Origin of the sequence: Steroidobacter sp., from assembly GCF_036406195.1 — a bacterium.
Taxonomy (GTDB): Bacteria; Pseudomonadota; Gammaproteobacteria; order Steroidobacterales; family Steroidobacteraceae; genus Steroidobacter.
This window is the reverse complement of the sequence record NZ_DASWVW010000007.1, coordinates 1-57,671: the sequence shown is the minus strand read 5'-3', so window position 1 is coordinate 57,671 and position 57,671 is coordinate 1. Positions and strand designations below refer to the sequence as shown.

43 protein-coding genes (1 of these 43 running past the window's edge) are annotated in these 57,671 nt (G+C 62.5%); 32 read left to right on the top strand and 11 right to left on the bottom strand.

The annotated features are described in order from the left end of the window. A protein-coding gene (locus VGE08_RS02365; RefSeq protein WP_331066245.1) for a TonB-dependent receptor crosses the window boundary here: on the bottom strand, window positions 1-35 show its 5' end (the start). It extends 2,362 nt beyond the left edge of the window; the window shows 35 of its 2,397 coding nt (coding positions 1-35); its start codon is at window positions 33-35; its stop codon lies beyond the left edge, outside the window. Window positions 36-179: 144 nt separating this feature from the next. Further along, entirely contained in the window at window positions 180-644 is a 465-nt protein-coding gene (locus VGE08_RS02360) for a MarR family winged helix-turn-helix transcriptional regulator (protein WP_331066244.1), read from the bottom strand. A 95-nt stretch (window positions 645-739) separates the two neighbouring features. On the opposite strand from VGE08_RS02360, the gene VGE08_RS02355 reads away from it, so the two are divergent. The 6 genes from VGE08_RS02355 (at window position 740) to VGE08_RS02330 (ending at window position 11,683) form a co-directional block, all read left to right on the top strand. Then, window positions 740-1,525 (top strand): cyclase family protein, encoded by a 786-nt coding sequence (locus VGE08_RS02355; RefSeq protein ID WP_331066243.1) that lies wholly within the window; start codon window positions 740-742, stop codon window positions 1,523-1,525. Between the two features lie 2 nt (window positions 1,526-1,527). Beyond that, complete coding sequence (locus tag VGE08_RS02350; RefSeq protein ID WP_331066242.1) at window positions 1,528-3,654, top strand: indolepyruvate ferredoxin oxidoreductase subunit alpha; 2,127 nt, start codon at window positions 1,528-1,530, stop codon at window positions 3,652-3,654. Then, entirely contained in the window at window positions 3,654-5,156 is a 1,503-nt protein-coding gene (locus VGE08_RS02345; protein ID WP_331066241.1) for an indolepyruvate oxidoreductase subunit beta family protein, read from the top strand. The genes VGE08_RS02350 and VGE08_RS02345 overlap by 1 nt, the downstream gene beginning before the upstream one ends. A 170-nt stretch (window positions 5,157-5,326) precedes the next feature. After that, window positions 5,327-7,696: an arylsulfatase gene (locus tag VGE08_RS02340; RefSeq protein ID WP_331066240.1), complete on the top strand. Its 2,370-nt coding sequence runs from the start codon at window positions 5,327-5,329 to the stop codon at window positions 7,694-7,696. Between the two features lie 2 nt (window positions 7,697-7,698). Beyond that, window positions 7,699-8,937 (top strand): anaerobic sulfatase maturase, encoded by a 1,239-nt coding sequence (locus VGE08_RS02335; protein WP_331066239.1) that lies wholly within the window; start codon window positions 7,699-7,701, stop codon window positions 8,935-8,937. A gap of 454 nt (window positions 8,938-9,391) precedes the next feature. Then, the gene (locus VGE08_RS02330) at window positions 9,392-11,683 is read left to right on the top strand and encodes a TonB-dependent receptor (protein ID WP_331066238.1); all 2,292 of its coding nucleotides are present in this window, start codon (window positions 9,392-9,394) and stop codon (window positions 11,681-11,683) included. A 104-nt stretch (window positions 11,684-11,787) separates the two neighbouring features. Here VGE08_RS02330 and VGE08_RS02325 read toward each other — a convergent pair whose 3' ends face one another. Beyond that, window positions 11,788-12,222, bottom strand: coding sequence for a hotdog fold thioesterase (locus VGE08_RS02325; RefSeq protein WP_331066237.1), 435 nt, complete (start codon window positions 12,220-12,222; stop codon window positions 11,788-11,790). A 186-nt stretch (window positions 12,223-12,408) separates the two neighbouring features. Between VGE08_RS02325 and VGE08_RS02320 the strand changes: the two genes are divergently transcribed. The 11 genes from VGE08_RS02320 to VGE08_RS02270 all read left to right on the top strand — a co-directional run bounded on the left by VGE08_RS02320 (window position 12,409) and on the right by VGE08_RS02270 (window position 26,973). Beyond that, a complete protein-coding gene (locus tag VGE08_RS02320; protein ID WP_331066236.1) occupies window positions 12,409-13,077 on the top strand; it encodes a TetR/AcrR family transcriptional regulator in 669 nt (222 codons plus the stop codon). Between the two features lie 28 nt (window positions 13,078-13,105). Next, a complete protein-coding gene (locus tag VGE08_RS02315; protein ID WP_331066235.1) occupies window positions 13,106-15,133 on the top strand; it encodes a hydantoinase/oxoprolinase family protein in 2,028 nt (675 codons plus the stop codon). Then, a complete protein-coding gene (locus tag VGE08_RS02310) occupies window positions 15,130-15,465 on the top strand; it encodes an acetone carboxylase subunit gamma (RefSeq protein WP_331066234.1) in 336 nt (111 codons plus the stop codon). The genes VGE08_RS02315 and VGE08_RS02310 overlap by 4 nt, the downstream gene beginning before the upstream one ends. 5 nt (window positions 15,466-15,470) lie before the next feature. Further along, window positions 15,471-16,370 (top strand): hypothetical protein, encoded by a 900-nt coding sequence (locus tag VGE08_RS02305; protein ID WP_331066233.1) that lies wholly within the window; start codon window positions 15,471-15,473, stop codon window positions 16,368-16,370. A 13-nt stretch (window positions 16,371-16,383) separates the two neighbouring features. Then, entirely contained in the window at window positions 16,384-18,534 is a 2,151-nt protein-coding gene (locus VGE08_RS02300) for a hydantoinase/oxoprolinase family protein (protein WP_331066232.1), read from the top strand. A 15-nt stretch (window positions 18,535-18,549) separates the two neighbouring features. After that, on the top strand, window positions 18,550-20,631 hold the full coding sequence (locus VGE08_RS02295) for a hydantoinase B/oxoprolinase family protein (protein ID WP_331066231.1): 2,082 nt from the start codon (window positions 18,550-18,552) through the stop codon (window positions 20,629-20,631). Window positions 20,632-20,642: 11 nt separating this feature from the next. Next, window positions 20,643-22,226, top strand: a complete 1,584-nt coding sequence (locus tag VGE08_RS02290; RefSeq protein ID WP_331066230.1) for an ATP-dependent acyl-CoA ligase — start codon at window positions 20,643-20,645, stop codon at window positions 22,224-22,226. Further along, a complete protein-coding gene (locus tag VGE08_RS02285; RefSeq protein WP_331066229.1) occupies window positions 22,223-22,663 on the top strand; it encodes a Zn-ribbon domain-containing OB-fold protein in 441 nt (146 codons plus the stop codon). Before VGE08_RS02290 ends, VGE08_RS02285 begins: the two co-directional genes overlap by 4 nt. Further along, the gene (locus VGE08_RS02280) at window positions 22,660-23,799 is read left to right on the top strand and encodes a thiolase family protein (protein WP_331066228.1); all 1,140 of its coding nucleotides are present in this window, start codon (window positions 22,660-22,662) and stop codon (window positions 23,797-23,799) included. The genes VGE08_RS02285 and VGE08_RS02280 overlap by 4 nt, the downstream gene beginning before the upstream one ends. Window positions 23,800-23,851: 52 nt before the next feature. Continuing rightward, window positions 23,852-26,140, top strand: coding sequence for a TonB-dependent receptor (locus VGE08_RS02275; protein ID WP_331066227.1), 2,289 nt, complete (start codon window positions 23,852-23,854; stop codon window positions 26,138-26,140). Between the two features lie 65 nt (window positions 26,141-26,205). Beyond that, window positions 26,206-26,973: a glucose 1-dehydrogenase gene (locus VGE08_RS02270; RefSeq protein WP_331066226.1), complete on the top strand. Its 768-nt coding sequence runs from the start codon at window positions 26,206-26,208 to the stop codon at window positions 26,971-26,973. A 147-nt stretch (window positions 26,974-27,120) separates the two neighbouring features. Here the strand turns inward: VGE08_RS02270 and VGE08_RS02265 are convergent, their stop codons facing one another. Both VGE08_RS02265 and VGE08_RS02260 read right to left on the bottom strand, forming a co-directional pair. Then, a complete protein-coding gene (locus VGE08_RS02265; RefSeq protein WP_331066225.1) occupies window positions 27,121-27,996 on the bottom strand; it encodes an SDR family oxidoreductase in 876 nt (291 codons plus the stop codon). Window positions 27,997-28,046: 50 nt separating this feature from the next. Continuing rightward, window positions 28,047-28,550, bottom strand: a complete 504-nt coding sequence (locus tag VGE08_RS02260) for a c-type cytochrome (RefSeq protein ID WP_331066224.1) — start codon at window positions 28,548-28,550, stop codon at window positions 28,047-28,049. 342 nt (window positions 28,551-28,892) lie between these two features. Here VGE08_RS02260 and VGE08_RS02255 point away from each other — a divergent pair, with 342 nt between their 5' ends. Both VGE08_RS02255 and VGE08_RS02250 read left to right on the top strand, forming a co-directional pair. Then, window positions 28,893-30,272: a nicotinate phosphoribosyltransferase gene (locus VGE08_RS02255; RefSeq protein ID WP_331066223.1), complete on the top strand. Its 1,380-nt coding sequence runs from the start codon at window positions 28,893-28,895 to the stop codon at window positions 30,270-30,272. 25 nt (window positions 30,273-30,297) lie between these two features. Then, on the top strand, window positions 30,298-31,332 hold the full coding sequence (locus VGE08_RS02250) for a hypothetical protein (protein WP_331066222.1): 1,035 nt from the start codon (window positions 30,298-30,300) through the stop codon (window positions 31,330-31,332). 49 nt (window positions 31,333-31,381) lie between these two features. On the opposite strand, the gene VGE08_RS02245 is transcribed toward VGE08_RS02250, so the two are convergent. Then, entirely contained in the window at window positions 31,382-32,332 is a 951-nt protein-coding gene (locus tag VGE08_RS02245) for a ribose-phosphate diphosphokinase (protein WP_331066221.1), read from the bottom strand. Between the two features lie 170 nt (window positions 32,333-32,502). After that, on the bottom strand, window positions 32,503-33,102 hold the full coding sequence (locus VGE08_RS02240) for a TetR/AcrR family transcriptional regulator (protein WP_331066220.1): 600 nt from the start codon (window positions 33,100-33,102) through the stop codon (window positions 32,503-32,505). Between the two features lie 56 nt (window positions 33,103-33,158). Between VGE08_RS02240 and VGE08_RS02235 the strand changes: the two genes are divergently transcribed. Genes VGE08_RS02235 through VGE08_RS02220 form a run of 4 tightly spaced genes read left to right on the top strand, consistent with a single transcriptional unit; the run spans window position 33,159 to window position 38,092 of the window. After that, window positions 33,159-34,403, top strand: a complete 1,245-nt coding sequence (locus tag VGE08_RS02235) for a sarcosine oxidase subunit beta family protein (RefSeq protein WP_331066219.1) — start codon at window positions 33,159-33,161, stop codon at window positions 34,401-34,403. Window positions 34,404-34,418: 15 nt separating this feature from the next. Then, on the top strand, window positions 34,419-34,727 hold the full coding sequence (locus VGE08_RS02230) for a sarcosine oxidase subunit delta (protein ID WP_331066218.1): 309 nt from the start codon (window positions 34,419-34,421) through the stop codon (window positions 34,725-34,727). A gap of 7 nt (window positions 34,728-34,734) precedes the next feature. Further along, window positions 34,735-37,584, top strand: coding sequence for an FAD-dependent oxidoreductase (locus VGE08_RS02225; RefSeq protein WP_331066217.1), 2,850 nt, complete (start codon window positions 34,735-34,737; stop codon window positions 37,582-37,584). Further along, window positions 37,577-38,092 (top strand): sarcosine oxidase subunit gamma, encoded by a 516-nt coding sequence (locus tag VGE08_RS02220; RefSeq protein ID WP_331066216.1) that lies wholly within the window; start codon window positions 37,577-37,579, stop codon window positions 38,090-38,092. Before VGE08_RS02225 ends, VGE08_RS02220 begins: the two co-directional genes overlap by 8 nt. A gap of 467 nt (window positions 38,093-38,559) precedes the next feature. Here the strand turns inward: VGE08_RS02220 and VGE08_RS02215 are convergent, their stop codons facing one another. Both VGE08_RS02215 and VGE08_RS02210 read right to left on the bottom strand, forming a co-directional pair. Further along, window positions 38,560-40,677, bottom strand: coding sequence for a TonB-dependent receptor (locus VGE08_RS02215; protein WP_331066215.1), 2,118 nt, complete (start codon window positions 40,675-40,677; stop codon window positions 38,560-38,562). 231 nt (window positions 40,678-40,908) lie between these two features. Continuing rightward, complete coding sequence (locus VGE08_RS02210; protein WP_331066214.1) at window positions 40,909-42,036, bottom strand: PepSY-associated TM helix domain-containing protein; 1,128 nt, start codon at window positions 42,034-42,036, stop codon at window positions 40,909-40,911. 139 nt (window positions 42,037-42,175) lie between these two features. Between VGE08_RS02210 and VGE08_RS02205 the strand changes: the two genes are divergently transcribed. From VGE08_RS02205 to VGE08_RS02195, 3 genes are read left to right on the top strand one after another with little or no spacing between them, the layout of a single operon-like run. Then, a complete protein-coding gene (locus tag VGE08_RS02205) occupies window positions 42,176-43,504 on the top strand; it encodes an aspartate aminotransferase family protein (RefSeq protein ID WP_331066213.1) in 1,329 nt (442 codons plus the stop codon). Beyond that, window positions 43,501-44,979 (top strand): NAD-dependent succinate-semialdehyde dehydrogenase, encoded by a 1,479-nt coding sequence (locus VGE08_RS02200; RefSeq protein WP_331066212.1) that lies wholly within the window; start codon window positions 43,501-43,503, stop codon window positions 44,977-44,979. Before VGE08_RS02205 ends, VGE08_RS02200 begins: the two co-directional genes overlap by 4 nt. A 9-nt stretch (window positions 44,980-44,988) precedes the next feature. Further along, window positions 44,989-45,816, top strand: coding sequence for a PHB depolymerase family esterase (locus tag VGE08_RS02195; protein ID WP_331066211.1), 828 nt, complete (start codon window positions 44,989-44,991; stop codon window positions 45,814-45,816). A gap of 7 nt (window positions 45,817-45,823) precedes the next feature. Here the strand turns inward: VGE08_RS02195 and VGE08_RS02190 are convergent, their stop codons facing one another. Beyond that, a complete protein-coding gene (locus VGE08_RS02190; protein ID WP_331066210.1) occupies window positions 45,824-46,741 on the bottom strand; it encodes a GntR family transcriptional regulator in 918 nt (305 codons plus the stop codon). A 154-nt stretch (window positions 46,742-46,895) separates the two neighbouring features. On the opposite strand from VGE08_RS02190, the gene VGE08_RS02185 reads away from it, so the two are divergent. From VGE08_RS02185 to VGE08_RS02170, 4 genes are all read left to right on the top strand, one after another. Continuing rightward, entirely contained in the window at window positions 46,896-47,996 is a 1,101-nt protein-coding gene (locus VGE08_RS02185; protein WP_331066209.1) for an ABC transporter substrate-binding protein, read from the top strand. A gap of 8 nt (window positions 47,997-48,004) precedes the next feature. Then, complete coding sequence (locus tag VGE08_RS02180) at window positions 48,005-49,693, top strand: iron ABC transporter permease (RefSeq protein WP_331066208.1); 1,689 nt, start codon at window positions 48,005-48,007, stop codon at window positions 49,691-49,693. Then, window positions 49,686-50,792 carry an ABC transporter ATP-binding protein gene (locus VGE08_RS02175; protein WP_331066207.1) on the top strand — a complete coding sequence of 369 codons (1,107 nt, stop codon included), beginning with the start codon at window positions 49,686-49,688 and terminating at the stop codon, window positions 50,790-50,792. The genes VGE08_RS02180 and VGE08_RS02175 overlap by 8 nt, the downstream gene beginning before the upstream one ends. A 451-nt stretch (window positions 50,793-51,243) precedes the next feature. Further along, window positions 51,244-52,275: an MBL fold metallo-hydrolase gene (locus VGE08_RS02170; protein WP_331066206.1), complete on the top strand. Its 1,032-nt coding sequence runs from the start codon at window positions 51,244-51,246 to the stop codon at window positions 52,273-52,275. A 978-nt stretch (window positions 52,276-53,253) separates the two neighbouring features. Here the strand turns inward: VGE08_RS02170 and VGE08_RS02165 are convergent. Continuing rightward, entirely contained in the window at window positions 53,254-53,454 is a 201-nt protein-coding gene (locus tag VGE08_RS02165; RefSeq protein ID WP_331066317.1) for a hypothetical protein, read from the bottom strand. On the opposite strand from VGE08_RS02165, the gene VGE08_RS02160 reads away from it, so the two are divergent. Continuing rightward, window positions 53,357-55,699: a TonB-dependent receptor gene (locus VGE08_RS02160; protein WP_331066315.1), complete on the top strand. Its 2,343-nt coding sequence runs from the start codon at window positions 53,357-53,359 to the stop codon at window positions 55,697-55,699. The genes VGE08_RS02165 and VGE08_RS02160 overlap by 98 nt on opposite strands. A gap of 162 nt (window positions 55,700-55,861) precedes the next feature. After that, window positions 55,862-56,863, top strand: a complete 1,002-nt coding sequence (locus VGE08_RS02155; RefSeq protein ID WP_331066205.1) for a DUF1838 family protein — start codon at window positions 55,862-55,864, stop codon at window positions 56,861-56,863. Window positions 56,864-57,671 lie beyond the last annotated feature (808 nt).

Here is a 57,671-nt window from a genome sequence, read left to right as displayed (position 1 = left end):
AGCATGGCTCCGCTCAAGCACAAGGTTCTGTTCATTGCTGCCCCACTGTTGGACCGGTCTACCGGACTCGAATTGAGGGCATTGTGGTGAGCGGGCGCCGTGCAAGATTGGAGTTCAGTGAATCGTGTATGTACAAGAGCGAACCCGCGTCCGTTGCGTCCGCGCCGCGGGTGTCACCGTCATTCCAGGTTGCCGTACAGCCGATTCAACAAATCCAGCAGGTGTGAAAAATCAGTGGCCGAAAAGCCGCGGATGAGGCGTTGATAAATGGGTGCGGTGACCTTGCGGGCGGTGGCCAGCGCGGTCCGGCCTTTGGCGGTGAGCGACAGTTCAGTGATGCGGCCGTCAGTCGCGCTCGCCGCGGACTTGATCAAGTCCGCCTTGTGCATTCGCTCCACGATACGCATCAGCGTCGAAATATTGATGACCGCGAGCTTGGCGATCTGCCCGATGGGGCGAGGTTCCTGCTCGCCGAGGATCATCAGTACCCGCCAGGTGGGAATGTCGAGCCGGATGCGCCGCAGCTCCGCTTCGATTACCGAGTTGTAGCGGCTGACCAGGCGGTTCAGCTGGTAGAACGGGTAGCGGTCGACTTGAAACGACCTCGAGCCGGGATCGCCGAGGGGACGTAGATCTTTTGCCATTTGCTGATTCCGCCTTCCTGTTCTTTCGAGACTTACTTGCATTTGCAAGTTTCGCGGCGCATATTCACCAGCGCGGATCATAAGCGGAGGTGGGCATGTCGGGCACGTGGCAGCTGATGAATTTCGCGGCTGACCTCGATAGTGGCGCGATCAGGGTCGTCGACCTGACGCAAACACTCTCCGAAGACACGCCCGTGCTGGTGCTGCCGCCCCAGTTCGGACAGTGCGCCCCGTTTTCGCGCGAGCTGATCTCCCGTTATGACGAAAAGGGCGTCGCCTGGTACTGGAGCAACTTCACCGTCAGCGAGCACACGGGCACGCACTTCGATGCTCCCGTGCATTGGGTGAGCGGCGCTCAGTTGCCGAACAACTCGGTGGACAAGGTTCCAGTGCGTGATTTCATCGCGCCCGCGGTAGTGCTGGATTTTTCCAGGGAGGCCGCGGCCAATCCCGACTTCCTGCTTCAGCCCGAGCATATCCAGGCGTGGGAAGCCGCACACGGCAAGATTCCGCCACGCCATTGGGTGCTGTTCCGAACCGACTGGTCCAAACGCAGTGGCGACGAGTACACCAACCGTCGCGAAGACGGTGCGCATACGCCCGGGCCTTCGGGCGAGGCAGTTCGTTTTCTGATCGAGCAGCGCGATGCGCTGGGCTTCGGCGTCGAGACCATTGGCACCGATGCTGGACAGGCGCATCTGCTGGATCCTCCGTATCCGGCGCACACGTTGTTTCATGGCGCCGGCCGCTACGGCTTGCAGTGCCTGGACAATCTCGATCAGCTGCCGGCGGTCGGCGCAATCATCGTGGCCGCTCCTTTGAAGATCCGCGACGGCTCGGGGAGCCCATTGCGCGTGCTGGCACTTGTGCCAGGAAACTGACCATGGCCGAGCGTTCCTTCAAGGCGGAGGTCAAGAAGCTCGAAGCGGGCGCGGGCGAAGTATTTACCGGCGAAGGCATTCTTGCGGTCACCAAGGCGCTGCTGCAATCCGGTGTGGCTTATGTCGGCGGCTATCAAGGCTCGCCGATCAGCCACCTGATGGATGTGTTCGCGGATGCCAACGATCTGCTGACCAGTCTCGGCGTGCATTTCGAAGCGAGCGCGAACGAGGCGACGGCCGCGGCCATGTTGGCTGCGTCGGTGAACTATCCGCTGCGTGGCGCGGTGGCTTGGAAATCAGTCGTCGGCACGAACGTCGCTTCCGACGCGCTGGCGAATCTTGCCTCCGGCGGTGTAACCGGCGGCGCGTTGATCGTCGTCGGTGAGGATTATGGCGAGGGCTCCTCGATCATGCAGGAGCGCACGCATGCGTTCGCCATGAAGTCGCAGATCTGGCTGCTCGATCCGCGGCCCAATCTGCCGAGCATCGTCGATGCCGTCGAGAAGGGCTTTCAGCTGTCGGAAGCATCGAATACGCCGGTGATGCTGGAGCTGCGCGTGCGCTCCTGCCACATGACGGGCAGTTTCATTGCGAAGGACAACGTGCGTCCGCCTATGCAGGTGGGCGACGCCGCCGCCGCGGCAGTGCGCGATACCAATCGCATCGTGTTGCCACCGGCGAACTTTCTTCACGAAGTGGAGAAGGTCGAGAAGCGTTGGCCCGCGGGCATCGCGTTCGTTCGTGACAACAAGCTCAACGAATGGTTTGGCGCCGACAGCGAAGACATCGGCATCATCGTGCAGGGCGGCTTGTACAACAACCTCAATCGCGCCATGGAACTGCTCGGGTTGTCGGACGCGTATGGCGACGCGCAGTTGCCCATCTATTGTCTGAATGTCACTTATCCGTTGGTACCGCAAGAGGTCAGCGACTTCTGCCGGGGCAAGCGCGCGGTGCTGATCGTCGAGGAAGGCCAACCGGAATTCATCGAGCACGAGCTCAATACACTGATCCGGCGAGCCGATCTGCAAACACGCATCGTGGGTAAGGATATGCTGCCGCGAAGCGGCGAGTACACCGCGCAGGTGATCATCGACGGACTGAGAAAGTTCCTCGGTCAGTGGGCCCCGCATATCGAGCTGCCGCCGCCGCGGACTTCGCAACTGCCAGCGTCCGTAGCAAGCCAGATTCCCGGTCGTCCAGCGGGCTTCTGCACGGGTTGTCCTGAGCGCCCGATTTTCACTTCGATGAAATTGCTGGAGCGGGAGATTGGTCCGACGCACGTGTCCGCGGACATCGGCTGTCATCTCTTTTCCATCCTGCCGCCCTTCAATATCGGCAACACCACCATGGGCTATGGCCTGGGCACGGCAGGTGCCTCGGCGTTCAAGCCCAAGAGCAAGCGGGCGATCGCCGTGATGGGTGATGGCGGCTTCTGGCATAACGGTTTGACCTCGGGCATCGGCAACGCCGTGTTCAACAAGGACGACAGCGTCACGTTGATCGTCGACAACGGCTACTCCGCCGCGACTGGCGGACAAGACATCCTTTCCTCTCGCGCCGAGAACAAAGTGCGCACGACACGTCACCCCATCGAGACCGCGGTGCGCGGGATCGGGGCAAAGTGGGTGAAGACCATCCATCGCACCTACGACTTGAAGCAGATGATGGCCGCGTTGCGCGAGGCGATGACCTCGCCCGAGAAGGGCCCGAAGATCATCGTTGCTCAATCGGAATGCATGCTGAATCGACAGCGGCGCGAGAAGCCGCTGTTCAAGAAGGCAATGAAGGAAGGCAAGCGCGTGGTGCGCGAGCGCTTCGGCGTCGATAGCGACACTTGCACGGGCGATCACAGTTGCATTCGCTTGTCGGGGTGCCCGTCGTTGTCCATCAAGCCCAATCCGGATCCGCTGCGGCAAGATCCGGTGGCTCATGTCGAGAACAGTTGCGTCGGCTGCGGACTCTGTGGCGAGGTTTCGCATGCTGCCGTGCTGTGTCCGAGTTTCTATCGGGCCCGCATTGTTTCCAACCCGACAGCCTGGGAGCGCCTGCGCAAGCGCATGGCGAATGCAGTGATCGGCTTCCTGCAGGGCCGCGACGAGCGCGCACGAGCTGCGAAGGCGTTCTGATGAGCAAGCCGCCGCGCAATCGCATCTGTATCGCCATCCTGGCCATGGGCGGGCAGGGCGGCGGTGTGCTGGCCGACTGGATTCAGCAAGTGGCGTTGAGCAATGGCTGGCTGGCGCAGGGGACTTCCGTTCCCGGCGTCGCTCAGCGCACCGGCTCCACCGTTTATTACATCGAGTTGGCGCGCGCCAGTGGCGGTCGCCAGCCGGTCATGGCGCAAATGCCGGTTCCAGGCGATGTCGACGTGGTGATTGCATCGGAGCTCATGGAAGCGGGCCGGGCCATGCTCCGCAATTTCGTCGATGCGGATCGCACGACGTTGATCAGCTCCACGCACCGCGTCTACGCGATTTCCGAGAAGGCGGCGATGGGCGATGGTCGCGGCGCCAGTGAGCGAATAGTCGAGGCGGCGGGCGAGCGCTCCAAACGTTTCATTGGCTTCGACATGGAAGCGGCGACCGAGCGCTCCGGCAGCGTCATCAGCGCCGTCATGTTCGGCGCGCTCGCTGGCAGCGAAGTGCTGCCTTTCACACGGCAGGCGTTCGAGCAGGCCATCAAGGACAGCGGCATCGCCGTGCCAAGCAATCTCGCCGGATTCGACGAGGGTTTTCGAGCGGCCAGCGGGGCCATCGCGCTGCCGTTGCAGCCAAGCCATGCTTTGCCGCAACCAACGACGCCCGCGGGGCGACGCTTGCATGAGCGGTTGACCCGTGGGTTGCCGGCGGCGGCGCACGCCAATGCTCTACATGGCGTGCAGCGCTTGATGGACTATCAGGACGAGGCTTACGCGGAGCTGTATCTCGATCGTTTGGAGAGGATGGCAAGCATCGATACGGCGCCGTTCGAGCTTTCCGCCGAAGTCGCGCGTCATCTGGCCCTTTGGATGAGTTACGAAGACACGATTCGCGTGGCGGATCTCAAGACGCGCGCGACGCGTATTGCGCGTGTTCGATCCGAAGTTCGCGCAGGGAATGATCAGCTCTTGAGCGTAACGGAGTTCATGCACCCGCGCCTGCAGGAAATCTGTGAGACGCTGCCAGCTTCGTTGGGACGTGCCATTCTGCGCTCGAAAGGACTGTCGTCCCTGCTTGGCCGAATGTTTCAGAACGGGCGTCACGTTGAGACCACGCGCTTGCGGTGGTTCCTGATCCTGCGAACACTCGCAAAGTTTCGTCGCTTCCGCCGCGCCTCGCTGCGCTATCACGAAGAACAGGAGCGCATCGAGCGGTGGCTCGCGGTCGTGCAAGCGGCCGCCAGGCAGGACCTGCGGCTGGCATTGGAATGGGTGCGTTGCCAGCGTCTCATCAAGGGGTACGGCGATACATTCGAGCGCGGCCTGCGCAACTTCAACTCCATTCTGGCCACGTACGAGGCGTTGCCCTCGAGCCAGCGCACCGCGCAGTGGGTAGCGGAGGCGCGCTCCAAAGCTCTCGCGGAGGAGAGTGGCACATCCCTTCAGTCGCACCTGTCGCTCGCGACTTCATCACCGTCTCTATCCTCATAGCCGGCCGTCATCACTCTTAGACAAGAGTCATTGGCGCCTTGCCGCTGCGGCATGGACGAGCGCCTCGCCAATGCAGGCCGACTCGCGGCGGTCCGGCAGCCTGCTCCCATCAGCATGTCATCTCCGTGACTGCTTTGTGACCCTCGCGGTACCGACGCGCTAACCGCGACATGCCTATTGTCGTGGACTCGTCATACGCACAACAACACGGTCCTGCGGTCTCAATGAAACGATCGAATCGAGTCTTTAACTACTTCGTCCGAAGCCTCACGGGCGCGGGCCTGGCAGCTACAGCACTAAGCGCTCCACAGGGACAGGCGGCCGAATCGCCGGCGAGCGATCCAGGGGAAAGTCAGAAGCCGAGCTGGCCGACGTTCCCTTCGGCCCCGGCCGGCGCACCCAACGTGATTGTGATCATGCTGGATGATGTGGGCTTCGGCGCGGCGAGTGCGTTTGGCGGACCTGCGCAAACGCCTGCCTTGGAGCGGCTGGCCGCGGCAGGGTTGCGCTACAACCAGTTCCACACGACCGCACTGAGCTCGCCGACACGTGCAGCGTTGCTCAGTGGTCGCAATCATCATCAGGTCGGTTTCGGCACCGTCGCGGATACGGCGACCGCCCATCCCGGCTACAACTCGATCTGGCCGAAGAGCGCAGCTTCGATCATGGAAGTGCTGCGCCGGAACGGCTATCGCACGGCCGGCTTTGGCAAGTGGCACAACACTCCGGTGTGGGAGAACGGCCCGGGCGGTCCGTTCGATCGCTGGCCGAACGGACTCGGCTTCGAATATTTCTACGGGTTCCAGGGCGGGGCGGCCACACAGTGGGTGCCTCTGGTGTTTCGTAACAATGCCTTTGTCGAGACGCCGAAGACTCCTGCTGAGGGCTATCACTTTACGACCGATATCGCCGATGACGCGATTGGCTGGATTCAGACGCATCAGGCGACCGGCGCGGACAAACCCTATTTCCTGTACTTCGCGCCGGGTGCCACGCACGAGCCCCTGCATGTGCCGCGTAAGTGGATCGACAAGTATCGGGGCAAGTTCGATCAAGGCTGGGACAAGCTGCGCGAGGAGATCTTCGCTCGTCAGAAAGCTGCCGGGATCATTCCCAAGAATGCCGTGCTCACGCCAAGACCCAAACAGCTGCCCGCCTGGAACAGCTTGAGCGCCGATGAGAAACGGCTGCTTGCGCGTCAGGCCGAAGTGTTCGCCGGCTTTCTCGAGCACACCGACCATGAAATCGGCCGGCTGCTCGATGCAGCACGCGCCGGTCCGCGGGGTGACAACACCCTCGTGTTCTACCTGGTTGGCGACAACGGCGCGAGCGCTGAGGGCGGCTTGCTCGGCAGCGATATCAATATCGCGAATGCATTCCAAGGGGTGCCGAATCCGCTCGAGGAACAGTTGGCGCATATCGACGAGATCGGCAACGAAAATTGGGACAACCACTATTCCGTCGCCTGGGGCTGGGCCACCAATTCGCCATTTCAGTGGACCAAGGGCGTCGCTTCGCATTTCGGCGGAACGCGCAACGGGCTGGTCGTTTCGTGGCCGAATCACACGGCGGACAACGGTGCGGTTCGCACGCAGTTCACGCACGTGACGGATATCGTACCGACGATTCTCGAAGTCTCCGGCATTGAATTGCCGCAGACGGTCGACGGCGTCGAGCAACTGCCCCTGGCGGGCAACAGCTTTGCCGCCACGTTCAAGGATTCGCGCGTGCCGTCAGCTCACCGCAGTCAGTACTTCGAAATCCTGGGCAATCGCGCCATGTACCAGGACGGCTGGATCGCAAGCGCACGCCACGGCATCTTGTGGGAGTTCGGCAAGTGGAGCGCAGATTTCGACTCGGATACGTGGGAGCTTTATCACGTCGCTGAGGACTTCAGTCAGGCGAAGAACCTGGCCAAGAAGTATCCCGAGAAGCTGGCGGAATTGCAGCGCGCCTTCGACGAAGAGGCGCGCCGGAACAATGTGCTGCCTCTGCAAATCCCCACGGCGTTCCAGCCGGGCGTGCGGCCGAACGTCATTGCCAACCTGAAGCAGTTCACCTACCACGCCGATCAAGCGCCGATCTCGGTGCGTAATGGCGTGCCGCCGCTGACGCGGGCGCATCGCTTCGAGGCCGATTTGACGGTTCCTGCCAGCGGGGCCGATGGCGTGATCGTCTCGGCCGGCGGTCGACTCGGGGGTTTCTCGCTGTTCGTCAAAGAGGGGCGGCTGACCTATGCAAGCAACTTCTATGCGAAGTCGATTGAAGAAGTGGTCGCGACCGAGCCGCTGCCCGCCGGTGACGTGACGATTGCCGTCACGTTTACGCCTCGAAGCAAAGAGCGCTGGTCGGGAGGCGACGTGAAACTCGAGATCAACGGCAAAGTCGTCACGGAAGGCGCGTTCACGCGCACCGGTGGTTGGCAAACGACCGAAACATTCGATATCGGGCGCGATCGAGGCACGGCCGTGAGCGCGCAGTACGCATCGCCGTTCATCTACTCCGGCGTGTTGAAGCAAGTGCGCTTGAGCTTGCTGTAGCAGTGCCAGAGGCGATCGTTCCATTCCTGCCGGCCGGTGCCCGGCGGTTTCATGTGCTCTCGAAGCCGGTCGGGGCGCTGTGCAATCTGGATTGCACGTACTGCTATTACCTGAGCAAGGAGCAACTGCTGCACCAACCGGTGCGGCCGGCGATGAGCGATGAAATGCTGGAGCGTTTCATCGCTCAGTACATTGCTGGCAATGCCGGACCCGAGGTGGTGTTCACGTGGCAGGGAGGCGAACCCACGCTGCTCGGCATCGAATACTTCGAGAAGATCGTTACGCTGCAAGCGAAGCATGCGCTGCCGGGGCGGAAGGTCGTCAACGATCTGCAAACCAATGGCACGCGACTCGACAATGACTGGTGTGCGTTCCTCAAGCGCAACGACTTCCTCGTCGGCCTGTCGATCGATGGGCCGCAGGAACTGCATGATCGCTTTCGCACTACCAAAGGCGGACGACCGACGCACGCTCAGGTCATGGCTGCAGCGCGCTTGCTGCAGCGTCATGACGTTCCCTTTGCGACATTGACCTGCGTCAACCGCATCAATGCGGCGTACCCCCGCGATGTCTATCAATTCCTGACGCGGGAGGTCGGCTCGACTCGCGTGCAGTTCCTGCCGGTGGTCGAGCCACGCGACTTCAAGACACGTTCACCCGGACTGCAAGTGCAGCGCAAGTTTCCGCGCATCGGCAGCGATGCCGCGCGACCGGGCACGCCGGACTCGGTAGTTCACGATTGGTCGGTCGACGCCGATGAGTGGGGCGAGTTCCTGGTGCAAGTGTTCGATCAATGGTGTGCGCACGATGTCGGTCGAGTGCTCGTCAATTGGTTCGAGAGCATGGTATCGGTTCGCCTGGGACTGGGAGCGCAGATGTGCGTCACCAACGATTTCTGCGGCAAGAATCTCGCGATCGAGCACGATGGCAGCGTCTTCGCCTGCGATCACTATGTGTATCCGCAGTACCGGCTCGGCAGCATTCGTGAGCACTCGCTCGACTCGCTCGCGTTCAGTCGCGCACAGATTCAGTTCGGTATCAGCAAGCGGGAGTCATTGACCGACTTCTGCAAGGCGTGTCCGCATCTCAGAGACTGCTGGGGTGAATGCCCGAAGAACCGACTCTTGAGCACGCCCGACGGCCAGCCGGGCCTCAACTATCTGTGCAGTGGCTATCGGCGCTTCTACGCGCATGCTGGCCCGATCATCGATCGCATCGTGAGCTCGCTGCCGACCGAGTAGACATGTCCACGCTTGCCCGGCTGGCACGTCCATAGGGCTGTTGGTTCCGATGGTGCTTAATTAACCGTCTTTGTCGCAGCGGTTCGCGGATAGCGGATAGCGGTTAGCCAGAAATGTGGCCTCCGTTCTGCCCTAACCGCTAACCGCCAACCGCTAACCGCTAACCGCCAACCACCAACCACCAACCACCAACCACTAGAGGGCGCTAACTAAGTGCCATTGATGTTAGTCCAATTGTTCATGTGGTCATGCTCTTGTGACCGCGGGCACCCCGGGGAAACGCTCGCTGATTCAAGGAAATTGCAGCATTTCGATTGTTGGCCACAGCGCGCGCCGGGTCACGAAATCGCGCGCGTGTTGACCGCCGTGTGACCGGCCAGCGAGCGATTTGTTACGGGCGTGGTTATATCTTCGTCAGCCTCTTGAGAACAATCGGAAATATCGGGAGGACGCAATGAAGGTACTTCGATCGGCGATAAAGGTCGGGCTGGGCCTGGCGAGCATTGGTTTGATTGCCACCGCACCGGATCTCGCATATGCGCAGGCGGCGGGGGTTGCCGCCGATTTGGCTGGCGGCATCGAGTCGGTGACCGTGACTGCACGACGGCGTGAGGAAAGCGCGCAGGACGTGCCGATTCCGATCGCGACCTTGTCGGGTGCTGCGCTCGAGAGCAACGGTGACTTCCGCCTCGAAGACTTGAATCGCAATCTGCCGAGCACGCATGTGTTCTTCGGCAACCCGCGCCAGACCAGCATCGCCGTCCGTGGTCTCGGCAACAATCCAGCCAACGATGCGCTCGAAGCGAGCGTCGGCGTGTATCTCGACAACGTGTATCTGGGCCGACCGGGTATGGCCAATCTCGACTTGATCGATGTCGAGCAGATCGACTTGCTACGCGGACCGCAGGGCACGCTGTTCGGCAAGAACACCACGGCCGGCGTGCTCAACGTGTCGACGCGGAAGCCTACGTTCGAGCCGGAGGCGCAGCTGGAATCCTCGGTCGGCAATCGCGATTTCTATCAGGTGCGCGGTGCGGTTTCGGGCGGTCTCACCGAGACACTCGCGGGCCGCTTCTCGTTCGCGCACTCTTCCAAAGATGGCTTTGTTCGCAACCTCACGACGGGCAAGAACTTGAATGGCTTCGAGCGCACCGGCTTTCGCGGTCAGCTCCTGTACCGCCCGAGCGACGAGCTGTCGGTGCGTGTGATTGGCGACTACAACGAAGAGCATTCCGATGCGAGCGTGAACACGCTGTACAGCCTCGGCCCGAACGATGGTGCACTGGTCAAAACGCGCTTTGCGCAGCTGGGTGTGCCGCTCTACTTGGATCCCGACCATCGCACGACCTTCAACAATCACCCGGCGAAGATGGATGTGCGGCAGGGCGGGGGCTCGGTCGAAGCGAACTATCAGTTCGGCGGCGGCCACACGCTCACCTCGATCACGGCCTATCGCAGCTGGTGGTTCCAGCCGACCAACGATGGTGATTTCACGCCGCTGAGCGCCTTGAGCGGCGGGATATATGTCGACGACGAACAGTGGAGCCAGGAGATCCGTCTGGCTTCGCCGACCGGCGGGCCGATCGATTACGTCGCCGGTCTCTACTACTTCAATCAGCGTCAAGACAATGCGCAAAGGACCGAGTACGGACCGGATGCCGGCCTGTTCCTGGGGCGACCGATACTGGCGAACGCGGTGAGTCAGATCGATCAGAAGCTCACCACGGACAGCTATGCCGTGTTCGGTCAAGCAACGTGGCATGCCTCCGAGCGCCTGGATTTTACCTTTGGTGCGCGCCAGACCCGGGAAGACAAGTCGACCTGGGTGCGTCGTAATCTGCCTGTCGGCGGGGCCCCTGGCATCGAAGCTGCGCTTGGCTACTATGAAAGCGGCACATTGAAGCGCAGCGATGACACGACGTCGCTGCTGCTGAGCGGCTCGCTCAAGGTCACTGCTGACTTGCTGCTGTATTCGTCCGTGTCGCAGGGCGCGAAGTCCGGCGGCATCAATCCCGATCTGCCGAAGCCGGGGTTGACGGTGAGATCGCTGTACATCGAGCCTGAAGAGGCCACCGACTTCGAGCTCGGCTTCAAGTCCACGCTGTTCGATCGCCTGCAGTTGAACGCGAACTTGTTCTGGACGAATGTCACCGACTATCAGGCGACGACGCTCGAATTGTCGCCCGTGACGAATACGCAGCAACAAGTGCTCTCGAACGTCGGCAAGGTCCGCTCGCGCGGTGTGGAGACCGAGATCTCTACGGCACCGCTGGCGGGCGTCACTCTCGCCTTGAACGCGTCGTACAACGATGTGGAATATCGTGACTATCGCAACGCTCCTTGCGCCGCGGAGCGCAGCGTTCAGGGCGCAACGGTGTGCGACCTCACCGGCCAGCAAGTTGTTGGCGCACCCAAGTGGGTCATCAATCCGAGCGCTGGCTACGAGCATCGCATCGGCCGTTTCGACCTGCTCGCCAACCTGAACTACGCCTGGCGCTCATCCGTGTTTGCCACTGCGGACAATTCGCAATTCTCGCGCGTTGATGGTTACGGCGTGCTGAATGCGCGAGTCGGCGTGGCCAGCGGATTGTCGAGCGGACAGTGGCAACTGTCGCTGTGGGGTCGCAATCTGCTCGATAAGAGCTACGTCGTCGGCGGCCTGTCGGGTGCGAGCCAGTTCCTCACGTACTCGCTGTATCCGGGAGAGCCGCGCTCGTACGGTGCCTCGTTGCGCATCGACTTCTAACGAGCTGTCTCGCTGCAACTCGACGCATCGCCCGATGGCGAGCGATGCGTCGAGGGCCTTGCCCGACGCGCGCAACGGCCGTTTTAATCACGCGAAGAGCAATCTCAGCTCTCCAGCTCGATCACCGGTTCATCGAAACGTAGATTGGCCGCTGTCACCAACGCAACGAGCTGATTCAGCTGGTTCGTCACACGCACGCTGCAAGCGGATGCGCGGCGGCCGTCCTGCTCGACGACCGCGGTGGCGGTGAGTACGTCACCGAGTTTGGCGGGGCGTATGAAGTTGATGCTGGCGGCTTGCGTCACACCGCTACGGTTCGTCGAGCAGCTGGCATAAGCGAGGGCGGTGTCGGCGAGGGCAAAGATCACGCCTCCGTGACAGAAGTTGTGGCTGTTGACCAGTTCGAGGCGGACCGTCAGCTGGCATGACGCCCGGCCTGGCTCGATCGATGCCAGGGTCAGGCCCAGCAGAGCGTTGATGCGCGCGTCCGCCGCCATCAGCCGCTCGATCACCTTCTCTGCAAGTTGTTGCTGCGACATCGATTTGTGCCTCCCGGGGGTAATTGGCCGCCGGGCTACTATAGAACGGTCGTTCTAACCAGGCCAGAGCGGCGCAGCATTCTGGAACCCGGAATATGCGGAAAAAAGAGGGAAATTTCCCTCTCGTTCGGCACAGTCAGACATTCCTCTTGACGACTAGAACGATCGTTCTATATGGTATCCGCCATGCGAAGCCGCTCTACCAACACCAGTACGCGACGCAGCGCGACTGCCAGTACGGACGTCAGCATCACCCAGCGCGGCGAGCAGCAGCGCGACGAGTTGATAGAGGCAGCGATCGAGCTGTTCGCGGCCAACGGTTATGCGGGCACATCCATTCGAGACATCGCGAAACTGACCGGACGCAGTGTCTCCAACGTCTATCACTACTTTGCGGACAAGGAAGCGCTGTGGCTCGCCATTCTCGAGTACTCGGTGCAAGGCATGCCGGCGCGCCTGCGTTCGGCGCTCGAAGGTGAGGGCGATGGCCTGGCGCGCTTCCGGCGGTTGGTGCGCGTCCACCTGGAAGAGTCGGTACGGCACCGGCGCGAGGCGAAGATCTTCTTCATCGACGAGGAGCGCCTGTCGCCGGCGGGAAAGCGGATCAACAGACAGATACAGAAAGAGATTCTCGATATCTATCTCACCCAGCTGGCGCAGTTGAAGAGCGCCGGTCTGATTGCGACGCGCAACCTGCGCGTGCTCGCGTTCAACGTTCTCGGCGTCATCAACTGGCACCTGCGCTGGCAGGACCGAATTGCCGGTGTGTCGATCGAGGAGACGCACGAGGAGATCGTCGAGTTCATATTGCACGGCATGCGCGGACCGCATGCGGCCGAGGCCGACGGCGCATAACAGCGATCGGGCCGTGTTTGGGGGTGGCATGGGTTTTACGATTGATATCGACACCGGCGGAACGTTCACCGACGGCATCGTCGTACGAGGTCAGGATGTGCGCACGGTGAAAGTGCCCACCACTCCGCATGACCTGACGGTTTGTTTCAGCGAGTGCATCAGCGCCTGCGCCGAAGCGTTCGACATCTCCGTGGAGGCGATGCTGGGCGACACGGAGATCGTGCGCTTCTGTAACACGATTGGTACGAACACCATCATCCAACGCGACGGCTCCAAGCTGGGCCTGATTGTCACTGCCGGCGCAGAGTCGCTGGCGCCGACGCAGCGGGGTGACGCTCCCGCACCGCTGGTCGCAGCCGATCTGGTGTGCGGGCTCGATGAGAAGATGAGCGCCACGGGAGTTCCAGAGCGCTCCCCGACAGCGGTGGCGGTGCTCACGGCGGCGCAATCTCTGATCGATCGTGGAGCGCGCGCGCTGGTCGTCGCACTCGCAAACTCGGAGCGCAACCCGGTGCACGAGCGCCAGGTTCGTGAAATCATCAAGAGCGAGTATCCACGCGACTATCTCGGCAGCGTGCCGGTGTTTCTTGCCTCCGATGTTTCGACTCGCAGCGGCTACGCGGAACGAGTGAACACGGCGGTCATCAACGCGTATATCCATGGGAAGCTGGCACGTCTCCTGTACAAGGCAGGAGAGGATCTGCGGCAGCGAGAGTACCGTGGCGTTCTGTTCATCGGTCACAACAACGGTGCCGCCGCTCGCGTCGCCAAGACGCGTGCAATCAACACTTATAACTCCGGCCCGACCGCAGGTTTGCTCGGCGCTCGCGCGGTGGGGCGGTTGTATGGATTTCCGAACGTCATCTCGACGGACATGGGCGGCACGTCGTTCGATATCGGCGTGGTGCGCGATGGGCGGGCCGATCTGGCACTCGAAGCGGACGTCGAGGGGTTTCCCTGCAATCTGCCGATGATGTCGATTCGAGCGCTGGGGGCGGGAGGCGGATCGATCGCCTCTGTCGTCAACGGGGCGCTCAAAGTCGGCCCGAACTCTGCTGGCGCAATGCCGGGACCGGCGTGTTTCGACCGTGGCGGCACGTTGCCAACGGTCACGGATGCGAATGTGGTGCTCGGCCTGCTGGATCCGGAATACTTTCTCGGCGGACATCAGCACCTCGACGTGTCACGCGCCCGGGCTGCAATCGAGCAGCACATCGCGAGGCCGCTGGGCATGGAGATCGAGCAGGCGGCGTTGGCGATCAAAGCTGAAGTCGACCGCATGATGGGCGAAGGAGTCGCAGAAGCAGCGGCGGATCTCGACAAGCGGCAGCTGGCTATCGTTGCGTACGGCGGCGCGGGCCCGCTGCACGCTTGCTCGATTGCGCGCATTGCAGGCATCCAGCGCACGGTGCTCACGCCGTTCTCCGCCGTGTTCAGTGCATTCTCATCGTCGCTGATGGACGTAGGCCATCTTTACTATCGGCGCCTCGATGTGCCGCTGGATGGCAGTTTCGATCCGGCCCCGCTGGCGGCCGCGGAGCAAGCCATGCGTCGCGAAGCTGAGCGCGACATGCGAGGCGAGGGGCTGGCTGCGAAGTCGCTCGCTTATGAGTTGCATTTGCTTATCGGCGGCAGCGGCGACCGCGAGGGTCGCGAGGTGCTGTTGCATGCACAGCCCGGCGCCTATGCGGATCGCCAAGCATGGGCATCGCTCATTGATCAGTCACGAGCGGAGCTCGCGCGCATGGGCGTGCGAGGTGAGCCCACGCTGAACTCGATCGGGTTGTTCGTCAGCGCACCGACTCCACACATCGATTTGAGCGCGCGACGAGCATCGGCCGGTGAAGGTGCCAGGCCGAGCGGCACGCGCCGTGTGTTCAGCGCAGATGGTTGGCATGACGTTCCGGTGTTCCCTCGCGCATCGCTGTCTGCGGGAACTGTGATTGCCGGGCCGGCGCTCATCGACTCGGTGCAAACGACGATCTGGCTCGAGGCAGGCTGGCGCATCGAGGTGGATCAATACGACAACGCGACTATCGCGAAGGCGGCGTCATGACTCGGGTGCGCATCACCGAATATCTGGTCGTGGACCTCGAGGGCGAGCGCTGGCGTTGCGAGCGCTGCAATCACGATCTCGGCGCGGCACGTGAAGACTACAAGCGCGGTTGTCTGGTTGCAGAACGGCCGCTGGAGGAGGTGCATGCGCCCATCACCGGTGGCGCTGCGTACAGCTTTACTCCGAGCGCAGAGTATTGCCGGCTGATCGAGTTCTACTGCCCCGGTTGCGGCGTCATGGTCGAGAACGAATATTTGCCGCCGGGCCATCCACTCACGCGCGACATCGAGCTGGACATCGATGCTCTGAGAGCGAAGCACGCAGAGCGGTAGTTCCCATGCCACTCGAAAGACTGCTTGCTGGCCTGCCGCCGTTGCTTGCGTTCGCCGAACCTTTGGCGGCGCGCCTTGCCGGTATATCCGTGCCGGCTTTGTATGCAGATGCAGGGCAGTGGTCTACGCAGGTCCGCGCCGCAAGTCGCTTGCTCGGCCTGAAGACAGCGGCTTTCGGTGGCTCGCCTTGCATCGCGCTCGAAGCCGCAGGCGGGGCAGTCGATTGGGCGACACTCGATACGCAGCCAGCGAACCTGGCTGATACCAAGCCGAGCTTGCGTTCCACCGCACGCTGGGCGGCCTTCATCGAGACGCTCGAACGTTCGCAGGCGGACCGCTCGGGTGGCGCCATCGTCGCGTGCATTCCTGGACCGGCACGACTGTGTTCGCTGTTGTCGGGTTCGCTAGAAGATGCAGTGCTCGCACGGCTGAAGGAAGTGCTCGTGCAGATGGCGGAGGCGGTGTGCCACAAGCGACCCGACCTGTTGCTGCTCGATGAAGGCGACGTGCTGTGCTCTGCACCGCCCCCAGCGGCGTACCGCCGCTCCATCGGCACGCTCCGCAACGTTACTCGCTATTTCGATGTGCCACTCGGGCTTGCCGTGTCCGGCGACGCTGCGTCGATCGATGCCGCTGTTCTCGTGCAACCGCAGGCGCTGATCGTCAAGGCAAAGGCGGACGGCTCACTACCGCTGCCGAACGTGATTGCGTCCGCGGCGGCGGCGGTCGATCTGATCGGCGTGCCAGTAAATTTGCAGGATGGCGCTGATACGCGCGCGCGTCTGGCATCTGCACGCAACGATTTGCCCCGCGCCAATTGGTTACTGATGAACGTCGGCGAGCTGCCGGCGCAGACGAATATCGAATCGCTGCACCGGCTCGTAGCCGACCTTGGTGCCGCATGACGGTGGGGGTCCGATGACTTCGATGAGTTCCTGGATGGTGGGCGTCGACGTGGGAGGTACCTTCATGGACTTCTACGGTTCGGACGCGAGCGGCCGTGCGCTGCTGACCAAGACTCCGACCACTCATTACGATCTGTCCATCGGCTTCATGCGCGGCATGCGTCAGCTGTCGCGGGACGCCGGACTGGATCTGCGTGACTTTCTGGGTCAGGTTGGCTCGCTACGTTACTCGACGACGGTGGGTACGAACGCGCTGATCGAGCGCACCGGTCCGAAGCTCGGGCTGATCACCACGGCAGGATTCGAAGACACTATATATATAGGCCGCGCCCGCAGCTGGGCGGATGGCCTGGGCTGGACCCAAGGGCGGGACCTGGCGCGCATCACCAAGCCCGAGCCGCTGATTCCCCGGGACATGGTGGTCGGCATAGACGAACGCGTCGACTGGTCCGGCCGCGTGGTCGCGCCGCTCGATCCGGAGGAGGTCAGAGAAAAGCTGCAGGTGCTCGTCGATCGCGGCGCGCAGGGTTTCGTAGTAGCGCTGCTGTGGTCGTTCGCGAACCCGGCGCACGAGCGCGCGATCCGTGACATCATCAATACCGAATACCCGGAAGACTATCTGGGCTCGATGCCGGTGATTCTGTCCTCCGACGTGTCGCCGAAATCGGGCGAGTACACGCGCACGATGACGGCGACCGTGAATGCCTACATTCACGGCTTGATGGCCGATGAAATCGCCAGGCTCGGCACCGAGCTGAAAGACAAGGGCTACCAACGGCCGTTGACCTTGGTGCACAACACCGGCGGCACGAAGAAATCCTCGCGCACGCGTGCAATCCTGACTCACAACGCCGGCCCGGTCGCCGGGTTGCATGGCGCGGCTGCGCTCGGCCGCATGACGGGCGACCGCGACATTGTTTTCACGGACATGGGCGGCACCTCGTTCGATATCGGTTTGATCGAGGACGGCGCGATCCGCGCGCACGACTTCATTCCCGTCATTGACCGTTGGCGTACCAACATTCCGGCGATCGAGGTGAAATCGATCGGCGCCGGCGGCGGCTCGATCGCGTGGATCAATCGTTTGTTGGGCAACGCGCTCGAGGTCGGGCCGCAGTCGGCAGGCTCCATGCCGGGGCCCGCATGCTATGACCAAGGCGGCAAGCAACCAACCGTGACCGACGCCGACGTGCTGCTCGGCATCTACAACTTGGACAACTATCTCGGCGGCGAGATGTTGATCGATGTCGAGCTTGCCCGCGCTGCCATCGAGGAGCACGTCGCTCATCCGCTCGGGCTCGATCCAATGCAGGCCGCGTGGCGCATACGGCGTCTGGTCGACGCCAAGATGGGCCACGAGGTGTTCAATGAAGTCGCGTTGAAGGGCCATGATCCGCGGCGCTTCGCCGTGCTTGCCTGTGGTGGCGCCGGCGGTGCGCATGCATGTGGCTACGCGATGCATGCGGGCGCCACGCGCATCTTGATGCCGCCGCAGTCCCCTGTATTCGGCGCGTTTGGTGCGGCGGCGATGCCGATTCGAGAGGTGTGGGAGCGTTCGCGCACTCTGCAACTTTTCAACTGGAGACAGCGCCGCTATCTGGAAGACCTGGAACGATTCAACTCGATCGTGAGCGAGCTGCAGACGCTGGCGCTCGCCGATCTCAAGCTCGAGGGCTACGAGCCCGACAATATCGCGATCGGGCTAGAGCTGGAGATGCGGTACGGCAGTCAGTACAAGCTGACTCGCGTCGAGTGGCCGGCGCTGAAGCTGCGTTCATCCGCCGACGTTGAAGCGCTATGCGCCGCGTTCGAGCATCGATATAGCCAGATCTATTCGCCAGAGGCGACGTTTGCCAGTGGCGGCGTCAACGTCGAAACGTTTTATCTCACCGCGACCGTGCGGCGTGCGCCGATACAGATCGACGCGGCACCACTGGAAGGCGCAACGCCTCCCGCGGCAGCCCGCACTGGCGAGCGGCCTGTCTACTGGGACCCGAAGACCGGCTTTGTCGATACGCCTGTGTGGGACTGGGCCAAGCTGCGGCCCGGCAACGTGCTCGACGGTCCGGCCATCGTCGAGTCGCGCCACACCACCTATGTCATCGAGCCGGGCTGGCGCTATGCGCTGGATGCCCATCGCGTCGGCGTTCTGACCAAGATCTGATACGGGAGCTGCAAGATGAGCCAGACAGCTTATGGTCGCGATCACGAAGTCGTGCAACGGCTGCGCCCGGAACCGATCACAGCCGAAGAGCAGGCCGGCATGGGTCTGCTGGATGAAGTCGAGTTCGAGATCTTCCGTCACAAGATCCACATGATCGCGCTGGAGGGCAAGGAGACGACGATGAAGCTCGGCGCGTCGACCGCGATGCGCTTCGGCGATGTGGCGTTCGGTATCTTCACGTGCCAGGGCGACCTCGCCGTATGCGCGACCGGCATCTACCACCATGCGGTGCTCGGACAGATCCCGCTCAAGTATGTGGTGAAGCACTGGGTCGATGAGCCCTCGGTGGGAGTGCGCGAGGGCGACAGCTTCTTCTACAACGATCCGTTCTATGCCGGTGTGCACAACGCCGACATGGGCCTGGCCGTGCCCGTGTTCCATGAGGGCCGGTTGATTTGTTTCATCGGCGCCGCGGTCCACACGGGCGAGGCGGGCGGCAACGAGCCCGGCGGCACGTCGCCTTCGGCGCGCAGCAAGTATGACGAGGGCCTGCTGGTTCCACCGATCAAGATCGGCGAGAACTATCAGCTCAAGGAAGACCTTCTCAATATGCTGGCCGCGATGACGCGTGACCCGCGCACGATGATCCTCGACATCAAGGCACGGCTGGCGGCGGTCCGCATCGCGCAGCGACGTATCGTCGAGGTCGTCGAGGAGCGTGGTGCCGATGCCGTCATCGGCGGCTTGCGCCGCATTCTCAAGATGACTGGCGAGGCGGCGCGTCGCAAGGTCGCGGCGTTGAACGACGGTGTGTTTCGTCAACCGCGCTTCCTGGATTCAGTCGGTACAGATCCGGGACTGACACGCATCAATCTCACCGTGATCAAGCGCGGCGAGACCATCACCATGGATTTCGAGGGCACCTCGCCGGCGGCGCTGGATCGGCCCATCAACAGCTTTTTCCAGGGCATCATCGGCCTGTCATGCGTCTATTTCTGCGGCTGGCTGTTTCACGATCTGCCCGCGAATAACGGGCTGCTCGAAGCCATCGATTGGAAGTTCCCGGAAGACTCGATGGTCAACGCGCAAGGCGACACGTCGACGTCACTCGCGCCGCTGGTGCAGGTGTGCTTTACACAAGGTGTATTCCTCTGCGGCGCTCGGATGACTTACAGCTATGACGCGGCTCGCGCGGTAGCTGCTTGGTACAGCGGCTTTGCAATTCCTGTGTTTGGCGGCGTGAATCAAAAGGGCGAACCAATTGCGGATATCACGCCGGAAATCAACGCAACGGGTGGCGGCGCGCGATGCGATCTCGACGGCGTGGATGCCGCCGGCGCGTTTTTCGCAACCATGAGCGATTGCGGCGACGTGGAGACGACCGAGGAGGACCGGCCGTTTCTATATCTGTTCCGGAACTTCTTCAACACGTCATATGGGCACGGCCGTTTTCGGGGCGGCGCTGGTGTCGGCGTTGGACTGAAGGTTCACGGATCTTCAGTGCTGGCGCTCGGTGCGATGGGCGCCGGCGCTCGTTTTCCGACCACGCTCGGATTGTTCGGCGGCTATGCCGTTCCACCCACGTTCGTGCAGTACGTGCACGGCAGCAACATGGGAGAGCTACTGGCGTCGGGCGATCATGCGCGGCCGACGACGCTGGAAGAAGTCTACAGCCCGGACAATCGTGAATCCGGCGATCGCCACTTCCACGACGTCAACATGACGGTGCGCCCCTTCAGTGACGGTGACACTTATTACATCGCAGTGGGCGGCGGCGGTGGGTACGGCGATCCGTTGGAACGCGAACCGCAGGCAGTGGCTCGCGATCTTCGTTCGGGGCTCGTGACACAGTGGGCGGCCGAGCGCGTATACGGCGTGATCGTCGAAGCGCAAACGCAACGGCTCGATGAGGCGGCCACAAAGGAGCGTCGAGATGAGATGCGCAAGGCCCGCCTGAAGCGCGGTCGGCCGTATGCAGAGTTCGTACGCGACTGGTCCAAGCAGCGACCGCCGGCCGAGATACTGCGTTACTACGGCACTTATCCAGATCCGGCTGAGGGAATGCGTTCGGCGTTGCCAAAGGCGGTGAATCTGTGAGCGAGCCGATCATGCCGCGCCCGATCCTCACCAGCGAGGTGACGGTTCATGACCTGCTGCTTGCGCGAGCGGCGGAGCATCCGAACCGCGAGTTCCTGGTGTTCGAGGAACAGCGATTCACCTATGCGCAGGTCGTGGAGCAGTCGCGCGCTATGGCTGGACGTCTTCACGCCATCGGCGTGCGCAACGGCGATCGTGTCGCCCTCATGATGGCGAATCGTCCGGAATATTTGTTTGCCTGGTTTGGCTGCTCGATGCTCGGGGCCGTGGAAGTGCCGGTCAACACCGCGCACAAGGGCGACTTTTTGGCGTATGTGCTGGATCAGGCGAAGTGCCGCGCGATTGTGGCGCAGGCTGCGTTCTGGCCGCAGTTGTCACCGTTGATCGAGCAGCTGACCAATCTGGAACAGGCGATCATATTGGACGGCGCGCCGCTGCATTCGGGGCGCGTGAAGGTGCATGCGTTGGAGGATGTGTCTCAAGACGCACTGCCGGGCGTCACCGTCTCTGCCGATTCTCCTCACGCCATCCTGTTCACTTCGGGCACCACGGGACCGTCGAAAGGAGCAGTGCTGCCTCAGCAGTATCCACTCATTATCGGCGAGATCATCGCGCGCACGGTCGGCTACACGAGCGAGGACGTGCTCTACAACGCGCTGCCACTCTTTCATGGCAACGCACAGTTTTTGTCCACCGTGCCAGCGCTGCTCGCCGGGGCACGGGTGGTGCTGGCACGGCGTTTTTCGGCGAGCCAGTTCTGGGACGACATACGACGGCACCGTTGCACCGAGTTCAACTACATCGGCGGCATCGTATCGATACTCATGAAAGCCGAGCCGAGTCCGGCGGACCGCGATCATCCACTGCGCGTGATGATGGGCGCCGGTGCACCGAAGGGACTGTTTCGCGAATTCGAACAGCGCTTTGGCGTGCGCCTGTTCGAAGGCTACGGCATGAGCGAGATCGGCATCCCGCTGATCACCGATGGAACCACGACGCCTCCCGGCAGCTGCGGACGGCCTCATCCCTGGTATGAAGTGCGGCTGGTCGATGACGAAGGCCGCCCGGTCGAGGATGACACGCCGGGCGAAGCGCTGGTACGCCCGCTGCTGCCGAACGCAATGCTGCGGGAGTATTTCGAAATGCCGGATCGCACCGTCGAGGCGTGGCGCGATCTGTGGTTCCACACGGGCGACTACTTGAAGCGCGACTCGGCCGGTTACTACTGGTTCGTCGACCGCAAGAAGGACGCGCTGCGCCGGCGCGGCGAGAACATTTCCTCTTGGGAGGTCGAGCGCGTCGTGAGCTCGCATCCTGATGTTCTCGAGTCGGCCGCGGTGGCAGCGCCGGCAGAAATCGGCGAGGACGAAGTGCTGGTTTGCGTAACGCTCCGCGAGGGTAGACGGTTGGCGCCTGCCGAGTTGATTGCGTGGTGTGAAGATCGCATGCCGGCGTTCATGGTTCCGCGCTATGTGCGCATTCTGGCGTCATTGCCCAAGACCCCGACTGAACGCGTGCAGAAGTTCGAGCTGCGTCGTGCCGGCGTCACGGCGGACACTTGGGACCGGTTGGCACAGACCGGGAATGCATCATGAGCACGCAGGTGGCGCTGCCGATCAAGTTGTTCGCCGATGACATCGTCGGCTTCAGTGCCTCGCCGGCATCTACGCCGTATCTCATCGGCGGCCGCTGCGACCGATGTGACAAGCTGTGTTTTCCCTGGACGCAACGCTGTCGCCATTGCCAGGCGCCGCTGACACGGGTGAATCTCGGATCGCGAGGTCGGGTGCACAGCGCCACGCTCGTGCGCACCAAGCCTCCGCTTGGATTGCCGCGACCCTACGGGCTCGCATACGTCGATCTCGATGATGCGCCGCTGCGCGTGCTCATGCTGGTCGATGGGCACGAGAATCAACCCTTGAGCATCGGCCGCCATGTGCAACTCGATATCGCTGAGTTGGGCGTAGACGCCAGCGGCGAGCGCTGCCTGCGACCGTTCTTTCGTGCGATTGCGCCGGTGGAGCACGCATGAGCGCCGTCGCTGGAATCGGTATCACGAGTTTCGGTCCCGCGCCAGGCCGCACCATTGTTTCAATGGGCGTCGACGCCGCGTTGCAGGCGCTGCAAGACGCGAACATTCCCAAGCATCGCGTGCAGGCGACGTACTTTGCGAACGCGCTTGGCGCTCGCCTGTTCGGCGACACGACGATCGGACAGAACGTTTGCGCGGCGCTCGGACTCGACCGCATTACGGTGGTCAACGTCGAGAATGCCTGTACCTCCGGCTCGACTGCATTGTATCTGGCGCGCCTGGCAATCGAAGCGGGCGAAGTGGACACCGCGCTGGTGATCGGCGCGGAGAAGATGTGCGTGCCGCAACTGGGCCTGATCGACTCGGGCTCGACGGAGCTCGATACGCAACTGGGTCTGGTAACTCCCGCGAGCTTTGCGTTGCGCGCGGTTCGGCACATGCACGAATTCGGCACCACCGCCGAACAGTTGGCGTGTGTCACAGTGAAGAGCCGCGTGCACGCGGCGCTGAACACGAATGCGATGTTCCGTAAGCCGACGACGATTGCCGAAGTGCTCGATTCTCCGATGATCGCCGATCCGCTCACGCGCTCCCAATGCTGTCCTACTGCGGACGGCGCAGCCGCTGTCGTACTTGTAAGCGATCGCATTGCCGCCAGCCTGCCACGAGCGATCCGTGTGCGCAGCCTCGTGTTGACCTCTGGCGATTACGAAGGCCCCGTCGATCTTGCGCATTGGGAGACCGATCGTCTCACGGCGCAATTGGCATACGAGCGCGCCTCGGTCGGTCCGCAGGATGTGAATGTGGTCGAGTGCCATGACGCGTTCACGATTTCCGAGCTGCTGCATTGTGAAGGTCTCGGACTATGCGCTCCGGGAGAGGGCGGCAGGTTCATTGCATCGGGCGCGGCTTCCCTGGGTGGCCGCGTGCCGGTCAACGTTTCGGGAGGACTGCTGAGCCGCGGCCATCCCGTGGCCGCAACCGGCCTCGCGCAGATTCATGAGCTGGTGACGCAGTTGCGCGGTGAAGCCGGTGCTCGACAGGTCGATGGTTGTCGGATCGGACTCGCCCAGTGCATGGGCGGCGACAAGGCAGGCGACACGAAGTCCTGCACGGTCGCGATCCTGTCTACGTAACGCGGGTCCGCGCGGGTATCAACACTACAGCTAAGGTCTTGGGGGGTGGATTATGCGAGGTTCAAGAGCGAGGCGCGGCAGCGCCGGGGCTGCGTCGATTCTGGCGGCGGTGGTTGCGCAGTCAACAGTGACAGTGACCATCGCGCAGGGAGTCGGCGGGGCGGAGAGCGCAGTTCTACAGGAAGTGATCGTCACGGCGCAGAAGCGTTCGCAGAGTCTGGAAGATGTCCCGATGACGATCGCGGCGCTCGGCGAGGATTTCTTCAAGGACACGGGTATCGGGGGCCTGCAGGAGCTGCAGATGTCGGTGCCGGGACTCGGCGTGGCTACGAGCGTGCACCCATTCACCGCGGCGATTCGACTGCGCGGGGTGGGCTCGCAGGGCAATGAGCCCAGCATCGAGCCTTCAGTCGGATTCTTCGTCGATGGTGTCTACCAGTCGCGTTCCGGTCTGGGTCTTGCAGATCTGGCCGACCTGGATCGCGTCGAAATTCTGTATGGTCCGCAGAGCACGTTGTACGGCAAGAACACCAATGCCGGCGCGATCAACGTGGTCACCAAGATGCCGTCGCGAACCTTTGGTGCCGAGGCCGAGCTGACGCTCGGCGATTACGCACTGCGCGATGCGCGAGTCGGGCTCACTGGCCCGATTGGCGACTCGATCGCGTGGCGTTTGAGTGCTCGAGTCAACGAACAGGACGGCTATCTCGACGATCTGGATGTGACGGGCGGCGGCGGTAACGAATCGCTCAATGACGCCGATGACCGGATGGTGCGCGGCCAGTTGCTGTTCACGCCGACCGATACGCTGGATATTCGTCTCATCGGGACCTACGTCGATCGCGATCAGCATTGCTGCAGCGGCGTGCTCGTGCCGGGGCCCGTGCATCAGATGCTCTATGAGGCGTTCGGCTTGCCGCTGCTCGATCCCGACGATCGCCGCGTCGCCATAGACTTTCCTTATACATTCGAGCAGACCAGCCGCTCGGCCTCGGCGACCGTGAACTGGCGGCTCGGGGCGGTTACGCTGACGTCGATCACCGCGTGGGAGAAGTACGACTGGGATCATCAGCAGGACACCGATCATTCCCCGCTCGACTTCTGGCGCGTGGTGGACAAGCAGGGGGGCGACTCGGTGAGCCAGGAGGTGCGTATCACCTCCAACGGCAGCGGCCCGCTGCAGTATGTCGCTGGTCTTTATTACTACGATGCGGAGCTGCGGCGGGGCAACGGCCAACGTCCGGGGTTTGTCACTTTCGGAACGATACCGTCGCTGTTGCCGCTGCCGCCGCCGCTCACGGCCGCCGAATTCGACACCGGCGTCTATGACTCGGTTTGGAATCAGCAGACCATTGCCGGCTTCGGCCAGGTGAGCTACGACTTGACCGATCGCGCCAATGTGACCGCGGGCCTGCGGATCGACCGCGAAAAGAAGGATGCGCGCTTGCGCATCATCTCGCTCACTGCATCGCCGACCAGCCTCATGGCACTCGCGATCCTGCCACCGCTGGATGAACAGCTGGAACGCGAGGACAGCACACCCACCTGGATGATCAGCGGCCGCTACGCCTTCACGCCGGATGTGAACGGTTTTGCAACGGTGTCGACCGGGACCAAAGCGGGTGGCTTCAACGGCGCTGCCGGACCGCGTTCGGGGGACGAGCGCGAGTTCGAGGAAGAGGAGTCGATCAACTACGAAGTGGGGGTGAAGGCGACGCTGTTCGGCCGGCGCATGCGCTTGAACGTGGCCGCGTTCTACACGCAGGTCGACGATTTTCAGAACCTGTCCTTCGATGCCACCACCGGTTCCTTCTACGTGATCAACGCCGGCGAACAGAGCTCGCGGGGTGTCGATCTGGACAGCGAGCTGGTGGTCAACGAGCACTTCAGTCTGAACCTCTCGGCCGAGTGGCTGAAGGCCGAGTACGATGCCTTTCCCGATGGTCCCTGTTATTTCGGGCGCGGCGGCGCCAACGCGCAAGGTTTCTGCGATCTGAGCGGCAGCGAGCTGCCTTGGGCGCCAGAGTTCTCAGGCACGCTGGCAGGCACGTTCACATATCCGCTCGGGAACAGCGAGCTCTACTTGCGCGGCGAAGTTGGATACGCGAGCAAGCACATCGCCTCCGATGAGCTCGATCCGGCAGCGGAGACCGAGTACACGGTTCTGAATGCGCGTCTCGGACTGAGGCGAGGTCCCTGGGACTTCGCCTTGTGGGGCAAGAACCTCGGCGATGAGACTTACATCGTGCAGCAGGTGGGCGTGCCCTTGTTCGATGGCAGCTACATGCGATGGGTCAATCCGCCGCGCACCTTTGGCGTGACGGCGCGCTACGAGTTCTGAGCGATGCGGGCAGCGGACCGATCTATTGGTCCGCTGCCGCTTGCTAAGCAATCCTGGGGGTAATCATGGCAAGACTCACCGAGCGTACCGCGATCGTGACGGGTGCCGCGAACGGCATCGGTGCGGCGATCGTGAATCGATTCGTCGCCGAGGGCGCGCGTGTTCTGGCAACGGATATCGATGAGCGCGCCGGGCAGGCACTGGCGGCGTGTCATCCCGGAAAGGTCTCATTCATGCGTCATGACGCGGCCAGCGACAGCGATTGGCAAAGCGTATGGGAGGCGGCGACCCAGCAGTTCGGACGCGTGCACGTGCTAGTGAACAACGCCGGCCTGGGCACGCACAACGACATCGAGACAACCACGCTGGCCCAGTGGCGTTCGATCATGGCCGTGAATCTCGATGGCGTGTTCCTGGGCACGCAGCTCGCCGTGCTGCACATGAAAGATCGGGGCGGCGGGTCGATAGTAAACATCTCCTCTGTCGGAGGAATCATCGGGACGGCGAATCTGGTTGCGTACTCCGCCAGTAAGGCGGGGGTGCGCTTGCTGACCAAGTGCGTGGCCGTGCATTGCGGGCAGCGAAAGTACAACATCCGCGTGAACTCGGTGCACCCTGGCCTCGTTCGTACGCGCGCGGGTCTCGAGATGGCTCGCCTCGCGACCGGGATGAGCGAGGAACAGGCCGAGCAGGCGTTCGCGTCCTTGCATCCGCTCGGTCGCATCGGCGAGCCGCGTGAGATTGCCGACGCCGTGCTCTATCTCGCCTCTGACGAGTCGAGCTTCGTCACCGGCGCGGAACTGGTGGTGGATGGAGGTTATACGGCCCAGTAGCAGGTATCGGGACTGCCGCTAGCAAGCGGCCATGATGCGAGCGTATCGGCCACCAACGACTTCGTAACTACAGCACGGGCGCGGCGATGGTATTGCTGCTGATCGCCGCGCTCGCCGTTCGTATGACCAAGCCCGTTCTCTGCGGCTTCATGATTTGCCGGCCGAGCCCAGCTCTCGCTTCATCACTTCCGCAAATCCAAGCGGTTCCCGCCGTAGCAGCATGCGCAGTACATTCGGGTTGCCCAGGAAACCGTGCGCATCGTAGTGATCCAACATGCCTTTCAAGTAGGGCCAGGATCTTATGCCGTAGTGGACGGCGGCCGCGCTCGCGACGATGGCAGAAGATAGGCGGTGCACACTCACCGTGTGGCCCAGCGCTTCCGCGATGGCACCCGCCATCGTGAAGAAATCGAGTCGGTCGGCGCCCGCCAGTTCGTAGGTGGCATATTCGTGCCCGCTTTCCAGGATCACGTTGGTGGCGGCTTCGGCGAGATCCTCGAGATCGACTGGCGAGAATGGCTTCGCCGGGTCGAAGCCTACCCGCAGCTGTTTGCGGTCGGCATCGAGGAAGGCGAGCGGCGTCTGCGAGTACATCGCCGGTTGCAGAATCGTCCAGGCGAGCGGCGACTCACGCAGCGCAAGCTCGACAATCGCCTTGTGCTGATGATGGGGCATCGAGGGCGTCGATGCGTGCAGAACGGAGTGATAGATGATCCTCGACACCTCGGCGGCCTTTGCGGCCGAGATGACGTGAGCGCCGAACGTCTCCTCCGCTGGATTGAACACGGGCGGGATGTAATGTACGACCGCCGTGTCTTCCAGGGCCGCAGCGAGCGCCTTCGTGTCGGCAAGGTCTACAGCGAGCGCGACTGCTGCATCCGGCACCTGCGCCGCCTGGTCCATTCGGTGCACAATGGCTTTGACCTTCGCCCCACGCCGAGCGAGACAGCGCACCAGAGGTCGCCCCGTCTGGCCCGCCGCTCCGATCACAGCGACACTCGGATTCGTTACCGTAGCGCTCATTCACGGCATCCTTGTCTTCATCCAATCTCGCGCACCCAGTGGCGCCATCCTCATTCATCTATCCGTTGCGGCTTTCCTGGGCCCAGTGCGCCGTCCGCGCGGGCCCTCAGATATGCATACAGATCCAGGACGTGTGGCCGCATCGTCGTTGCTCCTTCCCAAGCTGGCATCGTCACTTCACCCCGTGCGCGGCGGAGAACTTCTTCGAGGAAGGCTTCGCGCACGGCGGTGGAGTCGTCGCCCCACGCCTCGCTTGACGGAACCACGATGCGATAACTGGTGAGCACCTTAGTGGTGAAGTCGCGCGCGGATAGCGACTTTACGCGCTCCACCAGGCTGGGAGCCACTGCCGTGCCGACCGCGTCGACGCCATGGCAGGCATGGCAGGCAGAGTGGTAAGCACGCCAGCCCAGGTAGGTGGACTCGTCGACCTTGCCATCGACGATGCGATACGGCACCTTTTCTTCGGGCGGACGATCGGCGGCGAGCGCGTGTGCCGAAATCACCAGCACGCTCATGGCAAGCCATTGGAATAGACGGATTGGGGCGAGCATCGTCCATCCTCCTCGAAGGGTCGTCGCTACGTTGGATCGGCGCAGGAAGAGCTTGCAGAGCTTGCACAGGCTTTTGCAAGCCGCATGATACAAGCCGCATGACATGATGGGCCCTCTGGACGCGCGTGCACTCGTGAGATCTACGCGCCCGTTCGCGGGATTCCGCGCTTGGCTGTGCGGCTTCTTGGGACCCCGACTCTTCATGGGCGCAGCAGGCGCCAGTCGCCCTTGGGGCCGGGTTTCCACGCGGGTATTGGTGGATTTTCCGGGTTGGCGTCGAGCCGCGCTGGCGGTGAGCTACAGAATGGTAAGCATGGTCCTCGCATCTCACAGGAGCCGGACATGACGACGCGCGAATCGCCCCAGAGCCGCCTCCAGAGTGCGCCGGGCACTCAATGTTCCGCACTGCTGACGGATTGGTATCAGCTGTCGATGCTCGACGCCTACTACCAGCTGGACATGCAGGAGACGGCGATTTTCGAGTTCTTTGTCCGCCGTTTGCCCAAGCAGCGCAGCTTTCTGGTGGCGGCCGGGCTGGAGCAGGTACTGGAATATTTGCAAAACCTGCGCTTCACACCCGAGGAGATCGACTGGCTGGCCTCCACCGGGCGGTTGAGCTCCATCGGTCTGCAGCGGCTGGCTTCATTCCGCTTCACAGGCAGGGTCTTCGCCGTGCCCGAAGGAACCGTGTTCTTTGCCAGCGAGCCCATCCTGCGAGTGGAAGCCCCCCTACCCGAAGCGCAGCTGGTCGAAAGCCGGGTGGTCAGTCTGCTTCACTATCAGACAATGATTGCTTCCAAGGCGGCGCGCTGCCGTTTGGCTGCGCCCAGGGCCCAGCTCATCGATTTCGGGATGCGTCGCGCGCACGGCGCAGAGGCGAGTTGTTTGGCGAGCCGTGCGAGCTACATCGGCGGTTTCGATTCGACGGCGACCGTCGAAGCGTCGTATCACTATGGCATTCCGCTCTCCGGGACGATGGCGCATTCGTTCGTGCAGGCTCACGAGCTCGAATCGCAAGCGTTCTTGAACTTCGCACGATGCCATCCGCAGAACATCGTTCTGCTCATAGACACCTACGATGTGATCCGTGGAGCGCAGCGAGTGGTGGAGGTGGCGGATCGCTTGCGGAGCGACGGCATTCGAGTCCAGGGCGTGCGCATCGACAGTGGCGACTTGGAAACGGCGGCTTGCGGCGTCCGGGCGGTATTGGACAGTGGTGGTTGCGAGGACGTACAAATTTTCGTGAGCGGCAGCCTGGACGAGTACGCGATCGAGCGGTTGGTGTCGGCCCAGGCGCCGATCGACGCGTTCTGCCTGGGCACGAGATTGGCAGTTTCCGAAGATGCGCCGTCGCTGGATTGCGCCTACAAGTTGCATCAGTACGCCGACCGCCCGGTGCGGAAGCTGTCGCAATATAAGGAATCATGGCCGGGCCCGCGTCAGGTCTACCGCCGCTACGATCCGAGCGGCTATCTCGCCATGGACGTCCTTGCCTGCGAGGATGAAGTGATCGACGGCCGGCCGTTGCTGCAGGAAGTCATGAGCAATGGCCGTCGCAGCTGCGAGCCTCCACCTCTCAGCGAAGTTCGCAGGTATTGCGCGGAGCAGATGGAACAACTGCCGCCGAAGTACCGCACGCTCGAGCACGTACTGGAGGCGCCCGTCAAAGTCTCACAGGGGCAACATCGGCTGGCGGACGAAGTGGGGCAGATCCCGCACTGATCTGCAGCGCGGGCAGAAGTCGATCATGACGGAGATTCTGGACGAGACTGCGAGCACCGAAGAGAAGTTGCGAGCGTTGTGCTCGGTCGCTTGTTACCCCGTTCCAGCCGAGTCGGTGGAGCGGATCGAAACGCATTTCGCCTGGGTGTTTCTGGTCGGCGAGTATGCGTACAAGATGAAGAAGCCAGCGGCTCATCCGCAGCTGGACCTGCGCTCGCTGGCCGATCGCGAGCGCAATTGCCTGGATGAGGTGCGCCTGAATCGCCGCCTCGCCCCCGATGTGTATCTCGGCGCCGTGCCGCTGGTGGTGGACGCGCAAGGTGAGCTCAAAGTGGCAGGCGAGGGCCGGGTGGTCGATTGGCTGGTGTGGATGAAGCGATTGCCTGCGCATTGCATGCTCGATCGCGCGATCGCCAGCAGATCATTCACGCCAGCAGCGCTCGCCGATATTGGAGTCTTGCTGGCGCGGTTCTACGAACGACAGCAACGATATTTCATGGCGGAGGAGGTCTATGTGCGCCGGTTACGTGAGCGAACCGCGATGGAGCGCGCTGCATTGCTGGCTCCGGAGTTGAAACTCGATCCGACGCAAGTCATCGAGGCAGCTGCGGAGATCGATTCGGCTTTTGACGTGCTGCAACGAGAGCTTGGAAAACGCGCTGTCGAGGGGTGTGTGCGGGAGTGTCATGGCGACTTGCGACCCGAGCACATCTGTCTGGCGCCGCCATGTGTCATCGATTCGCTGGAATTCTCGCGTGAGTTGCGCATTCTGGATCCGGCGGAAGAGCTCGCGTTCCTGAGCCTGGAATGCGAGGTGGCCGGCGCACCGGAAGTGGCGGAACAGATCGTCGGCGCCTATCGAAACGCTTCGGGCGATGTGTTCTCGCGCTCCTTGCTGGATGGCTATCGAGCCTGTCGAGCGCTCGTGCGCGCGAAGATTTCGGCCTGGCACATACTCGATCCAACCGTTGCGTCGCTTGCGCCTTGGATAGAGCATGCGCAGACATACCTGGCGCTCGCCAGGAAACACGCCACCGCCGCGCGCGAAATTTCAACCTGAGCTCACGAGTGCGCCGGCTGACTTCCAACAAGCTGCACCGTGGACTCGGCTACCGGCGGTCGCGCTCCAGGCTTTGAATGGTCCGGGCCACGAGCGGCGCAAGCGAACAAACGTGCAGTCCGGCGCCGAGCCATCCGGAAAATTCAGGACGCAACGGGATGGAATCCGTTACGAGCACGTCGTCCGCGACGCGTGTTTCGAATAACTCCATCGCCGATGGCTGGAACGCTGCGTGTGCGGCCGCAACGTACACGGCTGTCCCGTTGGCCTGGCGCGCGGCCTGACAGGCTCTCAGGATCGTGGAGCCGGAAACGATCATGTCGTCGTAAACCACCACCGCGCGTCCACTCAGCTCACCGACAACCGCATCGCCGGACACAACCCCGCTGGCGCGCCGCTTTTCCATGAACGCCAGATCGACCTCACGCGACAGGGTGCGGACCAGACATTCCCGAAGCCGTTGCGCGCGTTTCACTCCACCGATGTCGGGCGACATCACCACGACCGGCTGATCTGCAACTTTCTCGGCGATCCGTTCGGCGAATACGTCGCTGGCCTCGAGGCGGATGGTATGCCGGCGAAAGGCATTGTCGAACGCCGCTTCGTTGTGAATCTCCAGGGTAATCGTGCGGTCGACGTCCACGGCCTCCAGGAGTGTCGCCACGTACCGGGTAGTCACAGGGTCCCGCGGCTGTGTGCGTCGGTCTTTGCGTGCGTACGCCAGGTATGGCGCTACGACGGTGACATGCCTGGCGCCCGCATCCTTCAAGGCGCCAACGAAGAACAGCAATCGGCACAACTTGTCGTTCGCGGAAGCGCTCGCGTCGCCGCACAGGCTCTGCACGACATAGACGTATTCATTACATACGTCGACCAGGGGGCGCATCTTGTGCTCGCCCCCGTCGAACTCACGCTCTTCGCTGGGGGACAGGGACACCCCCAGTGCCTCGGCGATGCGACTGCCGAGTGCCAAGGAAGCCTTGGGAGCGAATAGCAGCATGGGCCGATCTTGATCCGTTGCGGCCGAGGATGCCACCGCCGAAGTCACGCAATGGGCTCCGGTGTAGTACGTAACTTTCATCCCCCTTGCGGGGTTCGGCCGCTGGATGAACGAGCCGCCCCGCGGCTCTCGCTGTTCGTTACCGGGATGTCGATCTGCCGGGCGCCGTGCTAGATGTCTCGTTCGGTCAGGATCTTGGTGTAGTAGGGGAGGAGCTCGCGACGCTGCCGGAGCGTCTCGCGCACCCCCAAGGCGTAGTAGCCCACCTGATGATAGTAAGTGACACGGGCTCGAACGTGCGCTTCCTTGCCTTTGTAGCCCATATCCCGGAACACCTGCTCGATGAAGCCGATGCGTTGCATATCGACGGCGTGTACCACCTCGAGCACCTTCGATGATGTGCGCGCCCAATCGCGTACCGCGCCATCCCACTTCGGGTCATAGTCCTTCTCGCTGAGCCACAGATCCACCAGGGCCTGGAATTTCTGCGGGCCGCTGCGATCGGCCGCGGTCGCGATCTTCTCGAACAGCACCGTGCCGGTCTCGGCCCACAGTTCCAGCAGGGCGTCGAGCAGTTGCTCGCGGCTTTCGAAAAACCAATAGAACCCGCCGCGGGTCACGTCCAGGCGCTTGGCGAGTTTGTTCACCTCGACACCGGCGGTGCCCTCTTCGATCAGCGCGTCGCGAGCGGCTGCAAGCCAGGCTTCGCGGCCGAGGGGGCGGCGAGGCTGGCGCACACGATTCTGTGATTTTCTGGGTTTGCTGGCCATGCGAGTATTCTACACAGCTCTTGCCATACACAAGTGTCTGGAATAACAATAGGCCCATGCAGCGATACTCGCTCCTCAATCTGGCCCGCAGCGCACTGCGCGGCAACCGGGGCTGGCGGCCGGCCTGGCGCACGCCGACCCTGAAGCGTGGCTACGACGTGCTGGTCATTGGAGGTGGCGGTCATGGGCTCGCGACCGCCTACTATCTCGCCAGGGAGCACGGCATCAGGAATGTCGCGGTGCTGGAAAAGGGCTGGATCGGCGGCGGCAACTCCGGCCGCAACACGCAGGTGTGTCGTTCCAATTACTTCTATCCGGCCAGCGCGGGCTTCTACGATCACTCCCTGAAGCTCTATGAAGGTTTGAGCCGTGAGCTCAACTTCAACATCATGCTGAGTCAGCGAGGGGTTCTGTCGCTGGCTCATAGCGAGCATGAGCTGGAGATCAATCGCCGGTGGGCCAATGCCACCCGCATGAGCGGCGTGGACTGCGAGATCCTGACGGCGGCCGATATCAAAAGGCTGGTGCCCCAGATCAATCTCGAATCTCGATATCCCGTGCTTGGCGGGTTCATCCAGCGGCGTGGCGGCATCGCCAGGCATGACGCCGTGGTGTGGGGATTCGCACGCGCCGCGAGTGCGCTAGGCGTCGACATCATCCAGGACTGCGAGGTTCGTGAGTTTCAGCTCAACGGCAACCGGGTGAGCGGCGTAATAACGAATCAGGGCGCTATCGCGGCCGACCGGGTCGTCATGTCCGTTGCCGGTCATTCGTCGGACCTCGCTCGACGGGCCGGACTGCGTCTGCCCATCACCACAATGGCGCTGCAGGCCATGGTGACCGAACCCATCAAGCCCGTGCTGGATACGGTACTGGTGTCGGGCACGATCCACGCCTACGTGAGTCAGAGCGATCGCGGTGAGATCGTCATCGGTGGCGCGGCCGACGCTTATAACTCATACGCCCAACGCGGTGGTTTGCCCGTGTTGCATGGGACAGTCGGCGCAGTGCTGGAGTTGTTCCCCAGCTTCAGTCGCCTGCGCCTGATGCGACAGTGGGCGGGCATGGTGGATATCACGCCGGATACCACGCCCATCATGGGGTTGACGCCCGTCGACGGTCTGTACATCAACTGCGGTTGGGGCACCGGCGGTTTCAAGGCGATTCCGGGCGGTGGCCACACCATGGCGCACACCATCGCGAACGGTCGTCCGCATCCATTGATTGCACGCTTTGGGCTGGATCGGTTCGAGCGCGGCGCGCTCATCGACGAAGGCGCCGCGGCGGGCGTTGCCCATTGATCTGAAGGGTTATCGATGCTGCGACTCGCTTGTCCCTACTGTGGTGTGCGCGATCAGCCGGAGTTCCGGTTCGGCGGTCAATCTCATATCACCCGCCCGCCCTTCGAGGCCAGCGATGCCGAGTGGGCGGACTATCTGTTCGTTCGTGACAATCCCAAGGGCGTGCTCTACGAGCGGTGGCTCCACGAGTATGGATGCGGCCGCTGGTTCAATGTGGCGCGCGATACGGTAACGCACGAGGTTCTCGCCGTGTATCGGATGGGAGAGGCGAAGCCGTCGCTGGATGGGAACATTCCCGGCCAGGCGGATGTGACCAAACTGTGAGCACACCATGGGCATAGGGCCGTTTCGTCTTGCCATCGAATACGGGGTGGGCAGCGCGCTGAACCGGCAGCGACGCGTGCAGTTTACGTTCGATGATCGAACGTACCAAGGATATGCAGGAGACACGCTTGCATCCGCGCTCCTGGCGAATGGCGTGCGCACGGTTTCCCGCAGCTTCAAATTTCGACGCCCTAGAGGTGTGTACTCGAGCGGCATCGAAGAAGCGAATGCGTTCGTGCAACTCGGGGCCGGCGTATCGCGCGTCCCTGCTGCGCGCGCCACGCTCGTTGAACTGACGGAAGGGCTGCAAGCCAGCTCTCTCAGCCGGCGCGGCTTCGATTTCGGGCGCGTGCTCGATTTCGCGGCGCCGTTGTGGGCGGCGGGCTTTTACAACAGAACGTTCATCTGGCCGAGCTGGCATTTCTACGAGGGCATCATCCGCCGGATGGCGGGGTTCGGGCACGCTCCGAGCGGGCCGGATCCCGATCGTTATGACAATCGCAATCTACATTGCGACGTGCTCATTGTCGGTGGCGGCGCGAGCGGCCTCGCCGCTGCCAGAGACGCTGCAAACACCGGTGCGCGAGTCGTGCTCGTCGAGCAGGCGAACGAGCTTGGCGGGCGCAACGCTTGGAACGGAGCCTCAGTACCGCCGCATGCATCGGAAGACGGTGAGGTGGTGAGCGCGCTGCGTGGCATGCCGAATGTTCAGATACTGACGCGGACGACCGCGGTCGGATACTACGACCGGGACGTGGTGACGCTGTTGGAGCGCGTGTCAGATACGAAGGAGCGCAGCGGGCTTCCGCGTGAGCGTTACTGGACCGTGCGAGCCAACCGGGTGATCTTTGCGACTGGCGCCATCGAGCAGCCGTTGGTGTTCTGTAACAACGATCGACCCGGCATTCTGCTAGCCGGGGCTGCGCACGAATATCTGCGTCGCTTCGCGGTTGCTTGCGGTCATCGCGTCGTCGTGGCGACCAACAATGATTCCGCATATGTGGTTGCTTGCGATCTGAAGGCGGCCGGTGTCGATGTCGTCGCAGTTGCCGATAGCAGGGCCGATGTGCCGGCGGCGAAGAGACAGCAGTTAAGTGCGCTGTCCATTCCGTTACTGGACCGCACGATGCCGATCGATACGCAGGGCTTTAGCGCCTTGCGTGGCGTGACGCTGGGAAAGTTGTCGAAGGACGGGCGGCAGATTGAATCTTCTCAACGTGTCGCTTGCGATGCGCTCGCAATCTCCGGCGGTTGGAATCCCACGCTGCACTTGTACTCTCAGGCAGCGGGCAAGCTTCGATACGACTCTCGGAGCAAGGCGCTTGCCCCCGGCGCGCAACATTCTGTCGCCGCATTCGCCGGGAACGCGGGCGACCATCATGAATCGGAGCCGGGTCCCCGGGTGAGCCCGGTCGGCAATACCGCGCGACAATGGATCGATCTGCGTCACGATGTGACCGTCGCAGATCTCGAGTTGAGTCTGCGCGAGAACTTAGTTTCCATCGAGCACCAGAAGCGCTACACGACGACGGGAATGGCGCCGGATCAGGGCAAGACGTCGAATCTGACGGCGTTGGAAGTCGTCGCCCGGCTCCGAGGGGTGAGTCCCGATGAAATCGGCCACACCACATTTCGTCCGCCGTTCGTGCCTGTGACGCTCGGGGCCATCGCCGGCCGCGCCATTGGCAGCCGTTTCGCGCCCGAACGCAGACTTCCTCTGCATGACTGGCACGTGAGCAACGGTGCGCTCATGCAGGATTTGGGTGAATGGAAACGGCCTGCCATGTATGTTCGCAACGGCGAGTCTCATCGTGACGCCGTGTTACGCGAGGCTCGAACCGTGCGCACCGCGTGCGGACTGCTGGATTATTCGCCGCTCGGCAAGATCGAGGTTCACGGGCCGGATGCGCTGGATTTCCTCAACCGGTTCTACATCAACGATCTCACGACTCTGAAGCCCGGCCGGACGCGCTACTGCCTGATGCTGCGCGAGTCCGGGGTGATCTTCGACGATGGCACCGTCGTGATGCTTGCGCCCGATCGCTTCCTGGTGACGACGACATCGGGCAATGCCCAGCGTGTTGCTGCCTGGTTCGAGGAGTGGCTGCAGTGCGAATGGCCGCATTTGCGCGTTAGCATCGTGCCGGTGACTGATACCTGGGCGTGCTTCTCGCTGGCAGGCCCGAAATCGCGCGATGTACTGCAGTCGCTCGAACCCAGCATGGATCTTGCGAACGCCAGCTTGCCTCATCTCGGCATGGTCGAAGGACGTCTGTGCGGCCACGATGTTCGACTCTATAGAGTCAGCTTCACTGGCGAATTGGCCTACGAGATCAACGTCCGCGCCAACGCGGCGCCAGCGTTGTGGAGCGCGCTGATGGAGCGAGGCCAGGCTCATGGCATTCAGCCGTTCGGGCTCGATGCATTGCTGCTCATGCGGTTGGAGAAGGGTTTCCTGCACGTCGGCACCGATACCGACGGCACTACCGTGCCGGACGACGTTGGCTGGGGCAAAGTTGCCGCCAACAACCATTCCGACTACATCGGCAAGCGTTCGCTGTGGCTGCCGGAGCACCGTCGCCCGGACCGTTTGCAACTGGTCGGTCTCAAGGGCACAACGGATATCGTCATTGGCAGTCATCTGCGCTTCACCGACTCGACGGAGGCCAGCGACGGTTGGGTGACCTCCGCGGGCAGAACGGTCCTCGGCGATGAGCCGATTGCGCTTGCGATGCTGCGTGGAGGGCGAGGGCGCATCGGCGCAATGCTCAACGTGTACGATAACGGCAAGATCACGCAGGCGACGGTGGTTGCTCCGTCGTTCTACGACGCCGCCGGGGAGCGTATGAATGCTTGAAACATATCAACCCCGTGCCGTGCTGGAGATCCACTCGTGGCTGCCCGAGCTCAAGAGCGGCCAGCGGCGCTTGTCCATGGACGGCCGCGAGCTGCCAAGCGAAGCCGGAGCGACGCGGCTCGACTCGTTGCATGTTCTCTGCGTGGCTCCTGGTAGATGGACGGTCGTGAGCGATGTGCAACTCGCGACGAGCGTCATCGAGTCTTTCGCGGCCGAAATTGCGGCGCAGGGCGCTGTATTGATAGACGTGACCGACGGCATCGGCGTGTTGAATGTCTCAGGCCCGCTGGCGCGTGACGTCCTGTCCAAAGGCTGCGGTCTGGATCTTCATCCGAGCGCGTTCCCGGCAGGCCGGTGCGCTCGAACCCGGTTCGCGCAACTGGCGGTGCTCATCGAGCACATCGACGATGCGCCGAGCTTTCGATTGTATTTCGCCCGTAGCTATCAGCGATTCCTCATCGATTGGATCGAGGACGCCGCAGTCGAGTTCCAGAGCGCCTCTCAATGACCCTGCAGAAGCCGAGTTACATACTGACGTTGTCTTGTCCGGACGGCGTCGGCATCGTCGCCGCTGTCACCACTCACTCCGGTGCTGCGATAGAGGTTTCTCGGCGAGCAGCGAGCGCTTCGGCTCGGCTGCTCGCGTGGACCCCCTCGAAGCTCACGCCTTCCGGTAGTGATCCTGCATCGGATAGTGCTTTGCGTACCAGGCGAAACACGCCGCAGGCTCGGCGTCGAGCTGGAGTCGCAAATCCGTCGTGAACAAATCCGTCGTGAACTATGGACGTTCGCTAGCAGACGCCGTGGCCGCTACACATGCGGCCTGGCAAGCAGACGCTTGGTGGGGGGAGGGATGCCTTCACCGTTGCAGCTCGGCTTCATCAAAGCCGCGCCTCTCGATGTGCTCGTTGCGGCGCTCGCATAGACGAGCCGGCAATGCGCCCGCGCACAGCGGCGCGGGCGCATGGAAGCCGCTTAGAACTTCACTGCATACTCCATCCGCGCTGTCGTGCCGGGCGCCTTAACCAATCGGTCAGCACGGTTCGACATTTCCGAGCTGTTCGGGAAATAGTCTTCGTTGAACAGGTTCTGCACGCCGAAGGAGAGCGCACCCGGTCCGATTTCAAGCCGCGTCAGCAGATCGATCGTGAGGAAGTCGTGGATCTCGCCGCGGGCGAAGCTGGTGATGTCGCCGGGAAACTCGTTGCGGCTGCCGGAATAGAGCGCCTGCAGGCGCACGTTCCAGCTCGGCGTGATATCGAAATCGGCATACGCGGTCAACTTCTCCGGCGGAATGCGATCGCCGCCGAGCGGCGTATCGACGCGGTCGTCGCCATTGGAGTCGAACTCGCCTTCGATCCACGTATAGGTGCCGCCGACGCGCAGCCGATCGGACACGTCGTAGCTCATCAGCAGCTCGACACCTTCGATCTTTTCGGGCTGGCGCAGCAGAATCAGGTTGCCGATGTTCACCGGATCGTTCACGTAGCGCGTGCCCAGGTCCGAGCGGCTCTGGAAGTAGGCTACCGAGCTGGAGAAGCCGCCGCTGCTCCAGCGCAGGCCGCCCTCGTAGTTGTCGATGACCTGCGCCTTGGGATTCAGCTGATCGACGGTCGTGGCCGAGCGCGCCTCACGCACCGCCAGCCCGATATCGCCGACACTGAATCCCTGAGAAAAGCCTGCGAACACGCTCAGCGCATCGGTGATATTCACGACCACGCCGGCGTTGAACACGGTCTCGTCATAGTCGAGGCTGCCGCCGTCCACCTGCACCTGGTTGCGTAATGCGAAGAAGCCGGCTACGTCGAGACTGATCTCCTCGTGCCGCACCCCGCCCTGTACCACCACGCGATCGCCAATCGGCAACTCGAGTTGCAAGAACCCCGCGACGCTGTCCTGGTCGAGTTCCGGCACGAAGATGCGCCCGTCGAGGAACGGCTGGACGGTCTCGTCGCGCACCACGTCGATACCCCACAACGCGAATGCGCCGGGGCCAACGAAGGCGAGCGGAGTTTCCATATCGAACTTCAAACCGAGTTTCTCGGAACTGATCATCGACTGGCTGCCGCCGAAGCGCGCGCGGTCGAACGAGTACACCTGGTTGAACTCCTGATAGAAGGTTTGCAGGCGCAGCTGCGAGCCGAGCACGTCAGGGTGACTGTAAGTGATCGCGGCCACCAGGTTGTCGTTGGCCTCGTTCACGGCCCGCGGATCTACTTGCCCGCGGATCGCGCGGGCCGGGGTGCGAGTTGCCATGTTACCGTTCTGCGTGATGTAGGCGGTATCCTGCTCCTGATCGTAGTAAAGAGCGCTCAACTCGAGTCGGCCGTCGCCGATTGCAAAGCCGGTCTTGCCGAACAGGCTGAAGATGTCCGAGTCCGGCAAGCCGCCGTTGCCGTGCTGCGCCGGTGGGATGCGCTTGCCGTCGGCGTCCCAGAAGGAATTGATCTGCTCGTAGGAGCCGCTGAAGAGATAGTCGGCCTGATCGCCGCCGCCGGAGACGCCGAACCGTGCTCGCGGGCTATAGCTGTCACCAAAATGAGTGAGCGAAGTGCTCAAGGCAACGCTCGCGTCGAATTGTGCCGGGCCCGGCGTCGGACGCTTGGTGAGATAGTTGATCACGCCACCCGCGCCGCCGTTGCCGTACAGCGCCGAGGACCCGCGGATTACTTCTACGGAGCCGATGACGGACGCATCGAGCGCACGCAAGTCGCGCCCGCCGTCGCGCAGGGAAATCGAGACTGGAATGCCGTCGATGAGCACTGCCGGCTTACGTCCTCGCAGTGTCTGATCGAAGTTGCTGCCCGAGTTCGAGGAGGTGCCGAGGCCCGGCACCGTCTGCGCGAGCACCGTCGCGATATCCGTTGAAAGCGCCGCCTGCTTTTCGATTTCGGCAGCATCGAGCATCGAAACCGAGCCCGGGAAGGAGGAGACCGAGCGAGGCAGGCGGGAGCCGCTGACGATCAGCACCTCGATCTCATCGAGCCGCTCCGTGGCGACGTTCTCGGAAGAATCTTGTGCGGCGGCGTTGGTGGTGAGCGCCACGGCGAGCGCCGCCATGGAAGCCGCAGCTCGTGAAACCACTGTACTCATCGGAATGCTCCCCATTGTGTCAACCATGCCAGACCAGGACGCTGATGTGGTCCCTGTGAATAATGATGTTATAAAAAACAGGGTGCCTTATATGGTCACAAAAATCAACAACCGCCGACTTTGAACGACTGTCGCCTGCGCGCCTCGGTGCCCGTAATGTCCTGACAAGTAGGCACCACCGGATGCGCAGCCATCGACGTTGTGGGGCGAGCCGGAGCCAGCCGCCCGCAGTCATGAGCGTCGCTTGGAGCGCACCTTGCGCACGCAGAATCGCCAAACGCCAGTCGCACAGAGTCCCGCCAGGGCCAGCCCGACCAGCGCGGTCGCGATACGCGTGATCAAACCGCCAAGCTCGCCGGTGTGCAATGGAAACAACGCGTCGATCACGTGGTTGCTGGTCGGTTGATGGATGGCGTCATGCCGATGCAGAACAGCTCCGGAGTGCGCGTCTATGACGACTTCCGTCGTGCCGGCGACGCGCCTGATCTCGCCGGGTTGTCGAAATCTCACCGCATAGACGCCGTTCGTTGCGTTCGGCGGAGTGATGACGGCGAGCCGCGCTTGTGGGAACTCCGCTCGAGCCCGCGCCAGCGCCGCATCGATTCCCAGCCAATTTCCGGTCGGCTCGGCGGAGCGCATGTCGGGCGTCATCGAATGTGGAACGACCTGGCTGACGGCGACGCGCACGGGCGTCGACCAGACGAGATAAATGCCGGTGATCGCGCTCATCAGCAGGAATACGCCGGCTACGAGGCCGGTCGATCGATGCATGGCGTAAAGTGACGCCTGTGCAGGCGCGCGCCACGGGATGCGCAGGGCAGCGCGCCACGATTGTTTCCTGGGCCACCCGACGCGCGCGCCCAGCAAGAGAGTCGCGAGCAGGAACATGCCGCTGATGCCTAGCAGATTCATGCCATTGCGACCCAACAGCATGTCCCGGTGGTAGGTATAGATGAGCCGCGGAAGGCCGGCCCGCGTGAAATCGCCTTGCCACGATCGAACGCCGAGTACGCTTGCGTCGGCTGCGTGCACGATGACTTCGAGCGTGGCTCCAGCAGTACTTCGCACGCGGACACTGTAGATACAACGCTCATCTTTTCCAGCAGCAATGCGTTCGACTCGACTTCCGCCTGCTGTGCGTTGCGCTGCCGCCGCAACGTCGGCAACAGTCGCATTACCCGTACAGCGCTCACTTGTGAAGTGCGGATTGAGCAGTTCGTCCAGTTCGTCGTGGAATACCAGCGCGGCCCCGGTCAGCCCCTGCACGGCCCACAGCGCAGCGAGCACCAGGCCGATCCAGCGATGCGCGGTTGCGTATAACCTGGCTCGGACTTGGCCAGAAGTTGAAAAGGATCGCAAAGATCACTCCAGGGTCATCATTGTGCTTGCGCCGCGGGCTTACTTTTATCACAATAAAAGACACCACGCGAAATCGCGTCCACTTTGCAAGCTCGTCCGCCGCAAAGAGTGCGGCCGAGCGGGCCAACCGGAGCTCCAAATGGCTTCATTGCCTGCGCAGTCCGCCGAGCTTGAAGCGCTCTGGCTGCCGTTCACGCCGAACCGCCGCTACAAGCGCAATCCCCGACTCATCAGTGGCGCGCAGGGCGCCTATTACTTCACGCCTGCCGGAGACAAGCTGCTGGATGCTGCAGCTGGCCTGTGGTGTGTGAACGCCGGCCACAATCGCGAGCCGATCGTGCGTGCCATCCAGGAGCGGGCCGCCCAGCTCGATTATGTGTCATCGTTCAACGTCAGCCATCCGCCCGCATTCGAGCTGGCGCGGCGTTTGGCCGCACTTGCCCCTGCGGGGCTCGATCATGTGTTCTTCACGAACTCCGGCTCCGAGGCCGTGGACAGTGCTTTGAAGATTGCGCTGGCCTATCACCGCGCGCGCGGGGAGGGGCATCGTCAACGCTTCATCGGGCGGCAACGCTCGTATCACGGCGTGGGTTTTGGCGGCTTGTCGGTCAGCGGCATTGGCAACCATCGCAAGCAGTTCGGCACCTTGCTACCCGGCGTTTCTCACCTACGTCACACGCACGACCCGGCCCGCAACGCGTTCAGCCGGGGCCAGCCGCGCTGGGGTGCCGAGCTGGCGGACGATCTGGAACGACACGTACAGCTGCACGACGCTTCGTCGATAGCCGCCGTGATCATCGAGCCGGTCGCAGGCTCCACCGGCGTGCTGCCGCCGCCTCAGGGCTACCTGGAGCGGCTGAAAGCCATCTGCGACAAGCACGGCCTGCTGCTGATCTTCGACGAGGTCATCACCGGCTTCGGCCGCATTGGCGCGCCGTTCGCGGCGCAGCGCTTTGGAATCACCCCAGACATCATCACCTCCGCCAAGGGACTGACGAACGGCGCCGCGCCGATGGGTGCAGTAATCGTGCGCGATGAGATCCATCGTGCGCTCATGCAAGGCTCCGACTGGAGTCCCGAGCTATTCCACGGCTACACCTACTCGGCCCACCCGCTGGCCTGCGCAGCGGCAGCGGCAGCGCTGGATGTGTACCAAGGGGAGGGATTGTTCGACCGCGCGCGAGAGCTGGAGTCGCACTTCGAGGACTGCGCGCATGCGCTGCGCGGACTGCCGAATGTCACGGACATTCGCACGATCGGGATGCTCGCCGCCATCGAGCTGGCGAGTGATCCCGATGCGCCCGGCCGGCGCGGTTATGCGTGTTTTGAGGAATGTTTTCGCCGCGGTGTCTATGTCCGCTGCAGCGGCGACATCCTGCTGCTGTCACCGCCACTGATCGTCGACCGAGCGCAGATTGAACAGATTTTCGCGACGCTCGCACGTGCGCTTACAGAGGGTTCGACGTGAGCGCGATCGCGAGCGCCAGCGGCGCTTCTATGTCCTACGCTCCGCCACGCCAGTTCATCGATGGCCAGTGGCGGGAGGGCGGCGGCGAGGAGTTGATCGGCATCGTAGATCCGGCGAGCGAGACAGAGATCGGATCGTTTGTCGCGGCTTCACCGGCGGACATCAACACGGCCCTTCAGGCGGCGGCTCGGGCATTTCAGGTATGGCGAAAAGCTCCTGCGTGGGAGCGGGGCAAGCGCTTGCGCAAGATCGCCGAACTGCTGCTGGAGCGCCGCGCGGCGATCGCCGCGACGCTGACAGCAGAGCAAGGCAAACCGTTCAAGGAGTCGCTGAGCGAGGTCGACACGGCGGCGGCGACATTCGAATGGTTCGCGGAGGAAGGCCGGCGCGCCTACGGGCGGATCATCCCCCCGCGCGCCTGCGACGTCGTCCACGAGGTGATCAAACAACCGATCGGCGTCATCGCCGCCTTTACGCCCTGGAATTTCCCGCTGCTCACGCCAGCGCGTAAGATCGCGGCGGCGCTTGCGGCTGGCTGCACTTGCATCATCAAGCCAGCCGAGGAGACGCCAGCGAGCTGTGCAGCCCTGATGCAGATCTGCGCCGACGCGCAGCTGCCCGGAGGCGTAGTCAACATGCTGCTGGGCTCGCCGGAAGCAATCAGCACCGCGTTGGTTGCCGCGCCAAGCGTTGCGAAGATTTCGTTTACGGGATCCGCTGCGGTTGGCCGTATTCTCATGCGACGTGCCGCGGAATATCTCAAGCCGACGACGATGGAACTGGGTGGCCATGCACCGGTGCTGGTATTCGATGATGCTGATGTCGAAGCCGCGGCATTCATGGGGGTCGCGTCGAAGTTCCGCAATGCCGGACAGCTGTGTATCTCTCCAACGCGCTTCTTTGTTCACGAGAGCGTCTTCGAGAAGTTCGCAGAACTATTTGTGGCGCACGCCGCGCGTCTGCGCCTCGGCCCAGGTCATTTGCCGGAGACCGATATGGGGCCGCTCGCCAACGCGCGGCGCCGGTCCAGCGTGGCCGCAATGATCAAGGAGGCCAGGGATCGCGGCGCCGAGTGCGTGGTTACGCCCCGTGGCCTGCCGGCGCGCGGCTACTTTCATGCACCAGCAGTCTTGATCGACCCGCCGGCCAGCTCGCAATGCATGACCGTCGAGCCGTTTGGACCGATCGCCGTGTTGTGCCGCTTCACCGATGAGGAGGAGGCCGTGCGACGCGCCAACGAGCTGCGCTTTGGCCTCGCGGCCTACGTGCACACTCGTTCGCTTACCAGGGCACATCGGATGCTGCGCGAGATCGAGGCGGGCATGGTCGCAATCAATCACTATCAGGCGTCTCTTCCCGAAGGCCCGTTTGGTGGCGTGAAGGACAGTGGCCACGGTGCCGAGTGCGGCATGGAAGGTCTCGATGAGTTTCTGGTTGCCAAGCTCGGCAACATCTACCTGGCGCGCTCGCACTGAAGGAATCGCATGTCGAAGTTGAATATCTACGATCTGGGCAGCACGACTTCGTTCGCTTGCCAATACGATCAGCGCTTCAGCTATTGTTTGTACGTGCCGCCGCAGTTCAGCGAGGAAGCACGCACCAACTTCCGCTTGCTGGTCGCGGTACACGGCACGGAACGCAAGTTCCAGCGGCTGCGCGATGACTTTGCGGCGCTCGCCCGCGAGCACGATTTGATCGTCCTCGCGCCGTACTTCCCGTGTGGAATCATTGAGCCGCGCGATCGCGACAACTACAAGTACCTGGACTATCGCGGGATCCGCTTCGACCGGGTACTGATATCGATGATCGATGAAGTGGTGGTGCGCTACTCGCTCTCACGTCACCGAATGCTGATGTTCGGATTCTCCGGGGGCGCCCATTTCTGTCACCGCTTTGCTTACTTGTATCCGCAACTGCTTGCGGCCATTTCGGTAGGCGCGCCGGGCTCGGTAACTCTGCTCGATGCGCAGGCGGACTGGTGGGTCGGTGTGCGGGACGTGCAGCAGAAGTTTGGCCGCACCATGGACTACGCGCAGCTGGAGCAGATTGCCGCACACGTGACCGTAGGCGAAGAGGACGAGGAGACCTGGGAGATCACGCATCACCCTGGTAGCGCACATTGGATGGAAGGAGCGAATTCCGCGGGCCGCACGCGCAAGGAGCGCGCAGCGACACTCGTGCGGAGTCTGCGCGAGCATGGAGTTGATGTGCAATTCGAGGAACTTCCGGGTGTGGCCCACAAGACCGCGCCACACGTCGAGGCCGCGATTCGTTTCTTCGGTGACTGGCTCAGTGCACACAGTGCGCGCTGAGCTGCGCTCAACGCAACGTATCTTCCGCCTTCAGCGTCTTCGGCACGACGTCCGAAGCAAGCGCCAGGTGGCGGCGCATGAGTGCCGCGGCAAACTCCCGCTCGTTGCGCTCGAGAGCATCGAGAATGCCCATGTGCTCCTGCGCGACGACGATGATGCGCTGCTGGCCATAGACCCAGTGGTAGTTGAGGAAGCGGCGGATCTGATTCTGCTGTTCGATCGAGGACAGGATGAACCGGTTGTTGGAGGATGCCGCGATCATGGTGTGAAAGTCGGCGTTGACCTGGAACAACTGGATGCTGGAGAGCTGCCCCGGCCGCGCACCCATGATCTCCTCATGCGACTGCCGGCAGCGGATCGCCCACTGCTTGTCCAGCTTGAAAGTAGGAGCAAGGATGCCAGCCGGCTCGATGATTGAACGGTAGTAGTAGCTATCGGCATGCGCCTGCTGCGAGCTCAGCAGTTCCACGAAGCGCCAGCCGTACCCTTGCTTGCGCTCTACCGCGCCGTCGCGCGACATGCGTTCCAGCACCTTGAGCAGCACACGGCGGCTGACACCGTACCGGCGCATCAGATCCGACTCCGAGAACTGGCGCGGCAGTTGGCTAGCCACCTGATCCTCCGCGATCTTCAGATAGAGCTTCTCATCCTCGGTCTGCTCCGGTGCGAGCTTCACTTTCGCCAGCTTGGCCTTGCGGTTGTTGACGACGTGTCCGATGCCGGGCTGGAAGCGGGCGGCTCCTATCTCCGTCAGATATTGCAGAGCTACCGAGACCGGCGTGCGCGACACGCCGAATTTGTGCGCGAGACCTTTGGCGCTCAAGGGGCTGCCGGGTTCCAGCTTCTCTTCGCGTATCTGTTCCAGGATCTGTCCGGCGAGCCGCGCCTGCAGGCGCGTCAGCTCCGTCGATGTCTTGCTCGGCATGAGTCGACTGTTCCAGTGACTGTTGACTGCGGTGGAGTATGCCATGCACGACCATCGCTTTGAGCCGCGCGGCGGACCCTGGACACCGTGGGCCTATCGTGGCATGCTTTTTTGGTTTATAAAAGACATGCCTCAGGCACCAACTGGAACAAACATGAAGCATCGCCTTTACCGGCTGGCGTTGGCAGCCTGCTTTGTCTTGGGGAATCACGTGGTCGGCGCTGCTTCCACATCTTCCGACTGCAGCGCGCCGCTTGCCGCCGCAAAAAGCGAGAAGCGTCTGTTGATCTATTCCAACGTGGCCGACTACAACTGGAAGCCGATCCTGGATGCATTCGCGCGCCGCTACTCGTGGATCAGGGTGGAAACGCTCGACATGGGCCCGTCAGAGGCGTTCGAGCGGTACTACGCCGAGTCCGCCGCCGGCAAGTCCTCGGCCGATCTGATCGTGACTGGCGCACCGGATGCCTGGCAGCGCTTTGTCCAGCGTGCGCAGGTCGAGCCCTATAGCAGTTGCGAGGCGGCCTCGTTGCCCGCCTGGAGCATGCCGTTCGAAGGGTTGTACACGTTCTCCACCGATCCGATGGTCCTCGTGTACAACAAGGTGTTGCTCGGGCCGAGTGAGCGACCCGGTAGCCTCGGCAATCTGGTGGCGATTGCCGAGGCGAATCCGCAGCGTTTCAAAGGAAAGTTCGCTACCTACAATGCAGCCTCGCACTCGTTCGCGTACGTCATTCACTGGACAGTCGTCCATCAGCAGGGAGAAGCCGGCTGGAACACGCTGCAGCGTCTGGCCCCGTTTACGCGTCCCGAGGCGGGTGGTAGCGCCATGGTCGAGAAGGTGACCACTGGGGAGTACGTCGCGGCGTTCTATGTCTCCGGTGTTGCGGCGTTTCCGAAGCTGATGAACACCAAGCTCGAGAAGCTGGTCGGCTGGAGCTTGATCGGCGATGGTACGCCGGTGGTGACGCGAGGCATGGCCATCACCAAGCATGCGGCGAATAAGAATGCGGCGCGGCTGCTGCTCGACTTCATTCTGTCGCACGAGGGGCAGGTCGCCGCCGCGCGTGGCGGCATGACGCCCTACCGCGAGGATGTACTGGATTCCGAGGTGCCGTTCTTCACATACCGCAAGCTGAAAGCGCATCTGGGAGCGCCCCGCAACACGATATTGACGACCTATCATCCGGGATTGATCGAGGAGCGAGAGGCATTCCTCGATCGTTGGGACGGGTTGTTCCCGATGAAGAAGTGAGCGGGTCCATGCGTGACTCGCTGCCACGAGCGCTCGTCATTCAGTATCTGGTGGCCGCGGCGACGCTCCTGCTCGTCGCCGCGCCGCTGCTGCCGATCCTGCTGCAGTCGTTCTCCGACAGGCCGCTGTATGACGGCGTGCATATCCTGTCGCTCGACAACTACCGCAGGCTGCTGACCGATCCGCATTTCTACGCGGTCACCTGGAACTCGCTGCGTCTTGCATTCTGGACGACGGTCATCGCGCTCGTGCTCGGCGTCGGCATGACGCTGCTGATCGAGCGCACGAACATTGCGTGCCGGCGCTTGCTGCGAGCGCTGATGCTCAGCCCGCTCTACATCTCTCATCTGGTGATCGCCTTCGGGTGGTTCGTGATGTACGGGCCGTCGGGCTACGTCACTCAGTTCTTCAGCAACTTGCTCGGCTACATCCCCTGGAATCTGTATTCCATTGGCGGCATGTCGGTGGTTGCTGGCACTGCGCAGGCATCGCTGGTCTATCTCTTCTGCTCGAGCTCCGCGGCGATGGCGGACTCTTCACTGGAAGACGCCGCGCGCTCGACAGGCGCAACGCCGATGCGAGTGCTGTGCTCGATCTCGTTGCCGCTGATGCGACCGGCGATCATCTACAGCGCGCTGCTGAATTTCATCGGCTCGCTGGAGATGCTCTCCGTGCCGCTCGTCTTCGGACGTCCAGTCGGCTATGACTTCTTCACCACGTATCTCTATCGCGAAGGGCTGCATCCCGCCTCGCCCGACTACGGACTGGTGGGCGCGGCCGCCGCCATGTTGCTGGTCCTGATTTCGCTGTTGCTGGTGCTGCAGGGCCGGTTGCTGGCGCGCTCGTCGCGCTTTATCACCGTCAAGGGCAAGGCCAGCAGACCGAAGCTCACCGACATCGGCAACTGGCGTGTGCCCGCGTGCGCACTCTTGTTGTGCTATCTCATCGTCGTGCTCGGCGTGCCCGTCTTGGGGTTGGCACTGCGCTCGTTTACCGCGTTCCTGACGCCGCTGATGGCTCCCTGGGAGTTGCTGACGCTGGACAACTATCGCGCCATCTTCGGCTACGAGGCGTATGTCCGCTCGATCTGGAACAGCGTGATCATTTCAGTCGTCGGCGGCGCAATCGGCGTGGCATTGATCGCCACCGTCGCGCTCGTCGTACACCGCTCCGACTTCCGGTTCCGCCGTCCGCTCGAATTCGTGGCGCTATATCCGCGCGCCATTCCCGGAGTCGTCGCCGGCCTCGGCATCTTCTGGGCGACACTGCTGCTCGGCTTCATGGCGCCGCTTCAAGGCACCATCTGGATACTGATGATCGCGTTCATCATTCGCAGCATTCCCACGGCGTACGGCGCGCTCGCGCCGGCCTTGTTGCAGATCGGGCGGGAGTTCGACCAGAGCGCGCGTTCCGCCGGAGCGGACTGGTGGACCGCCTGTACGCGAATCATCGCGCCGATCTTGAAGCCCGCATTGTTCTCGGCTTATGTGCTGCTGTTCCTCGCCTTCATGAAGGAATACTCCTCCGCCGCGTTTCTGTACGCGCCGGGGAGCGAGGTGATCGGAACGGTCATGCTGTCGTTCTGGACCAATGGCGACGCCGGACCGGTCGCCGCGCTGTCGCTAATCCAGATGGTCATCACATTTGCTTTTGTGTACGTCGCGCGACGCGTGCTGCGGAGTTCGGATCATGACTGAGTTGCGTCTGGAAGAGCTGACCAAGGCCTACGGGCGCCTGCATGCAATCGACTCGGTGTCGCTCAGCGTCGAGCGAGGTGAGTTCCTGACCCTGCTCGGCCCGAGTGGCTGCGGCAAATCGACGACGCTGTTCGCGATCGCCGGGCTCGACCGGCCGACGAGCGGCCGGATACTGGTGCGCGATCAGATCTTCTTCGACGGCGCGAGTGGTCGCTTCGTGCCGCCGGAGCGTCGCAACTGCGGGCTCGTGTTCCAATCGTACGCACTGTGGCCCCACCTGAGTGTTGCCGGGAACCTCGCTTTCCCGCTGAAGATCCGCAAGGTCGCGCGCGCGGAGCAGACGAGGCGCATCGCCCAGGCACTGCGCCTGGTCGAGATGGAGCCGTTCGCCGACCGCTATCCGCACGAATTGTCGGGCGGCCAGCAGCAGCGCGTCGCGCTCGCGAGAACGCTGGTATTCGAGCCTTCGCTGCTGCTGCTCGATGAGCCGTTATCGAACCTTGATGCAAAGCTGCGCACGCGAGCGCGTGTGTGGCTGAAGGAGTTGCACACGCGCCTCGGGCTCTCGACGATCTACGTTACACATGACCAGACCGAAGCGCTGGCGATGAGCGATCGCATCGCCGTGATGAATGGCGGGCGGATCGTCCAGCTCGATGCTCCGAACGAAATATACCGCCGCCCCGCGAACGCCTTCGTGGCGGACTTCCTCGGGTTCGGCAACCTCTTGCGCGTGACCCGCCGGGCTGCGCGGAGCGATCTGATCGAGGTGGCCCTGCCGACGGGTGATGTGCTGCTTGCTTGCGACTCCCCGCACGTGCGTCCCGGCGAGGAGGTAGTCGCGGCGGTGCGACCGGATCACGTCCGTGTGGAAGGAGAGAGCCAGGCGCCGGGCGCGGACACAACGAACAGGCTCGCCGGCTTCGTCACCGGTTGCACTTACATCGGCGGCAAGTATCAGTATCAGATCGCGGTCGGTCCCGACTGCATTCTGGGCGAAGACGAGCGTGAATATGAGATCGGAGCGAAAGTGTGCGCCGCCTTCAAAGCGGCAGACACCGTGCTCGTGGCGGCGGGCGGCATCGGCAACGGGTACTGATCGCAGCTGAATGCGTCTGTCTGCTTGGCCGCCGATGGGCTCCTGAGCCTGTCACGAAGGGCTCACCACGTACTTCTCCGCGCAAGGCGGAACTCACGATAAGTACCAACGCCATCGTTAGTACATTACAGCCCTTGTCGCGCAGCGAGTCGCGGTGGTCGAATCTCGGTTTCTCAAGAGCAAGAGATACTGCAAGGGGCTCTCCCGATACTGCGACTTCTATGAAAAGAAGCAGACCGACGTGGCAGTTGACTATCTACCTGCTAAGTAGGTGTCAGCAAACAAAGGCGCCCATCCAGTCCTTGTCGCGAAGCGCCCGCGCAACGCTATTCTGGCGAGTTGGCTGACGCGGCAGGGGATTGCGACGCCGGTGCAGCAGCCCGTCTGCTGTTGCATCCGCAGCCGGCCTGCTACTACGATGACCGCCAGGCCCGTCAGCCGGGAGCGTTTCATGCTATTCGAGACAGTGGTTTCCGGCGGCTGTCGCTCCTATCTCATCGGTTGCGATGAGACGTGCGCAGCGGCATTGATCGATCCCGAGTTGTCCCAGGCCGATCGTTATCTCGCGCTGGCCGCGCGCGATGGCTTGCGGATCAAATATCTCGTTGATACTCACACCCACGCGGATCATTTCTCTGCCACGCAACAGCTGGCGAAGCAGCTCAATGCGCCGGTCGTGATGCACGGGTCGAGTCCGGCACCGTTCGTCGATTTGCGCTTGCAGAGTGGCGAGTTGCTGGTAGTCGGCAAGCTGCGGCTGCAGGCGATGCATACTCCCGGTCACACGCGGGACTCGATGTGCTTGACGGTAGAGGATCGCGTCTTCACCGGCGACACGTTGCTCATCGGCGGGACCGGCCGCACCGATCTACCCAGTGGCGATGCCAGTGCGCTGTACGACAGTCTCTTCAACGGAGTATTGAAGCTGGATGCGGCGACGAAAGTATTTCCGGCGCACGAGTACAAGGGTCGCACGCATACCACGATCGGCCAGGAGCTCGCCGAGAATCCGCGGCTGCAGCAGCGCGATCGCGCGGCGTTCATCGAGATGATGCAGAGTCTCAATCTGACGATGCCGACGCACATCACCGAAGCGCTGCGCACGAATATGACGGGAGGCAAAACGGTCGCTCAGATGTTGGCCGAAGCGGCCGCGATCGTGCCGTTCATGTCGCTCGCCGAATTGAACGCATGCATCGAATCGAACCGGTGTGACTTGCTGGTGCTCGACGTGCGCGAGCGCGACGCTTTCATGGAAGGTCACATTCGAGGCGCGCACCATCTGCCCCGCGGGCAGCTGGAGTTGCGAGTGAATCAGGAGCTGCCGGATCCCACTCGCAGGATCCTGGTCTATTGTGAATTCGGCAGAGTGTCGACGCTGGCCACCGCCACGCTGCGACAGATGGGGTTCAAAGGCGCCGTTGCGTTGGACGGCGGAATGAAGGCGTGGCGTGAGGCAGGGTATCCGGTCGTAGCGGCATGATGCCGATGGAAAACCAGTGCAAACGGATTTGGCAGGATCGTGTACGGCGTGGCGGGAATGGAGCTGTCTCCGACGATCTTCGACAGTTGCTCCTGGGTGAGGCCCTTTCGCTTTCTTACCGCTGCGACCCCGTTGATGAGGTCGGCTTCAATCAACTTTGCTGGTCTTTGAAAGAGGCGGCTTTGCGGCCTTGACCGCTGTTTCTGTGAGAGGGGACATCCACTGTCCGCGCGGAGTGAGCACCTTGCGCGAGCCGACACGCGTCGCTTGAGCCAGGCCATTCCGAACGCTTCGGCTGGTGGTACTTCATGGCGCGGCTCTTCAGTCATGCATTGCGAGCGCGAAGCGCGACGGTCGCGACACGCTTGTGTCGCTGCGCGGGCGGGGGCGCCTGCGTAAGCCACTCTTCATCGCGCGCCAGAACGGAAACGTCGACAGCTTCGCCCCGTCGATGTCGATCGCATTGAGGAGCTCCGCGGCACGCAAGGAAACGCTGCCCCTCCGCTGTCCCCCGGTCGCGCCGAACTCAACGACCGCCCGTCGTCGGCCTCACAACCGAATGGTTTTATATGTTTCGGATTGTTGCATCTGTTGCACCGAGCGATGCGAGTTGTTGCACGGCCCGCACGTGATCAAACACGGGCCGTAGTTTGCGCCCACCGTCTGACGGGCAAGGTTTTGCTATATCAGCCAGCAACATGGGCCTCGAGCCGCCACTCGAAGGGGATGACGATGGACGATGGAAACGTTCAGCAGTGGACCGGGACAAGATGGCCGGCATCGTATTTGCAGAGTGGATCCCGTCGGCGTGCAGAAGCCGACGAGCAGGGGATCTTTGCCGTTGAAGTTGGGAGCGTACCGGGAATAGACATTTCGCATGATTTCGATGTCGGGGGCCGCTGCAGTACTTGGAGACCTGGAGTCGATAACAAGCCGCGCCGCAAGCGCTTTCATCAAGGGGATCAATGTGAAGAGAAGTCAGTTCTTGTCCCAAGCGTTGCGCTCGACCGCGTTCAGCGCCGCGTTCGGCATGATGGTCGGCCCGATGTTTCTAGCGGTGGAGACTGCCCACGCGCAGCAGGTGTTTGCAGGCGAGCGCGTGCTCGAAGAGATTACGGTGTCCGCGCGCAAGCGCGACGAGTCATTGCTCGACTCGCCGCTCTCCGTGCAGGCGTTCACGTCGCAGGAGATCGAGTCCGCGGGCCTGCGTAATCTGGAGGATGTTGCCGCGCTGACTGCCGGCATGGATTTCCAGAAGCTCGGCAACTCGCAGTCGGGCCGCTACAACAGCGCGATCCGCTTTCGCGGCCTCGAATTGCAGGTCACCACCCCCAGCAGCCAGACGGGTTCGCTGTTCGTCGACGGGGTCTACATCTTGGGCGGCGCCGCGTCGCTGCAGTTCACCGACATCGAGCGCATCGAGGTGATCCGCGGCCCGCAGGCCGCGTATTTCGGCCGTGGGACCTTCGGGGGTGCGATCAACTACGTGACGGCCGATCCGGCGAGGGAGTTCCGCGGGCGCGCCAGCCTCGATTACAGCCCGAGCTTTGGTTCTACTGGCGTGACGAGCAGCGTCGAGGGCCCTCTGGGCGAGACGCTGAGTGGTCGCCTGTCGATTGCGTCGAACAAGCGCGGTTCGATGTTCACGGCCACCGACGGTGGTGCGCTCGGCGAGGAACGCACCGACATGGCCACGGCCTCGCTATTGTGGCAGCCCACCGATGCGCTGAAGGTCAAGTTCCGTGCACTGTATGGCGAGGATAATGATGGCGCGGCATCGAGCACCTACGTGCCGTTTACCACCCACGGCAACTGCCCGATTGGCACGCCGATCACCGTGCGCACGACGACCGGCGAAGTCGCCACCACCATGCGGCGCGACCTTCACTGCGGCGAGGTGCCGGTCGTTCCGGTGAGCAACAACACCACGTTCTATACTGTCGACACCACGCAAGGCCCGCAGAACAGCTATGACATCTTGGTCGGCAACGCCGGCCTGCCGGCGACCGGCACGCCGTCCTTGGATCACTTCGGCCTGCGCTCGATCTTCCATCTTTACACGGGTTCGGTCGACTATAAGTTCAACGACGCGCTGACGTTGTCCGTGCTCCTCGGCTACAACAAGCGCGATACGACGCAGATCCGCGATGACGACAACTACGATACCCTCGGCCGCGTGACCAAGGGCTTCCTGAGCCTCGAGTCAGAATCCGCCGAGACGCGCCTTTACTACGACGGCGGCGGGCGGCTCCGCGGCATGGTTGGCATGAACTTCTTCAGCCAGGATTCTTTCGGCGATATCGACGGCGGCATTGGCCTGGTGACCAACCTGTTCGGCGTGCCGCTGATCGGCACCGCGGGCGGCGCCATCGACGCAAACCAGACCGATACGTTCGCAGTGTTCGGCGCGATCGACTACGACGTCTTCGACAAGCTAACGCTGAGCATCGAGGGGCGCTACCAGGACATCAGCTCGGAGAACCTCGGCGGAGTCTATCCGGGGCCGTACACGTCCACGAAGGCGTCGTACAGCAACACGTTGCCGCGCTACCTTCTGACGTACAAGCCCTTCGACGGCACGAACGTTTACGCGAACTACTCCGAGGGCGCGCTTGGAGGCAGTCGGAATAGCGCGTTCGCGATCCGCACGCCGGCCGAAAAGGAAGCGATCCTGGCGCTGGTGCCGGGCGTCAGCGAGGAACTCGCGCAGCAGAAGCTCTCGTCCTACGAGATCGGCTGGAAGCAGAACCTGCGCGAGTGGAATGCGTGGTTCTCGCTGTCGGCCTACTTCATGGAATGGGAGAACATCCCCGGTTCAGCGCAGATAAGCTTCATCAGTCCGACGACCAATGCGCCCGTGTCGGTTGGCGTCCAGCTGCCAGGCACTGCCGAGCTGAAGGGCGTAGAGGCCGAGATGCGCTGGCAGCCGCTCGATCCGCTCGTGCTGCATGCAATGGTGGCCTATGTGGATGCGAAGTACACAGATTTCATCAGCGCCGGCCTGAACTCCACCTTCGGCCTGACCGGCCGCAGCTACAAGCCGGATGGCAAGACGCTGCCGCGTTCGCCGAAGGAGACGTTCGCGCTTTCAGCTACCTGGACCGATTCGCTGAATGCCGACTGGGATTGGTATGTGCGCGGCGACGCCACGCACGCGGGCAAATCCTACACGGACGAAACCAATCTTTCGTGGATCGGGGCCTACTCGCTGTTCAACGGACGCGTCGGCTTTGCGCGTGGGGATAGCCTGAATGTCGAGCTGTACTGCCGCAACTGCCTGAACAAGGATGGCTGGCGCACCGGTCGACGAGGCTCCGACTGGGCCGACACCTCGCCGGTGCCGAACACCCTGGCGCGTCAAGGGGCGATCGTTCAGCCGCTGGAAAAGCGCGAGGTTGGTCTGCGTGTCCAGTTTGAGTACTAGAGGTGAAGGGTGGGCGCGCGGCTCACGCGGAAGGTAACCACGAAATGACGCACCGTGGAGCATCCGCGCTGTGTGCGCTCGCGCACTAAGAGATTAATGCGGCTAATTAGCGGCTACTCATAAGGGTGGCCCTGGTCTCGCTTTCTAATAACGGAGATTACTGTGGATCGACGCGAACTCTTGATGTTATCCGGTTCTCTGGCGGTGGGCCTCGGAGCCAGCAGCCTGCCACGGGGGGCGTTTGCGGCTACGGGCGCGACTGTGCCTGCGAGCTTCAAAGGCCCGTACATCGATCTCACGACCGGCAAAGGCAATATGCTCGCCGCAGTCCGGATTGACGCGAATCTCGATGAGAGCAAGCAGAAGTGGGCCAGCGTCAGCGGCGTGGTTGTCGGGGTGCGCGACGGCGAAGCGCTGCGTGACCTCTTTGGCTTCGAGGTGGTCTCGGTGGCGCGCGCATGGAAGCAGCCAGACGGGGTAGATGGCCAGAGCTACCGTGTCCTCCATCGCGAAACAATCCTCTATTCGGACCTCGCGACCGGCGACATTCTGACCGAGTGGCACAACCCCTACATCGACGAACGGGTCAGGGTGGTCGACGTCGTCAATGACCCATGGAACCATTTTTTTGCGGAGAACATTCGACCGCGCGGTGGGCCGGACTACGGCGGCCTCAACCCGACTAAGGAGGGCGCACTGCGGCCGTACAGCATGCGTTTCTACGACGCGGGCAATGGCATGGTCATGAATCAGACTCACGTCAACCTCTATTACCGTGCTGCCTTGCAGCCGGACAAGTGGCCGCGCGAGAGCGCCGGCCCGATGAACCGGGTCAGCGAATTCTTCACCAACGTGGTCAAGCTCGAGGATCTGCAGAACCCAGACAAGACCTCGGTACTGCATCAAGGATCGTGGATGCGCGTTACGCCATGGCTACCCTGGATGCTGATGGGCCAGGCACCCGGCCACATCCTCTACCACTCCACCGTACAGTCGTTCGACTCGCTGGACGGATTCAAGCCAAAGGTGCGCGCGCACATGGAGAAGCACCATCCACACATGCTCGAGGCACCGCCAAAGGAGTACTGGGAAAAGCCGAACCTCTCGAGTCTCGAAGTCTATGCACGCGACCAAAAGCCCGCCCCGGTGAAGACCAAGCCCTGAGCTGACCAGCGACGCCAGCCGCTTTGCGCGGATGCCGACGAGGCCCTCGTAAAGAGGGCCTCGTCAGGCTGGGACAGCTTGAGCAGGAGAACGAAAAGCTCAAGAAGATATTGTGTCCGGAACGCGACCTCGAAACGTGTGACCGCCTGGTGTCTGCAGGAGCCTGGCTCGCCCTTCTTGTTCTTGGTCGAGCTCGGCGCTGATGATCGTCGCATCGACGATCGTACCGTTGCCGATCTTGATACCGTCCCCACGTCGGCACAGCTGCCGCCGGACGGCATCGGACGGTCCGCGAGCCAAATCTCGCGGAAACATTTGTTTCTAGGGGGTTAGCGATGCCGACGGACGGTGTCGGACGCTGAGATGGTGCGGTGGAGGGCACCGCATCTGAAGCGTAAGGCGTTGAAACGCTTCAAACTATTTCTAGCCCAGTAGCCCACTTACCCCCAAAGTTCCCCCGCGCGCCTCGGTTGCCAGGCGCCGCTCGCCGTGATTGAGCCACGGCGAGCGGCTAACCACAACCTGCACAACCGAGGTGCAAGTCATGGCTGCGGAAGATTCTATCCGGTTGCCGCTGGCTGCCTATGCGCCGTCCATCGTCGGGCGGCGGGGCGGTTTGGCATGAACGACCAAGAGGTATCGGTTCGAGAGCGTCTAAACGGTCAGGGTGAGCCTGCGCAGATTAATTGAGTCATCACCCCGGGGATTCTGATCACGGTCGATGAGGCAGCACGGCTCAGTGCCCTCACGGATCGTGACCGATTCGGCGATCGTAGGGGGGCTCAGCTCGCTGGGGTTGGGTCGAGCT

Excerpts from the sequence above, each read along its gene's own strand:
- VGE08_RS02275 (WP_331066227.1), top strand. The coding sequence starts at position 23,852 with ATGCGAGGTTCAAGAGCGAGGCGCGGCAGCGCCGGGGCTGCGTCGATT.
- VGE08_RS02250 (WP_331066222.1), top strand. The coding sequence starts at position 30,298 with ATGACGGAGATTCTGGACGAGACTGCGAGCACCGAAGAGAAGTTGCGA.
- VGE08_RS02280 (WP_331066228.1), top strand. The coding sequence starts at position 22,660 with ATGAGCGCCGTCGCTGGAATCGGTATCACGAGTTTCGGTCCCGCGCCA.
- VGE08_RS02220 (WP_331066216.1), top strand. The coding sequence starts at position 37,577 with ATGCTTGAAACATATCAACCCCGTGCCGTGCTGGAGATCCACTCGTGG.
- VGE08_RS02170 (WP_331066206.1), top strand. The coding sequence starts at position 51,244 with ATGCTATTCGAGACAGTGGTTTCCGGCGGCTGTCGCTCCTATCTCATC.
- VGE08_RS02255 (WP_331066223.1), top strand. The coding sequence starts at position 28,893 with ATGACGACGCGCGAATCGCCCCAGAGCCGCCTCCAGAGTGCGCCGGGC.
- VGE08_RS02350 (WP_331066242.1), top strand. The coding sequence starts at position 1,528 with ATGGCCGAGCGTTCCTTCAAGGCGGAGGTCAAGAAGCTCGAAGCGGGC.
- VGE08_RS02305 (WP_331066233.1), top strand. The coding sequence starts at position 15,471 with ATGCCACTCGAAAGACTGCTTGCTGGCCTGCCGCCGTTGCTTGCGTTC.
- VGE08_RS02295 (WP_331066231.1), top strand. The coding sequence starts at position 18,550 with ATGAGCCAGACAGCTTATGGTCGCGATCACGAAGTCGTGCAACGGCTG.
- VGE08_RS02205 (WP_331066213.1), top strand. The coding sequence starts at position 42,176 with ATGGCTTCATTGCCTGCGCAGTCCGCCGAGCTTGAAGCGCTCTGGCTG.
- VGE08_RS02240 (WP_331066220.1), bottom strand. The coding sequence starts at position 33,102 with ATGGCCAGCAAACCCAGAAAATCACAGAATCGTGTGCGCCAGCCTCGC.
- VGE08_RS02355 (WP_331066243.1), top strand. The coding sequence starts at position 740 with ATGTCGGGCACGTGGCAGCTGATGAATTTCGCGGCTGACCTCGATAGT.
- VGE08_RS02195 (WP_331066211.1), top strand. The coding sequence starts at position 44,989 with ATGTCGAAGTTGAATATCTACGATCTGGGCAGCACGACTTCGTTCGCT.
- VGE08_RS02270 (WP_331066226.1), top strand. The coding sequence starts at position 26,206 with ATGGCAAGACTCACCGAGCGTACCGCGATCGTGACGGGTGCCGCGAAC.
- VGE08_RS02300 (WP_331066232.1), top strand. The coding sequence starts at position 16,384 with ATGACTTCGATGAGTTCCTGGATGGTGGGCGTCGACGTGGGAGGTACC.
- VGE08_RS02345 (WP_331066241.1), top strand. The coding sequence starts at position 3,654 with ATGAGCAAGCCGCCGCGCAATCGCATCTGTATCGCCATCCTGGCCATG.
- VGE08_RS02340 (WP_331066240.1), top strand. The coding sequence starts at position 5,327 with ATGCCTATTGTCGTGGACTCGTCATACGCACAACAACACGGTCCTGCG.
- VGE08_RS02185 (WP_331066209.1), top strand. The coding sequence starts at position 46,896 with ATGAAGCATCGCCTTTACCGGCTGGCGTTGGCAGCCTGCTTTGTCTTG.
- VGE08_RS02180 (WP_331066208.1), top strand. The coding sequence starts at position 48,005 with ATGCGTGACTCGCTGCCACGAGCGCTCGTCATTCAGTATCTGGTGGCC.
- VGE08_RS02285 (WP_331066229.1), top strand. The coding sequence starts at position 22,223 with ATGAGCACGCAGGTGGCGCTGCCGATCAAGTTGTTCGCCGATGACATC.
- VGE08_RS02310 (WP_331066234.1), top strand. The coding sequence starts at position 15,130 with ATGACTCGGGTGCGCATCACCGAATATCTGGTCGTGGACCTCGAGGGC.
- VGE08_RS02245 (WP_331066221.1), bottom strand. The coding sequence starts at position 32,332 with ATGCTGCTATTCGCTCCCAAGGCTTCCTTGGCACTCGGCAGTCGCATC.
- VGE08_RS02225 (WP_331066217.1), top strand. The coding sequence starts at position 34,735 with ATGGGCATAGGGCCGTTTCGTCTTGCCATCGAATACGGGGTGGGCAGC.
- VGE08_RS02320 (WP_331066236.1), top strand. The coding sequence starts at position 12,409 with ATGCGAAGCCGCTCTACCAACACCAGTACGCGACGCAGCGCGACTGCC.
- VGE08_RS02190 (WP_331066210.1), bottom strand. The coding sequence starts at position 46,741 with ATGCCGAGCAAGACATCGACGGAGCTGACGCGCCTGCAGGCGCGGCTC.
- VGE08_RS02230 (WP_331066218.1), top strand. The coding sequence starts at position 34,419 with ATGCTGCGACTCGCTTGTCCCTACTGTGGTGTGCGCGATCAGCCGGAG.
- VGE08_RS02265 (WP_331066225.1), bottom strand. The coding sequence starts at position 27,996 with ATGAGCGCTACGGTAACGAATCCGAGTGTCGCTGTGATCGGAGCGGCG.
- VGE08_RS02215 (WP_331066215.1), bottom strand. The coding sequence starts at position 40,677 with ATGAGTACAGTGGTTTCACGAGCTGCGGCTTCCATGGCGGCGCTCGCC.
- VGE08_RS02235 (WP_331066219.1), top strand. The coding sequence starts at position 33,159 with ATGCAGCGATACTCGCTCCTCAATCTGGCCCGCAGCGCACTGCGCGGC.
- VGE08_RS02330 (WP_331066238.1), top strand. The coding sequence starts at position 9,392 with ATGAAGGTACTTCGATCGGCGATAAAGGTCGGGCTGGGCCTGGCGAGC.
- VGE08_RS02175 (WP_331066207.1), top strand. The coding sequence starts at position 49,686 with ATGACTGAGTTGCGTCTGGAAGAGCTGACCAAGGCCTACGGGCGCCTG.
- VGE08_RS02360 (WP_331066244.1), bottom strand. The coding sequence starts at position 644 with ATGGCAAAAGATCTACGTCCCCTCGGCGATCCCGGCTCGAGGTCGTTT.
- VGE08_RS02325 (WP_331066237.1), bottom strand. The coding sequence starts at position 12,222 with ATGTCGCAGCAACAACTTGCAGAGAAGGTGATCGAGCGGCTGATGGCG.
- VGE08_RS02290 (WP_331066230.1), top strand. The coding sequence starts at position 20,643 with ATGCCGCGCCCGATCCTCACCAGCGAGGTGACGGTTCATGACCTGCTG.
- VGE08_RS02315 (WP_331066235.1), top strand. The coding sequence starts at position 13,106 with ATGGGTTTTACGATTGATATCGACACCGGCGGAACGTTCACCGACGGC.
- VGE08_RS02260 (WP_331066224.1), bottom strand. The coding sequence starts at position 28,550 with ATGCTCGCCCCAATCCGTCTATTCCAATGGCTTGCCATGAGCGTGCTG.